Source organism: Actinophytocola xinjiangensis (assembly GCF_001921215.1).
Lineage (GTDB): Bacteria > Actinomycetota > Actinomycetes > Mycobacteriales > Pseudonocardiaceae > Actinophytocola > Actinophytocola xinjiangensis.
In genome coordinates this window covers 1-56439 of record NZ_MSIF01000030.1, presented here as the reverse complement: position 1 = coordinate 56439, position 56439 = coordinate 1, and the positions used below count along the sequence as shown (strand labels likewise).

At 71.5% G+C, this 56439-nt stretch carries 56 protein-coding genes (1 of these 56 only partly in view); 27 read left to right on the top strand and 29 right to left on the bottom strand.

All coding sequences use genetic code 11. From position 1 onward, the window contains the following. Positions 1 to 1473: the 5' portion of an MFS transporter gene (locus BLA60_RS44445; RefSeq protein ID WP_075137665.1), read on the bottom strand. The gene continues 1875 nt to the left of window position 1, outside the view; the window shows 1473 of its 3348 coding nt (coding positions 1-1473); its start codon is at positions 1471 to 1473; its stop codon lies off the left edge, out of view. A gap of 225 nt (positions 1474 to 1698) precedes the next feature. Here BLA60_RS44445 and BLA60_RS36630 point away from each other — a divergent pair, with 225 nt between their 5' ends. Beyond that, a complete protein-coding gene (locus BLA60_RS36630) occupies positions 1699 to 2607 on the top strand; it encodes an SDR family oxidoreductase (RefSeq protein WP_075137706.1) in 909 nt (302 codons plus the stop codon). On the opposite strand, the gene BLA60_RS36625 is transcribed toward BLA60_RS36630, so the two are convergent. Continuing rightward, positions 2591 to 3607, bottom strand: a complete 1017-nt coding sequence (locus BLA60_RS36625) for a helix-turn-helix transcriptional regulator (RefSeq protein ID WP_075137664.1) — start codon at positions 3605 to 3607, stop codon at positions 2591 to 2593. The genes BLA60_RS36630 and BLA60_RS36625 overlap by 17 nt on opposite strands. Before the next feature lie 200 nt (positions 3608 to 3807). Here BLA60_RS36625 and BLA60_RS36620 point away from each other — a divergent pair, with 200 nt between their 5' ends. Beyond that, a complete protein-coding gene (locus BLA60_RS36620; RefSeq protein ID WP_154814850.1) occupies positions 3808 to 4056 on the top strand; it encodes a hypothetical protein in 249 nt (82 codons plus the stop codon). Between the two features lie 12 nt (positions 4057 to 4068). Here the strand turns inward: BLA60_RS36620 and BLA60_RS36615 are convergent, their stop codons facing one another. The 6 genes from BLA60_RS36615 to BLA60_RS36590 all read right to left on the bottom strand — a co-directional run bounded on the left by BLA60_RS36615 (position 4069) and on the right by BLA60_RS36590 (position 7896). Next, positions 4069 to 4497 carry an ATP-binding protein gene (locus tag BLA60_RS36615; RefSeq protein WP_075137662.1) on the bottom strand — a complete coding sequence of 143 codons (429 nt, stop codon included), beginning with the start codon at positions 4495 to 4497 and terminating at the stop codon, positions 4069 to 4071. Positions 4498 to 4514: 17 nt separating this feature from the next. Beyond that, on the bottom strand, positions 4515 to 4895 hold the full coding sequence (locus BLA60_RS36610) for an STAS domain-containing protein (RefSeq protein WP_084735869.1): 381 nt from the start codon (positions 4893 to 4895) through the stop codon (positions 4515 to 4517). Between the two features lie 137 nt (positions 4896 to 5032). Beyond that, positions 5033 to 5551: a GNAT family N-acetyltransferase gene (locus tag BLA60_RS36605; protein WP_075137661.1), complete on the bottom strand. Its 519-nt coding sequence runs from the start codon at positions 5549 to 5551 to the stop codon at positions 5033 to 5035. Continuing rightward, positions 5548 to 6282, bottom strand: coding sequence for an SAM-dependent methyltransferase (locus BLA60_RS36600; protein WP_075137660.1), 735 nt, complete (start codon positions 6280 to 6282; stop codon positions 5548 to 5550). Before BLA60_RS36600 ends, BLA60_RS36605 begins: the two co-directional genes overlap by 4 nt. Positions 6283 to 6303: 21 nt before the next feature. Next, entirely contained in the window at positions 6304 to 7197 is an 894-nt protein-coding gene (locus BLA60_RS36595; protein WP_211288977.1) for a phosphotransferase, read from the bottom strand. Positions 7198 to 7326: 129 nt separating this feature from the next. Further along, positions 7327 to 7896: a snapalysin family zinc-dependent metalloprotease gene (locus tag BLA60_RS36590; RefSeq protein WP_075137658.1), complete on the bottom strand. Its 570-nt coding sequence runs from the start codon at positions 7894 to 7896 to the stop codon at positions 7327 to 7329. Between the two features lie 338 nt (positions 7897 to 8234). Between BLA60_RS36590 and BLA60_RS36585 the strand changes: the two genes are divergently transcribed. Beyond that, positions 8235 to 9446 (top strand): CDP-glycerol glycerophosphotransferase family protein, encoded by a 1212-nt coding sequence (locus tag BLA60_RS36585; RefSeq protein ID WP_154814849.1) that lies wholly within the window; start codon positions 8235 to 8237, stop codon positions 9444 to 9446. Next, positions 9443 to 10165, top strand: a complete 723-nt coding sequence (locus tag BLA60_RS36580) for a phosphocholine cytidylyltransferase family protein (RefSeq protein ID WP_075137656.1) — start codon at positions 9443 to 9445, stop codon at positions 10163 to 10165. The genes BLA60_RS36585 and BLA60_RS36580 overlap by 4 nt, the downstream gene beginning before the upstream one ends. A gap of 99 nt (positions 10166 to 10264) precedes the next feature. Here BLA60_RS36580 and BLA60_RS46360 read toward each other — a convergent pair whose 3' ends face one another. The 7 genes from BLA60_RS46360 to BLA60_RS36550 form a co-directional block, all read right to left on the bottom strand. Beyond that, entirely contained in the window at positions 10265 to 10399 is a 135-nt protein-coding gene (locus tag BLA60_RS46360; RefSeq protein WP_281257511.1) for a hypothetical protein, read from the bottom strand. A gap of 68 nt (positions 10400 to 10467) precedes the next feature. Then, the gene (locus BLA60_RS36575; protein ID WP_075137655.1) at positions 10468 to 12012 is read right to left on the bottom strand and encodes a cellulose binding domain-containing protein; all 1545 of its coding nucleotides are present in this window, start codon (positions 12010 to 12012) and stop codon (positions 10468 to 10470) included. Between the two features lie 82 nt (positions 12013 to 12094). Then, positions 12095 to 12820 carry an ABC transporter permease gene (locus tag BLA60_RS36570; protein ID WP_075137654.1) on the bottom strand — a complete coding sequence of 242 codons (726 nt, stop codon included), beginning with the start codon at positions 12818 to 12820 and terminating at the stop codon, positions 12095 to 12097. 329 nt (positions 12821 to 13149) lie between these two features. Beyond that, positions 13150 to 13680, bottom strand: a complete 531-nt coding sequence (locus BLA60_RS36565) for an RNA polymerase sigma factor (protein ID WP_154814848.1) — start codon at positions 13678 to 13680, stop codon at positions 13150 to 13152. Positions 13681 to 13763: 83 nt separating this feature from the next. Further along, positions 13764 to 17141 (bottom strand): phosphodiester glycosidase family protein, encoded by a 3378-nt coding sequence (locus tag BLA60_RS36560; protein ID WP_211288976.1) that lies wholly within the window; start codon positions 17139 to 17141, stop codon positions 13764 to 13766. A gap of 90 nt (positions 17142 to 17231) precedes the next feature. Continuing rightward, entirely contained in the window at positions 17232 to 17786 is a 555-nt protein-coding gene (locus tag BLA60_RS36555; protein WP_075137653.1) for a dihydrofolate reductase family protein, read from the bottom strand. A 92-nt stretch (positions 17787 to 17878) separates the two neighbouring features. Beyond that, a complete protein-coding gene (locus tag BLA60_RS36550; RefSeq protein WP_075137652.1) occupies positions 17879 to 18754 on the bottom strand; it encodes an alpha/beta hydrolase family protein in 876 nt (291 codons plus the stop codon). A gap of 158 nt (positions 18755 to 18912) precedes the next feature. On the opposite strand from BLA60_RS36550, the gene BLA60_RS36545 reads away from it, so the two are divergent. The 5 genes from BLA60_RS36545 to BLA60_RS36525 all read left to right on the top strand — a co-directional run bounded on the left by BLA60_RS36545 (position 18913) and on the right by BLA60_RS36525 (position 25288). Beyond that, a complete protein-coding gene (locus BLA60_RS36545; RefSeq protein ID WP_075137651.1) occupies positions 18913 to 19506 on the top strand; it encodes a QsdR family transcriptional regulator in 594 nt (197 codons plus the stop codon). Positions 19507 to 19569: 63 nt separating this feature from the next. Next, positions 19570 to 21135 (top strand): class I adenylate-forming enzyme family protein, encoded by a 1566-nt coding sequence (locus tag BLA60_RS36540; RefSeq protein ID WP_075137650.1) that lies wholly within the window; start codon positions 19570 to 19572, stop codon positions 21133 to 21135. Continuing rightward, complete coding sequence (locus BLA60_RS36535) at positions 21132 to 23765, top strand: helix-turn-helix transcriptional regulator (RefSeq protein WP_245812414.1); 2634 nt, start codon at positions 21132 to 21134, stop codon at positions 23763 to 23765. The genes BLA60_RS36540 and BLA60_RS36535 overlap by 4 nt, the downstream gene beginning before the upstream one ends. A 66-nt stretch (positions 23766 to 23831) precedes the next feature. Next, positions 23832 to 24329 carry a SigE family RNA polymerase sigma factor gene (locus BLA60_RS36530; RefSeq protein ID WP_154814847.1) on the top strand — a complete coding sequence of 166 codons (498 nt, stop codon included), beginning with the start codon at positions 23832 to 23834 and terminating at the stop codon, positions 24327 to 24329. Next, positions 24326 to 25288: a hypothetical protein gene (locus BLA60_RS36525; protein ID WP_075137648.1), complete on the top strand. Its 963-nt coding sequence runs from the start codon at positions 24326 to 24328 to the stop codon at positions 25286 to 25288. Before BLA60_RS36530 ends, BLA60_RS36525 begins: the two co-directional genes overlap by 4 nt. Here BLA60_RS36525 and BLA60_RS36520 read toward each other — a convergent pair. Next, complete coding sequence (locus tag BLA60_RS36520; protein ID WP_075137647.1) at positions 25275 to 25757, bottom strand: cupin domain-containing protein; 483 nt, start codon at positions 25755 to 25757, stop codon at positions 25275 to 25277. The genes BLA60_RS36525 and BLA60_RS36520 overlap by 14 nt on opposite strands. A 76-nt stretch (positions 25758 to 25833) precedes the next feature. On the opposite strand from BLA60_RS36520, the gene BLA60_RS36515 reads away from it, so the two are divergent. Further along, a complete protein-coding gene (locus BLA60_RS36515) occupies positions 25834 to 26331 on the top strand; it encodes a MarR family winged helix-turn-helix transcriptional regulator (protein WP_075137646.1) in 498 nt (165 codons plus the stop codon). Here BLA60_RS36515 and BLA60_RS36510 read toward each other — a convergent pair. The 3 genes from BLA60_RS36510 to BLA60_RS36500 are packed head-to-tail and all read right to left on the bottom strand — an operon-like array spanning position 26328 to position 28362. Then, positions 26328 to 26786: a DNA polymerase ligase N-terminal domain-containing protein gene (locus tag BLA60_RS36510; RefSeq protein WP_245812412.1), complete on the bottom strand. Its 459-nt coding sequence runs from the start codon at positions 26784 to 26786 to the stop codon at positions 26328 to 26330. The two genes, BLA60_RS36515 and BLA60_RS36510, sit on opposite strands and share 4 nt — an antisense overlap. Next, a complete protein-coding gene (locus tag BLA60_RS36505) occupies positions 26783 to 27652 on the bottom strand; it encodes an aminoglycoside phosphotransferase family protein (protein WP_245812411.1) in 870 nt (289 codons plus the stop codon). The genes BLA60_RS36510 and BLA60_RS36505 overlap by 4 nt, the downstream gene beginning before the upstream one ends. Then, positions 27649 to 28362 carry an SDR family NAD(P)-dependent oxidoreductase gene (locus BLA60_RS36500; RefSeq protein WP_211288974.1) on the bottom strand — a complete coding sequence of 238 codons (714 nt, stop codon included), beginning with the start codon at positions 28360 to 28362 and terminating at the stop codon, positions 27649 to 27651. The genes BLA60_RS36505 and BLA60_RS36500 overlap by 4 nt, the downstream gene beginning before the upstream one ends. Before the next feature lie 219 nt (positions 28363 to 28581). On the opposite strand from BLA60_RS36500, the gene BLA60_RS36495 reads away from it, so the two are divergent. Next, a complete protein-coding gene (locus BLA60_RS36495) occupies positions 28582 to 29541 on the top strand; it encodes a methyltransferase domain-containing protein (protein WP_211288973.1) in 960 nt (319 codons plus the stop codon). 67 nt (positions 29542 to 29608) lie between these two features. Here BLA60_RS36495 and BLA60_RS36490 read toward each other — a convergent pair whose 3' ends face one another. The 4 genes from BLA60_RS36490 to BLA60_RS36475 form a co-directional block, all read right to left on the bottom strand. Next, positions 29609 to 30004, bottom strand: coding sequence for a type II toxin-antitoxin system VapC family toxin (locus BLA60_RS36490; RefSeq protein WP_075137643.1), 396 nt, complete (start codon positions 30002 to 30004; stop codon positions 29609 to 29611). After that, positions 30001 to 30261 (bottom strand): hypothetical protein, encoded by a 261-nt coding sequence (locus tag BLA60_RS44440; RefSeq protein ID WP_075137642.1) that lies wholly within the window; start codon positions 30259 to 30261, stop codon positions 30001 to 30003. The genes BLA60_RS36490 and BLA60_RS44440 overlap by 4 nt, the downstream gene beginning before the upstream one ends. Positions 30262 to 30308: 47 nt before the next feature. After that, positions 30309 to 31040: a thioesterase II family protein gene (locus tag BLA60_RS36480; RefSeq protein ID WP_075137641.1), complete on the bottom strand. Its 732-nt coding sequence runs from the start codon at positions 31038 to 31040 to the stop codon at positions 30309 to 30311. 78 nt (positions 31041 to 31118) lie between these two features. Then, positions 31119 to 34880: a S8 family peptidase gene (locus BLA60_RS36475; protein WP_075137640.1), complete on the bottom strand. Its 3762-nt coding sequence runs from the start codon at positions 34878 to 34880 to the stop codon at positions 31119 to 31121. A 202-nt stretch (positions 34881 to 35082) separates the two neighbouring features. Between BLA60_RS36475 and BLA60_RS36470 the strand changes: the two genes are divergently transcribed. Next, complete coding sequence (locus BLA60_RS36470; protein ID WP_075137639.1) at positions 35083 to 36063, top strand: LuxR C-terminal-related transcriptional regulator; 981 nt, start codon at positions 35083 to 35085, stop codon at positions 36061 to 36063. Further along, entirely contained in the window at positions 36053 to 37018 is a 966-nt protein-coding gene (locus BLA60_RS36465; protein WP_075137638.1) for a helix-turn-helix domain-containing protein, read from the top strand. The genes BLA60_RS36470 and BLA60_RS36465 overlap by 11 nt, the downstream gene beginning before the upstream one ends. Here BLA60_RS36465 and BLA60_RS36460 read toward each other — a convergent pair. Next, positions 36999 to 37736: an ABC transporter ATP-binding protein gene (locus tag BLA60_RS36460; RefSeq protein ID WP_075137637.1), complete on the bottom strand. Its 738-nt coding sequence runs from the start codon at positions 37734 to 37736 to the stop codon at positions 36999 to 37001. The genes BLA60_RS36465 and BLA60_RS36460 overlap by 20 nt on opposite strands. Before the next feature lie 8 nt (positions 37737 to 37744). Beyond that, positions 37745 to 40513: an FtsX-like permease family protein gene (locus BLA60_RS36455; RefSeq protein ID WP_075137636.1), complete on the bottom strand. Its 2769-nt coding sequence runs from the start codon at positions 40511 to 40513 to the stop codon at positions 37745 to 37747. 77 nt (positions 40514 to 40590) lie between these two features. On the opposite strand from BLA60_RS36455, the gene BLA60_RS36450 reads away from it, so the two are divergent. From BLA60_RS36450 to BLA60_RS36430, 5 genes are all read left to right on the top strand, one after another. Then, on the top strand, positions 40591 to 41172 hold the full coding sequence (locus BLA60_RS36450) for a PadR family transcriptional regulator (RefSeq protein WP_075137635.1): 582 nt from the start codon (positions 40591 to 40593) through the stop codon (positions 41170 to 41172). Positions 41173 to 41300: 128 nt separating this feature from the next. Next, positions 41301 to 41750 (top strand): helix-turn-helix transcriptional regulator, encoded by a 450-nt coding sequence (locus BLA60_RS36445; RefSeq protein ID WP_075137634.1) that lies wholly within the window; start codon positions 41301 to 41303, stop codon positions 41748 to 41750. A 5-nt stretch (positions 41751 to 41755) separates the two neighbouring features. After that, a complete protein-coding gene (locus BLA60_RS36440; protein WP_075137633.1) occupies positions 41756 to 42166 on the top strand; it encodes a VOC family protein in 411 nt (136 codons plus the stop codon). 11 nt (positions 42167 to 42177) lie between these two features. Further along, positions 42178 to 44571 (top strand): ATP-binding cassette domain-containing protein, encoded by a 2394-nt coding sequence (locus tag BLA60_RS36435; RefSeq protein ID WP_075137632.1) that lies wholly within the window; start codon positions 42178 to 42180, stop codon positions 44569 to 44571. 9 nt (positions 44572 to 44580) lie between these two features. Further along, positions 44581 to 45234: a pentapeptide repeat-containing protein gene (locus tag BLA60_RS36430; RefSeq protein WP_075137631.1), complete on the top strand. Its 654-nt coding sequence runs from the start codon at positions 44581 to 44583 to the stop codon at positions 45232 to 45234. Here the strand turns inward: BLA60_RS36430 and BLA60_RS36425 are convergent. Both BLA60_RS36425 and BLA60_RS36420 read right to left on the bottom strand, forming a co-directional pair. Beyond that, on the bottom strand, positions 45224 to 46117 hold the full coding sequence (locus BLA60_RS36425; protein ID WP_211288972.1) for a radical SAM/SPASM domain-containing protein: 894 nt from the start codon (positions 46115 to 46117) through the stop codon (positions 45224 to 45226). The genes BLA60_RS36430 and BLA60_RS36425 overlap by 11 nt on opposite strands. A gap of 213 nt (positions 46118 to 46330) precedes the next feature. Beyond that, a complete protein-coding gene (locus BLA60_RS36420) occupies positions 46331 to 46813 on the bottom strand; it encodes a hypothetical protein (protein ID WP_075137630.1) in 483 nt (160 codons plus the stop codon). Positions 46814 to 46984: 171 nt separating this feature from the next. Between BLA60_RS36420 and BLA60_RS36415 the strand changes: the two genes are divergently transcribed. From BLA60_RS36415 to BLA60_RS36380, 9 genes are all read left to right on the top strand, one after another. After that, on the top strand, positions 46985 to 47821 hold the full coding sequence (locus BLA60_RS36415) for a helix-turn-helix domain-containing protein (protein ID WP_075137699.1): 837 nt from the start codon (positions 46985 to 46987) through the stop codon (positions 47819 to 47821). Continuing rightward, positions 47821 to 47988, top strand: coding sequence for a DUF397 domain-containing protein (locus BLA60_RS36410; protein ID WP_075137629.1), 168 nt, complete (start codon positions 47821 to 47823; stop codon positions 47986 to 47988). The genes BLA60_RS36415 and BLA60_RS36410 overlap by 1 nt, the downstream gene beginning before the upstream one ends. 59 nt (positions 47989 to 48047) lie before the next feature. Beyond that, positions 48048 to 49550 (top strand): hypothetical protein, encoded by a 1503-nt coding sequence (locus BLA60_RS36405; RefSeq protein WP_154814844.1) that lies wholly within the window; start codon positions 48048 to 48050, stop codon positions 49548 to 49550. A 118-nt stretch (positions 49551 to 49668) separates the two neighbouring features. After that, a complete protein-coding gene (locus tag BLA60_RS36400) occupies positions 49669 to 50829 on the top strand; it encodes a peptidoglycan DD-metalloendopeptidase family protein (protein ID WP_075137627.1) in 1161 nt (386 codons plus the stop codon). Positions 50830 to 51183: 354 nt separating this feature from the next. Then, complete coding sequence (gene ligA, locus BLA60_RS36395; RefSeq protein WP_075137626.1) at positions 51184 to 53178, top strand: NAD-dependent DNA ligase LigA; 1995 nt, start codon at positions 51184 to 51186, stop codon at positions 53176 to 53178. 62 nt (positions 53179 to 53240) lie between these two features. Beyond that, on the top strand, positions 53241 to 53912 hold the full coding sequence (locus BLA60_RS36390) for a DUF433 domain-containing protein (RefSeq protein WP_245812409.1): 672 nt from the start codon (positions 53241 to 53243) through the stop codon (positions 53910 to 53912). Next, positions 53821 to 54318 carry a PIN-like domain-containing protein gene (locus tag BLA60_RS44435; protein WP_162293064.1) on the top strand — a complete coding sequence of 166 codons (498 nt, stop codon included), beginning with the start codon at positions 53821 to 53823 and terminating at the stop codon, positions 54316 to 54318. The genes BLA60_RS36390 and BLA60_RS44435 overlap by 92 nt, the downstream gene beginning before the upstream one ends. Then, positions 54315 to 54440 carry a hypothetical protein gene (locus BLA60_RS46355; protein WP_281257510.1) on the top strand — a complete coding sequence of 42 codons (126 nt, stop codon included), beginning with the start codon at positions 54315 to 54317 and terminating at the stop codon, positions 54438 to 54440. Before BLA60_RS44435 ends, BLA60_RS46355 begins: the two co-directional genes overlap by 4 nt. Further along, the gene (locus BLA60_RS36380) at positions 54437 to 54664 is read left to right on the top strand and encodes a hypothetical protein (protein ID WP_154814843.1); all 228 of its coding nucleotides are present in this window, start codon (positions 54437 to 54439) and stop codon (positions 54662 to 54664) included. Before BLA60_RS46355 ends, BLA60_RS36380 begins: the two co-directional genes overlap by 4 nt. Before the next feature lie 43 nt (positions 54665 to 54707). On the opposite strand, the gene BLA60_RS36375 is transcribed toward BLA60_RS36380, so the two are convergent. Both BLA60_RS36375 and BLA60_RS36370 read right to left on the bottom strand, forming a co-directional pair. Then, complete coding sequence (locus BLA60_RS36375) at positions 54708 to 55772, bottom strand: hypothetical protein (protein WP_075137624.1); 1065 nt, start codon at positions 55770 to 55772, stop codon at positions 54708 to 54710. 33 nt (positions 55773 to 55805) lie between these two features. After that, positions 55806 to 56222, bottom strand: a complete 417-nt coding sequence (locus BLA60_RS36370) for a hypothetical protein (RefSeq protein ID WP_075137623.1) — start codon at positions 56220 to 56222, stop codon at positions 55806 to 55808. Positions 56223 to 56439: the final 217 nt, after the last annotated feature.

Below are 56439 nucleotides of genomic sequence, written 5' to 3'. Positions count from 1 at the left end.
GGGAGGTGCGCTCGATGCGTAGCTGGGACTGGTGAGCGCGGGTTGTCCGGTGGTTGTGGCTGGTGAGGGAGGTGTGTCCGGTGCGGAGTTGGGACTGGTGAGCGTGCGTGGTTCGGAAGTCGTCGCTGGTTGAGGAGGTGTTCGGGTTGCGGAGTTGGGACTGGTGACCTCGGTGGGGTCCGTACGTGGGTTGGGGGTTTGTTCGTGGAGAGGTGGTGTGCGAGATGTCGCGTAGCTGGGACTGGTGACAGTGACATCAGCATCGTGATCAGCGCCGTGATCAGCGCCGTCGGTCTCGCGCCCGTCCGGGTCGTCGACCCGGGTGCGGGCGCGAAGCCACGGCGCGCCGATCAGCGCGCTCAGCGCGATACCCGCCACGCCACCGACGGTGACGGCGAGTACCGGACTGGTCATGTCAGCGAGTATGCCGGCACCGAGGACCGCGACTCCCTGGGAGGACAGCACCCCGGCGCCGGCCAACCCGGACGCGGCCCCCCGGTGCCGGTCCGGCACGGCGAGCACGAACGCGGCCTGGGCCAACACCAGGTACGCCGTCGCGAACACGCCGGACACCGCCCACAGTGCGGTGACCAGCGGCAACGGCGGTCCGAACAGGCACAGCGCCAGCGGTACCCCGGCGGCGAGTGCGAAGGGGCCGATCGCCTGGTCGCGCCGGTGCTCGCGGACGCGGGCGACCAGCCAGCCGCCGGCGATGCTGCCGATCGGGATCGCCGCCATCAGCAGGCCGACGGCCGCGACCGGGGCGCCGAGGTCCCTGGCGTAGGGCGCGGCCAGCGCCTCCGGGACGATGAACAGCCCGGCCAGCCAGGACAGTGCGGTCAGCGCGCGCAGTCGCGGGTCGTGCCAGATCAACCTCGCCGCGCCGACCGACCGTTCGGTACCGTTGCCGCGTGCGGCCGGCCGGTGTGCCACGCCGGTCGTCAGCACGAGCGCCGCGACAAGGAACGTCACCGCGTTGAGCCCGAGCGCGAGCTGCGGCTCCATCATCGCCACCAGGGCGCCGCCGCCGAGGAAGCCGGCGACCTGCGCCGACTGGTTGGTGACCGTGCGCAGCGCGAGCCCGGCGACGAACCGAGGGCCGGACAGGATCGTCGGCAGCAGTGCCTGCTGCGCGGCCTTGAACGGCGCCCCGCCGAGCGTCAGCAGGAACACCAGCGCCATCAGCACCGGTAGGGGCAGGGTGGGAACCGCCATCAGTCCGGCGCAGCCGGCGCGCGCCAGGTCGACGGTGACCATCAGTTCGCGGCGGGGGAACCGGTCGGCCAGTCCGCCGAGCAGTACCCCGCCGAGCAGAGCGGGAAGGAACGTCAGCGCGTAGGTCAGCGCGGTCAGCCCGGCGGAGTCGGTCTGGGAGAAGACCAGGACGGCCAAACCGACCCTGGCCAGCTGGTCCCCGGCGACCGACAGGACCTCCGCCGACCAGAGCGCGCGGAACTCGGGGACCGCGAGCACGTCGCGAAACCCAGCCCCACCCATCCGTTCGCCTCGCTCCTGACGCCAACAGGCCGCACTCCGCGCGGCCTGTGATCCTGACATTAAGGCCACGTCAGCCCTGGATCACGGTCATGCCGGTTGTCTACCCGAATGGCCCATCCGGGTGACGAAGGGTAGTGGGAGATGCGCGATAAATCTGGCCAGCGGCTGTCAGGTTTCCCCGGCAGGGTGACCCTCATGACGATGAACGACAAGGTCGCACTGGTCGCGGGCGCCACCAGGGCGGCGGGCCGGGCGATCGCCGTGGAACTCGGCCGCCTCGGGATGACCGTGTACGTGACCGGCCGAACCACCCGCGACCAACGCTCCGAGATGAACCGCCCCGAAACCATCGAGGAGACCGGCGAACTGGTCACCGCCGCCGGCGGCACCGGCATCGCGGTCCGCGTCGACCACCTCGAACCCGACCAGGTGCGGACCCTCGTCGAACGGATCGACCGCGAACACGGCCGGCTCGACGTGCTCGTCAACGACGTGTGGGGCGGCGACGTGTACCTGGATCTGGGCAAGCGGCCGCTGTGGGAACAGTCGCTCGAAGGCGGGCTGCGGATGCTGCGGCTCGGGGTCGAGACCCACGCGGTCACCAGTTACCACGCGTTGCCGCTGCTGATCCGGCGGCCAGGAGGCTTGGTGATCGAGATGACCGACGGGACCAGCGAGTCGAACGCGCGGTACCGGGCGGACGCGGGGTTGTTCTACGACCTGGTCAAGGTGTCGGTGCAGCGGATGGCGTTGGCCCAGTCGGAGGAACTGCGGGAGTTCGGTGGCGTGGCGGTGGCGTTGACTCCCGGCTGGCTGCGCTCGGAGGCGATGCTGGAGGGATTCGGGGTGACGGAGGAGAACTGGCGGGATGCCACCGCCGAGCATCCACATTTCGTGATCTCGGAGTCGCCGGTGTTCGTGGGGCGGGCGGCGGCGGCGTTGGCGGCGGACCCGGAGGTGGCGAGGTTCTCGGGGAAGTCGGTGTCCTCGGGGGAGTTGGCCGGGGTTTACGGGTTCACCGATGTTGATGGCAGCCGGCCGGATGCCTGGCGGTACATCGCTGAGGTGGAGTCCGTCGGTCGGCCCGCGGACGCTACTGGTTATCGGTGAGGTGTTCCGTTTCCGGCGCGGTGGTGTCCTCGGCGTGGGTGCTGTTGGCGGCGGCGACGGCCTTTCCTGTTCGTGCCAAAGCCTCCCGGAGGGAGCGGGGGGCGATGACTTCCACCTCGGCTCCCAGTCCGATCAGTTGGGACAGGGCCACGTGTTCGGATTCCACCGCCAGTTCGATCTCGCACCAGTCGGGGTTGTTCTCCGTGCCGGCCGTTGCCCGGGTGGCGGCTTCGTGGTCGGTCACGCCGGGGAGGATTCGGCGGCCTCGGGGGCTGATGCGGAGACGAACTCGTTCGCGGAGCAGCGATTGTTCGAAGCGGGTTGAGGTTTCGTTCCACCAGGTGACCAGGTCGAACGGCGGGCGGGTGAAGGGATCGCCCAGGTCGGCGGACAGGATTCGGGTTACCCGGTAGGTGCGCGGGGTTTCCGCGGCGGGGGCGGGCAGGGCGATGAGGTACCAGACGCCCGCCTTGACCACCAGGCCAAGGGGCTCCAACGTCCGGTCCACTGACCGGTCGGGGCGGCCGTAGCGGACGTGCACCTGCCGGGTCTCGGCGACGGCGGAGGCGATCGTTGCCAGGTGGCCGGTTTCCTCGGGGCGGTGGAACCAGCCGGGTGCGTCGAGGTGGAAGCGGTCGCCGATCTGTTGGGCGTAGTCGCGCAGTGACGCGGGCAGCGTGGCGAGGACCTTGGCCCTGGCGCCGGTCAACGCCGATCCCAGGCCCAGCTCGGCGAGGACCTCGGGGACGTCGAGGGCGAAGATCGCGGCTGCTTCGTGGCTGGTGAGGCCGTCGAGTCGGGTGCGCCAGCCGTCCATCAGGCGGATGCCGCCGGCGCGTCCCTGTTCTGTCCACAGTGGTACGCCGGCTTGTTCCAGGGAGGCGATGTCGCGGTAGACGGTTCGTTCGGACACGGCCAGGGCGTCGGCGAGTTCGGCGGCCGTCGCCCGGCGGCGTTGTTGCAGCAGGAACAGGAGGGTGACCAGACGTTCGGCGCGCACGATCCGATTCTGCGTTCACCAGTACGGCGGTCGGCAACGCCCCCTCGTCCTGGCACACTGGAACGATCCGGTTGGTGGTTCGCGGGCGGCGCCGGGGCCTGGTCCGCGCTGATCGTCACCGTGTGCGCAAAAGAGCTGGTCAAGGGCGGGTTCCGACCCGGTTCGACCCTGCTCTGAATCGATAAGGAAGGTGGTTCAGGATGCCGAGGGAGACGCCACGAATCACCGGACCCCAGCTCACCACAATCATGGACGACGCCGTCCGCGTCCTGACCGACCGCCTGCCGGACGAGGTCCCGGCCGACATCACCCGCGTCGTCTACGAGGTGACCACCGAGTTGGTTTCGACGGTCAACGATCCCCAGCGGCTCTCGACGATGCTGCGGCTGCGCGCCACCGCGCGACTCAGCGCCCTGTCCGGAAATCCCGTGCCCATTCGGCGCGTCTGACCATCGAAGCGATTAATCAAGGGCGGCGGGCCAGGTCATGGTGACCGTTGTCCCGTGTTCCGTGGGGGTGATGACGGCTGTTTTCGTCAGGCCGCGTATTAACGGCAATCCGCGACCCCGAGATCCCGGATTAATCGGCGGTGGTTTCCAGGTCCCATAATCCGTCACCGTGACCGTTACCTGCCCCCGGGCGTCATCACGAACCGCGCGCAGATCGAGAACGCCTTCCACGTGATCCGCATACGCGTGCTCAACACTGTTCGCCATGGCCTCGTAACTGGCGAGCGTCAGGGCTTCGCGGTCCTCCGCCGCCAGGCCGCACTCCTGGGCCCATTCGGTCAGTGCGTGGCGCAGTGCCGTGAGTCGGGCGGCCGAGGCCGGTACCCGGAAATGAAGGTCGCCGTCCTGGACGTCGTCGAGCTGTTGTTGCCCCGCGTTCACTCCGGAGTACCCACCTTCTAGCCCTCCGCCAGCGCCTGGTCCCGGGTGGGAAAGATCGAAATGGTGTCCGCGACCCCGGTCAGCTGCAATGGTCGGTAGGTCGCCGCGCCCGAGGCGACCAGACGGAACCGGGTGTCGCCGGCCCGCTCGTTGTAGCCGATCAGGATGCTCATCCCCACCGACGCCAGGAAACTCACCTCGCTCAGGTCGACGATCACCATATCCGGCTCCCGGGCGAACGCGGTGGAAATCGACTCCTCAAGCACCGGTGCGGTGGCCAGGTCAACCTCGCCGATCACGGCCAACACCACGGTCTCCCCCAAGGCGTCCAGATGGAGGTCCTCGACCTTCACCGAGAACACCCCGTTCTCCGAACTGTCCGCGCCGACGAAGCTCATCGCGTCACCTGCCCCGCGCCTGTGTTTACCCACATAAGGCAAGCCCTACCCCCGGACGGACCCGTTCAAACCGGCCTCGTTCGACTCGTGCGTCCTCTTGGGTAGCCGATCGTGATCGGGTCGAAACGCCATCAACGTCAGGCGATCGGGTGATGACGGCGGGTCATCACCGCCCTGGGCCAGCGATCCAGTCCGCGCGCGTCCTCCTCGGCGCGGATGGCGCGAAGGCCCGGGGTCCACCGGTCCCGCGGTAACACCGTGAAACCGAGGCGGGCGTAGTACGGGCCGTTCCACGGGACCTCGGTGAACGTCGTCAGTGACATCGTCGTCATCCCGGCGGACCGGGCCCAGCCGGCCGCCCGCTCGATCAGGGCGGCGCCGAGGCCGCGCCGGGCGTGATCCGGCCGGACCGACACCTGGGCGATGTGCGCGTGCCCGTCCACCTCGCTGACCAGCAGGTACGCCACCGGCTGGTCGTCAGGCGTGACGTACACCCAGGCGCGGCCGTCCTGCTGGTACTCCGCCAGGACGGGCAGCGGCTCGGGCTCGTCGCCGGCGATCTCGGGCATGCCGATGTCGCGGAACGGCTCGGCGGCGGCGACCTCCAGGTCGCGCAACGCGGGCAGGTCGTCCGGGCGGGCGGGGCGGATGGTCATGTGCTGGCCACCACGATCAGTCGCCGGCTGTCGAGGGTCAGCGGGTCGCCGTCGCGGCCGAACGCGGTGACCTCCGCGAAACCGGCGCCCAACAGCAGCGTGCGCAGTTCGGTGTACGGGTAGAGACGCACGAAGAACCGGGTGTCGCGGCGGCGGCCGTCGCGGATCGTGGTGCGGTGCGTGGTGATCCGGTTGGTCAGCGGGTCGAACGCGTTGCGGTCGACGAGCAGGTCGCCGTCGCGTTCGTCGATGATCGACGTGAGCAGGTTGCGCAGCAGCCACGGATAGTTGTTGATCTCGATGAGGAACCGGCCGCCGGGGCGCAGCGCGCGGACGACCCCGGCGAGCACCTCGCGGTCGCCGTCGTCGCCGAGGTAGCCGAAGGCGGTGAACCAGTTGATCACCACGTCGAACTCGCCGGTCCACGGCAGTTCGCGCATGTCGCCGAGCCGGTAGTCGACCTCGACACCGCGTCCGGCGGCGTCCGCGCGGGCCAGGTCGAGGAACATCGGCGTCGCGTCCAGACCGGTGACCGTGGCGCCGCGCGCGGCGAGCCGGTTGGCGATCCGGCCGTGGCCGCAGGCGAGGTCGAGTACCCGCTCGCCCGGTTCGAGCCCGGTCAACCGGGCGATGACGTCGGTTTCGGATTCGCTGTGCTCGTCGTTCAGCCGCTCGGCCAGAAAATGGAGATAGTCCTCGCCGAACGTGCCCGCGAGATCGAACTCGGTCACGCCCGGAATGGTCGCACGGGGTCAGTGGCTCAGCGCAAGCCAATTCCGGTCGAGCAGGGCGAGCAGCGTGCGGCGCGGGGCCTGCGCCAGCGGACCGGATTCGTCGCGGGGAAGGGCGCGGTCCCACACGAGCGCCCGCGCGGGTTTGGCGACCCGGCAGGCCAGTTCGAGATCACCGACGAGGTCGGCGTGCGGCGCGAGATCGGTGAACGGTTCCAGATAGGCGTCGCGCAGCCGGACCAGATCAGGGCCTTCGGCGGCCTGCAACGCGACCAGCGCACTGGCGAACGGATGGGCGACAACGGCGTCGCCCCAGTCGAACAACCGAGGCCCGGCGGCGAAGACGCTGTTGGGGTGCAGGTCGTTGTGGTCGACGCTGGCCGGCACGGGCGATTCGGCCAGCCGCGCGCACCACCGCGTGAACCGGGGGCGCAGCGCGCGGATCTCCGCCAGCCCGTCCCCGCCGCCGCGGCGTCGTGCGGCGTCGATGGCCTCGTCGAGCCGGGCCGGCATCGCGGCCGGGCGCATGTCGGTCAGCCCGAGGGTGAGCATCTCGTCCACATGGGACGTGAGTTTCCGTTGCAGCAGAGCGTACTTCGGCAGGATCTCGACGAGTCCGGTGAGGACCGAGCCGGTGATGGTCGGCCCGCCGTCGGGTAGCAGCAGCCACCCCCGCGCCGCGTCGACGGCGATCGGCACCGGGACGTCACCGGGGCAGACCCGGGCGATCAACGCGTGCAAGCCGGCCTCGAACGCCGACCCGGCGCCGGTTGCCTTGAGCCACACGGTGCCGTGGTCGGTCGGCGCGGAGTACACGCTGCTCCAGGGGCGGCGGCGGACCTCGGTCACCGGACCGGTCCTGGTACGGCCGGCGGCGGTGAGCTGACGGTCCAGCCAGGCGACGTCGGGGCTCACCACACTCCTTTGTCTGGGCGGATTTGTCTGGGCGGACGACCCGATCGTAGACGGGCCCGGGCATGAGAACGGCGACCGCCGGGGAGGGGGCGGTCGCCGTTCGGTGAGGCCGGGGCCTCGGTCAGGGGATCAGAAGGCGGCGGTCACGGCGGGTTCGGCGATCCTGGTGAACACGCCCGGGCCCTGCCTGCCGTTCGCCCACAGGGAGTTGACGCGGCCGATCTCGTCGGCGTTGGGGTTGGCGTTGGTGCAGGACGGGCCGGGGCCACCGCCGGACATGAGTTCCGAGCAGGGGCCGTTGTAGTTGTCGGGCAGGCCCAGGACGTGGCCGGTTTCGTGGGCGGTGATGCGTACCGGTGCGTACACGCCCATCTGGGTGTGGTCGAGGAAGATGTAGCCGTTGCCGTGGCCATCGGTGTAGGCGTAGGAGCCGTTGGGGTCGTTGCCCTCGTAGAAGTCGAGGGTCGCCGCGGAGGCGTTCTCCACCAGCTGCACGTTCGACACCGAGTTGTTCCAGTTCGCCACTCCCTGGGCGATTTGCGACTGGTAGCTCGGCGCCCCGGAGTCGTCGTAGTAGACGGTTGTGGCGGCGGTCGTCGGGTTCTCGGGGGCGGTGGTGGCGGCTGCCTGACCGGTCGCCATCGGTGCCATGATCATCGCGGCCCCGACGGCGGCGCTCAGGAATGTCTTCCTGATCATGATTCCTCCTCGCCAACACGAATGAAATTCGGCGCTTCGGACGCTAGGGAGGATTCCTCGGCCCGCGGCACCGACTTTCGGTGGGTTCGGACCTATGGCAAATTGCCAACTGACTTGGCGGATTGACGAATAACTTGTCGAGTGGAAGGATAGCCCGTCCGCCTACCTGTCCACAATGGACGACGCCTGCGTAAAGTTCCGGTTTCTCTGCGGTATCCACCACTTGGCCTGGACGTGTCCAGCACGCACACTGGGAGTGCGTGTCCGCCGTCCTCGGCCGCCGCTATCCCAACCGATCAGGTGGTTTACCCCGCCCTCCCCACATTCGGAGCCGCCGCGTGCTCTCCTTCGGCAGGCGCAGGAAAGATCAGTCGCCGGAACCGGCCGGTTACCTCCCCGGCGACCCCGTGCCGGGCACCGTCGCGGTCTACTTCGCCGACGATCCGCGCCGGCTCTACCAACTCGCCCAGTGGCTCCCGGTCCTCGAACTGCTCGACGACCAGCACCCCGTCGTCGTCATCGCGCGACATCCGCGTACGTACGCCGCACTGTCCGGCATGACACGGCTGCGCTGTGTGTACCCACCTCTGTTCCACCACCTTGTAGACCTCTACGAGCGCAGCGACTTCAAAGTAGGCGTCTACGTCAACAACTCCCAGCACAACTTCCCCTCACTCATGCAACGCCGGATGCTGCACGTGCACGTCAACCACGGCGAGAGCGACAAGGTCTGCATGGTGTCCAACCAGGTGAAGGCCTACGACCGGGTGTTCGTCGCCGGCGCGGCCGCCGTCCGTCGACACCGCGCCGCGCTGATCGAGTTCGACGACGCCGCCCTCGTCCGCGTCGGCCGGCCGCAACTCGACCTGCGCCCCGAACCGCGACTGGCCCGCGACGGCCGGCGCACCATCCTCTACGCCCCCACCTGGGAAGGCGAGAACGCGTCCAACAACTACACCTCCGTCGACGTCCTCGGCGCCAGGATCGTCGCCGCCGCACTGTCGGTGCCGAACACCCGCGTGGTCTACAAGCCACACCCGAGGGTCCCGCCGAGCACCCGGCCGGCGGTCGCCGCCGCCCACCGCGAGATCGTCCGGCTCCTGGAACGCCGCCCGGGCAACGAGATCGCGCTCACCGGGGACATCCTCGCGCTGTTCCCGGTCGCCGACCTCATGGTCACCGACGTCTCCTCGGTCGGCCTGGACTTCCTCTACCTGCGCGCCGACGCCCCGCTGCTGATCGCCGACCGGTACGACGACCGCGCCCGGCTGCACGCCGACGCCCCCGTCAGCCACTGCGCCGACATCGTCGACTCCGACACGGTGTCCGCGCTCGCGGACACCCTCGAACACCGCCTCACCGACGACCCGCACCGCGCGGCCCGGTACGCCGCCCGCACCGACTACTTCGGTGACCTCGCCCCCGGCGAGAGCACCGCCCGGTTCCTCGCCGCCGTCGACGACGCGGTGCGCACCCGCGACCGCGGCCTCGCCGCACTGGACACCGGCCCGACCACACAGCAGCTCCGGGAGGCGGGAGAACCAGCATGACCGAGCCACCGAACGTCGTGATCCTGGCCGCCGGCATGGGAACCCGGCTCGGCCGCCCGCACCCCAAACCGCTCACCCCGCTGGTCGACGGCGCCAGCATCCTCGGCCGGCAGCTGCGGTGCCTGCGCCGCGCGTTCGGCGAGACCGTCGGGGTGACGGTCGTCGTCGGGTTCCGCGCCGAGGAGGTGATGGCCGCCGCGCCCGGCGTGCTGTTCGCCTACAACGAGCGCTACGAGCACACGAACACGGCCGCGAGCCTGCTCCGCGCGCTGCGGCTGGCCCGGCCGGGCGGGGTGCTGTGGCTCAACGGCGACGTCGTGTTCGACCCCGGGCTGCTGAACCGGATCGCCCCGGCGATCGCCGACGACCGCAGTTTCGTGTGCGTCAACACCGAAACAGTCGGTGAGGAGGAGGTGAAGTACACCTCGTCGGTCGACGGATTCGTGGTGCGGCTGTCGAAATCGGTGGCCGACGGCCTCGGTGAGGCCGTCGGGATCAACTACGTGGCGTCGGCCGACCGGGCGACGCTGGTCGAGCAGTTGGCGGGCTGCGCGGACGCCGACTACTTCGAGCGCGGCATCGAGACCGCGATCGCGGTGGGCGGGATGCGGGTGCTGGCGCTGGACATCTCCGAGTTCTTCGTCGTGGAGGTGGACTTCGCCGGCGACCTCGACCGGGCGAACGCGGTGGTGGGCGCGACCGTCACCTCGGCCGCCTGAACGCCGGGCAGCCGCGCGTTGCGGCGTGACCCCGTTGACCTGGCTGGACTCCCCGATCGGCCAGGACGTGGCGATGGCCGCCGGCCTGGTCAGCCGCTGTCAGCGCCGCGTCCGTTCCAGGGTTTCGCGAACGAGGTCGGCGGTCAGCACCGGCAGGTCGGCAGCGGCCGCACCGTGCGTGTCGTCGCCGGGAGGCTCGGTGGTCTCCGGTGTCTGGTCGTCGTCGGCTCGCATTCCTTCTGTTTACCATTCGCTGGCCCTGGTGAGGGTCCCGTGGTCGGGGACCCTCACCGGGTGTCGGGTCAGAAGCCGGCGGTGATGCGGGTGAACTCCCAGTCGGGTTGGGCGATGCCGCTGCAGTTCGAGACGACGCCGCCGCCCGGGCAGGGGCGGTCGCGGTTGACCGCCCAGTAGGCGAGGCGGGCCAGGCCCCGGGTCTTGGCCCAGTCACGGATCTGGGTCCAGGTCGCCAGGCTGGTCATCTCCTGCTGGTCGGACAGGCCGTTCATGCCGGAGATGCCCATGTGCTGGTAGGCCTGGGCGTCGGACCAGCCGAACGCGGAACGCAGCTTGTTCTTCAGTGCCTCGGACGCGTTGATGGTGTCCTGGCCGATGTTCGCGCTGCCGAAGTCGAACGGCATGATCGTGAACACGTCGATGTTCGCGCCCAGTGCCGCGGCCTGGTCGATCAGGCGGTTGCCGTAGTAGTTCGGGCCGCTGGTCGTGGTGCCGAAGGTGACGATCGTCTGGATGCCGGGGTTGTTCTGCTTGACGATCTTCAGCGCGCCGAGGATGCGGTCCTGGACGACGGTGTTCTCGAACTCGTCGGTGTTCTCGATGTCGATGTCGATGGCCTTGAGGTCGTAGGCGTCGATCACCTGTTGGTAGGCGCCGGCCAGGGCCTGCGGGGTGGCGCAGTTGGGGCCGAGCTTGTTGCCGCTCCAGCCGCCGAAGGACGGGACGATGTCGCCGCCGGCCGCGCGGATGGCGTTGATGGTCTGCTGGTCGACGCCGCCGAGCAGCGGGCGCTGGGAGTCCCAGGAGGGTGTGCAGCCGCCGCCGGACAGGACGAAGGCCATGGTGAACCAGCGGATGCCGGTGGCCGACATGACGGTGGCGGGGGCGGGTGGGTTGCCCCAGCCCAGGTACAGGTAGGGCGCGCCCCGGCCGCCGGTGGGCTGGGTGCAGCCGGCGGTGGTGGCCGACACCGCCGCGCTCTTGGCCGACTCGCCGGCGGCGTTGTAGGCGGCGACCGTGTAGGTGTGTCCGGTGCAGGTGCCCAGGTTGCCGATGGTGGCCGACGTGCCGGTCACGGTGGCCCGCACGGCGGTGCCCTCGTACACCCGGTAGCCGGTGACCGTGCCGCTGGACCCGTTCCACGCCAACGAGATCGAGGAGTTGGTCGTGCCGGTGACGCGCGGGTTGGCCGGGGTGGTCGGTGCGCCGGGGTTGCCGGAGCCGCCGTCGCAGCCCTCGCCGTTGAGTCGGCAGTTCTGGATGGTGGTGACGTTGCCGGGGGAGCCGTTGAACCCGAACGACGCGGTGGCGCCGGAGGGCAGGGTCGGGGCCCAGGTGGGGTTGCGGAAGGTGTGGTGCTGGCCGCTGCTGGTGCGCTGCGCGTCCCAGGACGAGGTGATCGTCGCGCCGGCCGGGAGGTCGAACTCGACGGTCCAGCCGTTGAGGGTGGTGCCGGAGGTGTTGGCGATGGTGATCTTGCCTTCGAAGCCGGTGCCCCAGTCCGACACCGTGGTGTAGGTGGCGGTCAGTCCGGGCGCGGCGGCGGCCGGGGTGAGGCCGAGGATCAGGGTGGCGAACGTGGCCAGTAGGACGGTGAGACGTCTTCGCATCTCGGGTCTCCTCGCGTGGGCAGGGTCCCCCTCTTGCGATGATTTTGGTCTAGACCAGCTGTTCCCACAAGGTCTGGACCAATCAAGCCCGGCGGGCGATGAGCTCCACGGTCACCAGCACCGCCGCCGACTCGATCGCCAACAACGCGACCAGCACCAGCAACTGGGCGGCGCCGGCCTGCAACGGATCGCCACCGCCCAGCAGGACACCGACATAGGCGCCGGGAAGGGTCACCAGGCCGACCGTGCGGGTCTGGTCAAGCGCGGGAACCAGGGCCTGATGGGCCGTCGGGCGCAGCAGCAACAGCGCCGCGTCACGGTTGACCAGCCCGAGAGCGAGACCGGCCTCGTACTCACCGCGCCGGTTCGTGAGCTCGTCACGAGCCCGCCGCCCGGCCAGCGAGGTCGCGGTCATCGCGCCCCCGATGAGAATCCCCGCGATGGGCACCACCGCGACCGGCTCCCAGGGAATCGCCCCACTGGCGAACAACAACGCCAGCACCGGCGCCACCCCCGTCGCGATGGCGATCGCCGGGAGGATCGAGAACCGCCCGAAGATCCGGCGCGCGGACGTGAACGCGGCGATGCTGAACATCAGGAGAACGAAGGCACTGGTCAGCCAGCCGGACGTGAGAATCGCGGTGATCAGGAAGGACACGGCGGCGAGTTGCGCGGTCGCCCGGGCGGCGGCGGTGGCGATGGGCCGCCAGGAGGAGATGCGGCCCAGGTAGACCGTGAGAGCGCCGGCGGCGGTGAGCAGGACGAGAGTCGCGGCCAGGGGCCAGCTGGGGGCGATCGTGCCGTTCATCCGGCTAGTTCTACCTGGTGGAGGGGTTGTGGGTTCTGTTGTTCGTGGGTTCGTGGTGGGTGTGGGTTGTGGGTGTCCCTGGGGTGTGGGTTGTGGGTTTCCCTGGTGGTGTGGGTGGTGGGGGGTTTTGCCTGTCTTGCCCGGGTCCGGCGGAGGCAGGGCCTTTTGGGGCAGGGTTGCGCCCTGCCCCTGGCGGTGTCCACCGCCAGACCCGGGTGGGCGGGAGTGGTGTTGTGTGTGTGGGGTTCTGGTTTGGCCTGTGTCTGTCCGTTGGGCGCTGGTCGTGACCGGAGGGTGGGGGTTCCGTCTGGTCGGGGGCTGTGTGGTGGCTAGGCGGACTCGGCCAGCTCTGCCTGCTTCTCGACAAGGGACCGCAGGTGCTCCAGGCACCGGGACTTCGTCCTTCCCACGCTCCCGGCCTGCATCTCCAACGCCGCCGCCAGTTGGGCGTAGGTCAACTCCGGCGCGTTCACCTGGAGCGCCAACATCGCCCGGCACCGCACCGGCAGAGCCTCGAAAGCCGCCTGAAATGCCTGGTCGCGGGCATTGCGAGGTTCCAGCGACACGACGTCGACAGAGCCGACGGGGTCCTCCCTGGCGCGCCGGACCCGCTGGCGCTGGCTCTCCCGCCGGGTGGTCGTCACCAGCCACGCCTGCAGGCGGTCGGGGTTGGTGAGATGGGGAAGGTTCTCCGCCAGCCGCACCCACGTGGTCTGTACGACGTCAGCCGCGTCGGAGTGGTTGAGGCGGTAGGACCGGGCGACCGCCCACAGCAGTGCGGTGTGACGGCGAACGAACTCCGGCCACATCCGAAGGTCGCCCGCCGCCAGTCGCAGCGTGAGGTCGCTGTCCGTGATCACCACGTCTCCCTCCGTGTGGGCCGGTGAGACGTCGCCGACAGCCTTCTGGTGCCCACCACGATCGGGTGGTCATCGGGAAGAAGTCAGGTCAGCGTGATGGTGGTGCGGCGTTGCGTGCCGTTGACCGTCACCTCCAGCGTGATCACTCCTGGGCGCAGGGCCGTCAGGCGACCGGTCAGCGGATCGAAGGTGGCTTTGTGCCAGGGTTTCGGGTCGCCGGTCAGGCTGACCGACGGGGACGCCGACCACCGCGCCGTCACCGGGTAGGCCACGGGGACCGTGCGCTGCCCCTGGGCCACCGCTGCGGTGACCACTGTGGACGTTCCGGTCGGCAGGCTCTCCGGGGCGGTGACCGTCAGGTCGTCGACGTGGGGGCGGACCTCCACGGCGAAGCCCTGGCCGCGCACGCCCCACAGGGACCAGCCGGTGAAACCACCGTCAGCCGCCCCGGTGGCGGGGTTCTTGCCCGAGTTGCCGTTGATGAAGTACGGCACACCGTCCACATGCGACGCGTGGAACGTTCCCACGTGAGCGCCGATGAACGCCGTCCGCTTGCCCGAGCGGGACTGGAACTCCGACAGCCAGCGTTGGAGCGTCGCGGCCTCCTTGCGGTCGGACAGTTCGCTGGCCCGCGCGGGTGTCGGGTCGCGTGGCGGCACGTGTTGGACAACCACCACCGAGCGAACGGCACGGTCGGTGGCCGCGTCGGCCAGGGTGTCGCGCAGGCGGTTGAGCTGGGTCCAGTCACCGGACCGGTAGGACAGGGCGGAGGTGTCGAAGGTGACGAAACGGGTGCCCTTGTGGTCGAACGTCCGCTGCGTTTCGCCGAACTCGGCGGTGAAGTTCGCCAGGCCGCCGTCGGCGCGTTCGTGGTTGCCGGGGACGTAGTGGAACGGCAGTTCGCCTTCCAGTTCCTCGTCGAGGATCTTTCTGGCCAGGGCGAAGTCAGCGGGAGACGCCTCGTCGACCAGGTCGCCGTTGATCACCAGGAAGTCCGGGCGGGCGGCGCGGATCTCGCGGAGGGTGCGGCGGGCGTTGGCGACGATGTCGCTGTCCGGGTCGCGGGCGACGAACTGCGCGTCGGACATCACCGCGAAGCGCCAGGGGGCGCCGGCGACCGAACCGTCGCGCACGATCAGCGGGTCGATCGGCCGCTGCGCGTCCGGGACCTCCAGCGCCGGCGGCACCATGGCGGTGAGCTGGTCGATCACGAGGTCGCCCCGGTAGCTCCTGGTCGGGTCGGTCTCGGCGGCGTAGAACCTGCGCAGCGTCAACGGGTACGCCGTGCCGGCCGGCACGGTGAACGTGAGCTGTTGCCAGCCCGTCCCGGTGAGGTAGCCGGCGCGGAACGCCGGCAACAGCTGACCGGTCCCGTCCCACGCCTGCAGTGACGCCCACTCGCCGTTGCCGGTGGAGTTCACCCACAGGCGCAACTCCTTGGGCTGGCCGGGAATCGTCAGGCCCTCGGGGGCCAGGGCGCCGCCGGTGCGGGTGCCGGTGCTCTGGGTGAAGTCGTAGGTCAGGCGCAGGCCGGGACCGTCGCGGCCCTCGGCGGGGGCGAGCGCGCCGGTCGCCCGCTCGCCGAAGAAGCGCCACGACGCCGGGTCGGCGAAGTCGGCGACGACCTGCTCCTCCAGGCCGACGGTCACCGGGAGCACCGAGCGGACGCCGTCGACCTCCAGGGTGACCAGGGTGGAACCGCTGGGGCGCAGCGCGGTCGCGGTGAACCGGCCGTCCTCACCGGCGGTGATCGACAGCAGGTCCTGGTCGTAGGTCAGGCGCACGTCGGCCGGTTCGATCGGCGCGCGCCAGCCGTCGGCGTCCGCGCCGACGACACCGAAGCTGGTGCGCTGGCCCTCGCCGGCCAGGGCCACCTGTTCGGCGGTCGCCGAGACGGTGGACACCCGGGGCAGGACGGTCAGCTCCACGCCGCCGCGCACGTTCCGGTCGGCGACGGTGACCTCGGTCCGGCCAGGGCGGCGGGCGTGGAACACGGCGTCGCGGTCGAGTGCGCCGTGCACCGGCTCGGCGTGCCAGCGCGGGGTGGCCGTCGCCGGGCCGAACGTCTCGTCGTAGGCGGCGGCGCGCAGCCGCCGGGTCAGGCCGGAGAACACCCGCTCGGGGTTGCCGGGCGCGACCGTCGACGAGCCGGACGCGCGGTCGGGGTCGAGCACCGGCTCCACCCAGAACCCCGTGGCCCGGCCGCTGCCGCGCGGCGCGTACAGGGCCAGGCCGTTGGGGACGTTGCGTTGCGCGCCGTCGGAGGGTCGGTTCTCCACCTGCCCGGTCGCCGATCCCGGCTCGCGGGCGACCATGGTCGTCGAGCCGCCGCCGTCGAGGTTGACGGCGTGGTAGGCGCCCAGTTCGACCATCATCGTGGCCAGCTCGTCCAGGCCGAGGCCCTCGGCGAAGGCCGACTGGCGGCCGTCGGCGGTCAGCAGGAACATCTGCCGGCTGTCGCGGGAGAAGCCGACGGCGGTGCGTGGCGCGGCCGGGACGTTGTTGCCGGCGCTGGCCTTCTGCGCGACGCCGTTCACCACCAGCAGCTGGCGGCCGTTGACCGCCGCGTGGATGCGTTGGCCCTGCTCGGTGCGGGCCTGGTAGTCGACGGCGACCCGGTCGCCGACGGCGAGGCCGGCGAGGGTGGCCGCGCCCTGCTCGCGGCCGACGAGCATCAGCGTGCCGTCGGGGATGGCGCCTTCGCCGGCCTGGTCCCGCACGGCGGTGACGACGTTGTCGACGACCTCGACCTCGGTCACCCCGGCGGCGCCCTGGGTGGCGCGGCAGCGGCAGTAGCTGCCCCACAGCGGCGTGAACGCCTCGATGCCGCCGGCCGCGAGGGTCGGCTTGTTCACCCCGGCCAGCGGCGGGTCGTCGGTGCCCGGCAGGTCGACGGTGCCCTCGAAGAGCACCTCGCCGATCGTGCCGAGGCCGTCGGGGGTGATGATGGCCGCCGACTGGTGCCAGGTGGGGGAGCTGTCCGGCGACTGGACGAGTTCGCCGGACCGCACGCCGACGCCCAGCGGGGCGGTGGAGTTGTTGATGTCGAAGAAGTCCCCGTTGACGGCGGCGACCGCGCCGGTGCGCTGCGCCTGGGTGGCCAGTGGTTCACCCTTGGCGACCTGGCCGGGGAACAGGTAGTCGACGGTGGTGCCCTTGGTCAGGTCGATGTCGAGGCTGTCGGCCTGGAGCCAGGTGGGAGTGCCGGTGTAGCCGTCGGGGCCGTAGCGGTCGAACGAGCGGAGCGTGACGCCCGGGGCGACCGGCCGTTCCCGCTCGTCGGTCTCGATCCTCGGGGCGGGTGCGGCGGCGGTGCGGGCCGGCGCCGACTCGGTGGGGTGGTCGGCGGAGTCGGAGGTGGCCCAGGTGCGGTCGGGTTCGTCGGCGAGCGCCGCCGGCAGCGGGCCCAGCACGACCAGGGAGGCGGTCATCGCGACGATCGCGAGCAGCTTTCGGTGCACGGAACGAGTCTGACCGGTTCGTCGGTTCTTCACCAGACCGCGAGATGTCTGGAAAGGAAACGACACCTGACTGGCGGATGCCGCCGTGACTCACCGCGCGTACCGCATCACCGTGACGCGCTCGTCGAGCACGGTGGCATCGACGAGGGTCAGCGTGCGCCGCTCGGTGAGCGGCAGGACCTGCCGCCCGCCGGCGAGCACGACCGGGTGCACCGCGATGCGGTACTCGTCGATCAGGTCCAGCTCGGACAGCCGGGCCGCCAGCTCCGCGCCGCCGGTGAGCAGCAGGTCCCGCCCCGGCGCCGAGCGCAGCCGCTCGATCGCGGCGGCCAGGTCGCCGCCGACGACCTCGTCGGCCCACTCGATCGACCGCTGGCTCCGGGAGAACACGATCTTGGGTGTCGAGTTCCAGACCGGCAGGAACCACTGGTCGTGCGGGTCGTCGGAGGCGGCCCCGGCGGTCGGCCAGTAGCCGGCCATCATCTCGAAGACCCGCCGGCCGTAGAGCAACGTGTCGACGTGTTCGTGCACGTCACGGCTGTACTGGTCGAGCTCGGGGCCCACCAGTGCCCAGTCGAACTCGCCGTGGGGTCCCTCGACGAACCCGTCGACCGAGGTGTTCACCCAGTAGATGACCTTGCGCATGTCCTGCTCCTCACGATGGAAACGGTGGGCACCGTCGACGGGGAGTCGGAGGTGCCCACCGTGGCTCGACATCGCGGGCCGCGCAAATTTTTCTACGCGTGCGGGCAGGTGTCCCGGTAGTCGGAGATGTCGCGGTCGTCCGGCGCCGGGCAGAGGAACTGCTCGTACCGGGTGTCGTTGTCGACGAACCGCTTCAGCCAGGACAGCATGTACTTCGCCTGGGTGGTGTTCGGGGTCTGCGGGAAGAAGTGGCTGGCGTTGTCCAGCTCCAGGTACGCCTTCTCCGCCGACGCCGGGATGGAGTTGTAGAACGGGATCGAGTGGGTGGCCACCGGCGCGATCGAGTCGGACTCGCCGCCGATGATCAGCGTCGGCGTGCGCAGCTCCGACCAGGACTTGTCGGTGTTCCACGGCGCCAGCGGCACCGCGGCCTGCAACGCCGGCCGCGACGAGGCCGCCTCCAGCGACCCGCCGCCGCCCATCGAGTGGCCGGCCACGGCCAGCCGCGAGGAGTCGATCCGGCCGCGCACGGTCAGGTTGTCCTCGGTCATGTAGTCCAGGGCCGCCAGCAGCTGGTCACCCCGGCTGCTGGGCTGGTCGTAGATGGTGTTGGTGTCGATGGTGATCACCACGAAGCCGTGTGAGGCCAGCCTCGGCCCCATCCAGGCGATGCTGGACTCGGTCGCGGTGAAGCCCGGCGAGATGGCCACCGCACCGAAGGTGCCCTCCGAGGTGCTCGTCGGGTAGTAGATCGTGCCGCCGCCGAAGCCGCTGACCAGGCTGGACACCGACGTCTGGGACACCGAGAACGGACCGCGGGAGGCCTCGATGAGGCTCTCGGTCGGGTCCGGGCCGCGCTCGTAGGGGTTGTCCTGGGCGGTCGCGGCGGTGGCCGTGCCCACCAGGACCGTCGCCGCCAGGGCGACACCACCGAGGATTCGTACGCCTTTTCGCAGGGTCTTTCGCATCTCTCGCACCTTCTCCCATCAGCTCGTCGTCGAGCTACGCAGCGGTCGCGATCGGTAACCGACTGTGGCAAGCGGTGGCCGGTGGGCGCATCGGTGGAATCGCCAGTCCTGCCCGGCACCGGCGGTGACCCGCCGGCCCCGGCCGTACGCTGCGGGTCGTGACCCCCAGTGCCGAACAGATCGTGCGTGCCGCCGCACGCTGGATAGGGCGTGGCGCCCGGTTGGACACCCGCACGTTCGCCGGTGATCTCGGCATCTCGCGCAGCACGCTGTTCCGCCGGGTCGGCAACCGCGAGGACCTGATGGGCGAGGCCCTCTGGTACATGGCCGACCGCACGATGGCCGGCGCGCTGCGCCAGTGGCGGGCGGCCAACGGTGAACGGGTCCGCGACGAGGCCGGTGAGCTGCGTTGTCTGGTCGTGATGCGCCGGTACCGGGTGGACATCGCCGGCAACCAGGGGTTCCGCAAGCTGCTCAACGACGAGCCGACGGTCGGCATCCGGGTGCTGACCGACCCGGCCGGGCGGGTGCAGCCCCGGGTGATGGCCGCGCACGTCGAGCTGTTGGGGCTGGACGTGGCGGCCGGCGGGTTCACGCCGGCGGTGAGCCTGGAAAGCCTGTGTTACGCCATCGTCCGGCTCGGCGAGGCGTTCCTGTACTCCGACGTGCTGGTCGGTCGGGCTCCCGATCTGGACGCGGCCTCGACGTTGATCGCCGCGCTCGTGGAGGCGAAGGAACCCACGGTCTTGTGAAACACATCGGTCTGGTGTTTCATCGGAGTGCCGGCGTTCACCGTTGAACAACAGGGAGATCCGATGCCCGTCCGGACCCACGAGAGCTGGCCACCTGGACTGCCCGGATCGCTGGCGTATCCGGACGTCCCCGTCGGCGCGATCCTCGCCGGCTCGGTACGCCGCTACGGCGACCGGGTCGCCTTCGCCCGGGGCGACGAGGAACTGACCTACACCGCGCTCGGCGAGCGCGCCGCCGCCTTCGCGGGCGGGCTGATCGCCCGGGGCGTCGCGCCCGGTGACCGGGTGGCGCTGCGGATGCCCAACTGCCTGGAGTACCCGGTCGCCTACTACGGCACCATGCTCGCCGGGGCGACGTTCGTCCCGGTCAACCCGCTGTTGCCGCCACCCGTCGCGGCCCGCCAGATCGCCGACGCCGGCGCGGTGCTCACGGTCACCGCACCGGACGTGGCCGGCATCGCCGACGGCCAGCCGACCGAGGCACCCGACGTCGAGGTCGGCGAACTCGCGCACCTCGCGTACACCGGCGGCACCACCGGGGAGTCCAAGGGCGTGCGGATCCCGCACCGCAACGTCGTGGTGAACACCCTGCAGTACGCGTGCTGGGGGTCGGGCTCGCTGCCCGCGCTCGACGAGCACGGCGGGCTGGTGCTCGACCAGGTCGGCGACGAAGCCGAGTGGCCGACCCGGCTCGGCACGGCGGTGGCGATCAACCTGACCCCGTGGTTCCACGCCATGGGCACCATCGCCGGACTGAACGCGTTGGTGCTCATGGGCTACACGACCGTGCTGCACGACCGCCTCGACCCGGCCGCCTACCTGGCCGACGCGCAACGGCTGCGGATCACCGCGATCGGCGGCGCGCCCGCGCTGTTCGCCGCGCTGCTGGCCTGCCCGGACATCGCCACCACCGACCTGTCCTCGGTCCGGGCGATCTCCTCGGGCGCGGCGCCGATGCCGGTGGAGATGATCCGGCGGCTGCGTGAGCTGGCGCCCGAGGCCGTGGTCAGTGAGGGCTACGGGCTGACCGAGGTCACCATGGCCGCCACGCTGGGCCCGGTGCACCGGTCGGGCACCCGCAAGGCGGGCACGGTCGGCGTGCCGGTCTTCGACACCGAGGTGGCGATCCTCGACCCCGACGGGGCGGCGGTGCCGACCGGCGAACGCGGCGAGGTGTGCATCCGGGGCCCGCAGGTGATGACCGGCTACCACCACCGCCAGGACGCGACCGACGAGGTGCTGCGCGAGGGCTGGCTGCACACCGGCGACGTCGGCATCCTGGACGAGGACGGCTATCTGTCCATCGTGGACCGGATGAAGGACATGTTGCTGTACAAGGGGTACAACGTGTACCCGAGGGAGCTGGAGGAGATCCTCGCCGAGCACCCGGCGGTGCTCGCGGCGGCCGTGGTCGGCAAGCCGGACGACGCGGTCGGCGAACTGCCGGTGGCGTTCGTGGTGCCGGCCGACCCGTCGGTCACCGGCGAGGACCTGATGGCGGCGGTCAACGAACGCGTCGTGGCCTACAAGCGGCTGCGCGCGGTGTACCTCACCGACCAGATCCCGATCTCCGCGGCCGGAAAGGTGCTCAAGCGCGAACTGCGTGACCGGCTCGCCAGCACGTCGTGAGTACCGGGCTGTACGGCCGGGCGGCGGAGCTGCGCCGGCTGGCCGCGCTGAGCGGCACCGGCGGCGCGCTGCTGCTGCTCGGTGAGGCCGGCATGGGCAAGACCGCCGTTCTGTCCACTGTGGACGCCACGGTGTCGGTGCGGGGCATCGACGCCGAACGCGGGCTGGCGTTCGGCGCGCTGAACCGGCTGCTGGCGCCGCTGGCCGACCGGTTCGACAGCCTGCCGGCCGACCAGGCCGGCGAGCTGCGCGGGGTCGCCGGACTCGGTGGCCGGCCCGACGCGTTCGGGCTGCGCTGCGCGGTGCACCGGCTGCTGGTCGGCCTGGCCGCCGACGGCCCGGTCAGCTGTGTGGTGGACGACGCGCAGTGGCTGGACGTCGAGTCGCTGGAGGTGCTGGCCTTCGCGGCGCGCCGGCTGGCCGGGCACCGGGTGGCGATGGTGTTCGCCGCGCGCCCCGAACTGGCGCGGCCCGGCCACGACCCACTGGCCGAGATCCCGCGGCTGTGGCTCTCGGCGCTGCCCGACGAGGCGTGCGAGCGGCTGCTGCGCCGGTGGCGGGTGCCGGCCGGGCCAAGGGCCGTCCTGACCGAGATCGCCGGCGGCAACCCGGCCGACCTGGTGTCGCTGGCGGCCGAGCTGACCCCCGACCAGCTGGCCGGTCGCGCGCCGCTGCCCGAGGTCCTCGGCGGCGGCCGGTGCGCCGACTACCGGACCCGGCTGGCCGCGCTGTCCCCGGCGGCGCGGGTCCTGCTGACCTGCGTGGCCGCCGAGTCCACCGTGGAGCTGGACACGCTGTCGCGGTGCGGGGGCCCCGAGGAGCTCGACGAGCTGCTGGCCGCCGGCCTGCTGCGGATCGCCGGCACGTCGCTGCGGCTGCCCAGCACCCTGGTGCGCGACACCCTGTACCGGTTGGCGAGCCCGGCGTGGCGCCAGCAGGCACACGCCCGGCTCGCCGCCGCGCTCACCGGCCCCCGCGCGACCTGGCACAGTGCCCTGACGACGTCGCGGCCCAGCCCCGAACTCGGCGACGAGCTGGCCCGCGCCGCCGACCACGCCGACCACCCGAGCGCCGCGAGCCTGCTGGACCGGGCCGCCACCCTGACAGTCCACACAGGACTGCGCGGTGAGCGGCTGCTGGCCGCCGCCGGGCACGCCTGGCAGTCCGGCCGGCCCGGCTGGGCGCGGACCCTGCTGGCCCGCGCCAGGGCCGCCGGCGCCGATCGTGCCCGGTGCGCGCTGCTGCTCGGCGAGATCGAACTGCGCGACGGCGAACCCGCCGTCGCCACCCACGAGCTGGCCTTCGCCGCCGAACACCTCACCGACCCCGACGAGGCGTCGCTGGCCCTGATGCTCGCCGGCGAGGCTCGGCGCATCGGCGGCGACCTGTCCGGCTACCGCACCCTCGCCCACCGGGTCACCGCGTCGGTACCGTCGGGCAGCGGGGTGGGCGCCCTGTTCGCCGGCGGCGCCGCGACCTACGCCGGCCGTCACGGCGAGGCCGCCGAACCGCTGCGCCGTGCCGTCGACCTGGGTCTGGCGGCCGGCGACGTGGCGTCCGCGGTGTGGGCGGCCGAGGCGGCGTTCGCCCTCGGGGACGTCGAAGGCGCCTACGAGTGCGCGTCGGCCGCGGTGTCCCGGGCGCGGTTGGGCACGCGGGGCGCGGCGCTGCCGTGGGCGCTGGTGCACCTGGCGCTCACCGCCATCGGCCTTGATCGCCACCGCGCCGCCCGCGCCGCGACCGAGGAAGGCCTGGCGGCGTCGGTGGCCCAGCGCAACACGTGGGCCGAACACCTGTCGTTGCAGGGGTTGTCGGCGGCGCTGCTGGGTGACCTGGCCACCGCGAGGTCCACATTGGACCTGGCGGCGCCGGGGATCGCGGAGCGCTCGCTCGGCCGGCCGTGCGCCATCTCGTCGTGGGCGGGCGCGTGCCTGGACCTGGCCGAGGACCGACCGGCGGACGCGCTGGGCCGGCTGGCGACCCTGGGCGCCGGGGTCAGCGGGGCGCAGCGGGCGATCCAGGTACTGGCCACCCCGCAGTGGGTGGAGGCGGCGGTGCTGGCCGAGCAGCCGGAGCGGGCGGGGGAGCTGCTGGGGCGGTTCGACGAGTGGGTGCGCTCGGGCGGCAGCGCGGCGTGGCTGGCGATGTCCAGCCGCTGCCACGCGCTGCTGGCCGACGATCTCGGGGAGGCCGAGGAGCACTACCGGACGGCGATCGCGCTGCACCACCGGGCGGGGGCGGCGATGGAGCTGGCGCGGACGCAGTTGTTCTACGGCAACCGGTTGCGCCGCCACCGGCGCACCCGTGACGCGCGGGTGCTGTTCCGGGACGCGCTGCGCGGGTTCCGGGCCGCCGGCGCCGACCACTGGGCGACGCGGGCGAAGGCCGGGCTGCGGGCGTGCGGCGAGACCGTCGGCACGGGCGGGGTCACGCTGGCCGGGCTGACCCCGCAGCAGGCCGCGATCTCCCGGCTGGTGGCCGTCGGGGAGACCAACAAGGAGATCGCCCGCCGGTTGGTGATCAGCCCGAGGACCGTCGACCACCACCTGCGCAACATCTTCACCACACTGGGGGTCCGTTCGCGGGTGGAGCTGGCCCACCGGGTGACCTCGGCCACGACCCAACGGTGAGGCAACCTTCGCCGGCTCCCGGGTGGTATTCCACCGTAGACCGGGCGAGGCGGAGGGCTGGGCGTGGTGAGAGCACCTGAGGGGTTCGAGGAGTTCGTGGCGCGGGCGTCGCCCAGGCTGCTGCGCACGGCCTACCTGCTGACCCGCGACCCCGGGCACGCGGAGGACCTGGTGCAGACCGCGTTGGCCAGGGCGTGGCGGTCGTGGCGCCGGATCACCGGCGACCCCGAGCCGTACGTGCGGCGGATCCTGGTCAACACCCACGCGACCTGGTGGCGGCGCCGGTGGCGAGGCGAGGCGCCCACTGGTGAGCTACCCGAACTGTCCGGCGAGCCGGAGCAGCTGGCGGTGGACGAGCGGGAATGGCTGTGGCAGGCGCTGGGCCGGCTGCCGCCCCGGCAGCGTGCCGTGCTGGTCCTGCGGTTCTTCGACGACCTGGCCGAGGCGCAGGTCGCCGACCTGCTCGGGTGCTCGGTGGGCACCGTCAAGAGCCAGTCGAGCAAGGCGCTGGCCAAACTCCGGGTGGACGAGACGATCCGCACCGAGGAAGGAACCCGGCGATGAACCTGACCGACCTCACCGAGGTGCTCCGCGACCGCGCCGACCTCGACGCCACCACCCACGACGCCCGGATGGCCGGTATCCGTGGCCGGGTGCTCGCCCGGCGCCGCCGGCTCGCGCTCACCGGTGTCGTCGGTGTGGTGCTCGCGCTGGTCGGCGTCGTGTACGTGGCCCTGCCCGGCCAGCGGGTCGACCCGGCGGAGCCGACCAGAAGCCTCGCGGAGTACCAGTCCGGTGCCCGGCTGGTCGCGCAGGCCTGGGGAGACCTGCCGGCCACCTCGATCACCCTCACCCACACACCGAGCGCCGACGACCTGGTGCTCATCGCCCACTGCGTCGACGAGGACTCCGGGCAGAACCTGGTCACGATGGTCTCGATCAACGGGCGGGACGGCCCGGCGGGTGGGTGCACCGGTCAGACGACCGTGCGCATCGACCTGTCCGCCTACGGCGGCTCGGTCGGTGAACCGCTCGTCGTCAGGATGGTCGTCGGCGTCAACCGCGTCGCGGGCGAGTTCCCGGAGACGGTCGCCGACGTTCGGCCGCCGGAGAGTGCGACGAGCGCCGAGTACGCCGTCGGACTCGGGGAACGGGTGCCGCTCACGGAGTACTCGTTCCCGCCGCGCCCGGAAACGCTGGAGCCGCTGGACTCACTCCTCGCCCCGGCGGACTTCGACCTGCGATCCGACCCCGATGACCCCGACGCCCCCCAGGAGCTGGACGTGACCTGGCGTGGGCAGGTCGAACTGACTGCCTCCCTCAACACCCCGGGGCGGCTCGAAGTGCTGATCGACGGCGAATCCGTCTACGTCGGCGACTCCTGGACCTACCTCGGAACGATCGGCGTGACGACGGTCGGCGGTCCCGACGGTCCCGACCTCGCCGTCGGGGAAACCGCCACGATCACGGTGGTTCCGGAACGCACCACCGGCGACTGGGCCGTCCAGTTCACCTGGCTGTGAACGCCCGGCCGGACCGGGTGGACCGGCGGGTCAGCGGGCCGACGAGGGTGACGAACGCGCGGGCGAGTGGGCCGGCGGGGGTCATGACGTCGCGGTACTCGTGGAGGAGGCCGGCGAGGGCCAGGGGCCCGGGGCGGGCGTCCATGGCGCGGAAGTAGGCCTCGACGCGCCCGGCGGGGGTGCTGAGCCAGCGGACCCTGGTCGGGGCGGCGGTGGGGTTCCACATGTGGTGGACGGCGCCGCGGGGGATGTCGAGGGTGTCGCCGGGGGTGAGGTCCTGTTGCCGGCCGTCGACCACCACGCGGAGGGTTCCTTCGAGGACCTCGAAGTGTTCGTCGTGGTGGGGGTGGCTGTGGCGGGGTGGGCGGGAGCCGTGGGGGGCGTAGGTGGCGTCGACGTCGACGCGGTCGGGGGTGGTGTCGCGGACGCGGAGGGTGACGGCGTCGGTCAGCTGGATGGTGTCAGTCATTGCTCGTCCTCAAGTAGTTTGATGTCGAGTAAGTTGTACTCAAGGGGGTAGTTCGATGTCAAGCTAAACTGCGGACGTGGACGAGAACGAGCGGATCGACGCGCTGGTCGGCCAGTGGGCGTCGCAGCGGCCCGACCTGGACCTGGACACCATGGCCCTGCTTGCCCGGCTGACCAGGGCCGCCCAGCTGGTGGACGGCCGGGTGAGCGCGCTGGCCGGGGCCTACGGACTACACCGCGGCGAGGGGGACGTGCTGTTCGCGCTGCGCCGCGCCGGCGCGCCCTACCGGCTGTCGCCGACGCGGCTGGCCAAGGCCCTGCTGGTGACCACCGGCACGATGACCAACCGGCTCGACCGGTTGGAGAAGCGCGGGTTCATCGTGCGGGTGCCCAATCCGGACGACCGGCGGAGTCTGGACATCGAACTGACCGAGGACGGACGAGGGCAGGTCGACGAGGCGGTGACCAGGCACGGCGCCGGCCAGCGGGAGATGGTCGCGCCGCTGAGCCGCCGGGACCGCGCCGACCTGGAGCGGGTGACCCGCAAACTCATCGCGCACCTGGGCGAAGGCTAGACCTCGTCGTTGGTCAGACCCGACTTCACCGAGCGCGGGTGGTCCTCGGGATTCCAGCCGGGCCGGGCGAACTCGTCGTTCTTGTGGACCAGCAGCCAGTCGAGTTTCGTCCTGATCAGGGCGAACCGGCCGGCGAGCTTCTCGCCGTCGAGGTCGAAGTGGAGTTCACCGGCGGCCAGGGCGTCGGCCGGGTCGGTGTCGCGGGCGTGGGTCCAGGTGCCCCAGTCCCAGACGATCACGTCGCCGCCGCCCGGCCGGCCCTTCGCGATGCGGCCCTCGAAGTCGACGTGGTCCAGGGAGTGGTCATCGACGTGCACGGCCAGGCAGCGAACCTTCGGGTCCAGCGTCGGACCCTTGGGCACCGCCCAGCTCACCAGCACACCACCCAACTCCAGGCGCAGGTCGTAGTGCAGGCGCCGGGCCCGGTGGCGCTGCACGACGAACCGGCCGGTCACCGCGCCACCAGGTCCGCGTAGCCGTCCCACGCCTGCTCGGTGTCGGCGGTGCGGGTGTGCGGGGCGCGGAACTGCTCGACGAACACCGACAGGTCGTCGAGGTCCCAGCGCAGCCGGTAGAACTCGACGGCGGGCGGGCGGCCCTCGCCCAGCCACCACAGGTCACGTTCCGGCACGGCCAGGCCGACGGTGTCCCAGTCGACCAGCAGGCGACCGTGTCCGGTGCGCAGGACGTTGCCGGGGTGCGGTTCGCCGTGGGTGACGACCAGGTCGGCGGGCAGGGCGGCGAGCAGGCGGTCGAACTCGTCGAGGCGGCGGCGCAGGCCGGGGCGGTGGCGGGCCAGCAGGTCGCGGGCCGGCTCGGCGAACGGGCCGCCGGTCCACGGGCGGTCCGTCTCGACGAGAGCGCGGTCGAGGGTGGCGCGGCCGGGGAGTGCGGGGCCGGCCAGGGGGGTCGAGGGCGGCGGGGGCTGGCGGTGCAGGGTCGCCAGCAGGTCGCCGACGTCGCCGGGCGGGTCGCCGAAATCGCCGGAAACGCCGTCCACGTAGGGGAACACGGACAGGGCGTGGCGATCTCCCAGCGGTACCAGCGGGTCACCGGCCGGTGCGAGGACGAAGTCCAGGTGGGCCAGGGCGGCGGCGGTGTCCATCGCGCGGCGCAGACCGTCGCGGGCGGCGGCGACCCCGATGCCGTTGTGGGGCTTGGCCGCCAGGTCGGCGACGGTGGCGAACCAGCGGCGGCCGGTCTCGTCGGTGACCCGCCAGTGGTGGTCGCCGAAGCCCACCGGCAGGTACTCGACGTCGGCCGGCGTCAGGCCCCAGGCGCGCAGCGCGGGCCGGGGGTCCAGGTCGGGCGCGACCTTCACAGCGCCTCGCTGTGGCCGCCGTTGACCCGCAGGCACTGGCCGGTGACGAACGCCGCCGCGTCGGAGGCCAGGTAGGCGACCGTGGCGGCGACGTCGTGCGGGGTGCCGAGGCGGCCCAGCGGCACGTCGGCCAGGTAGTCGTCGGTCGGCTCGCCGTCGTGGCGTTCGACCGGGATCCAGCCGGGGGCGACGGTGTTGACGGTGATGCCGTGCGGGCCGAGCTCGCGTGCCCAGCAGCGGGTCAGCGTGTGCAGGGCGGACTTGGCGGCGGCGTAGGCCGACCAGCCGGGCAGTGCCCGGTCCACCATGTCCGATCCTATGTGGACGATCCGGCCGCGTCCGGCGGCGCGCATCCCGGGCAGCACGGCGTTCACCAGCAGGGTCGGGCTCTTGACGAAGAACTCCAACTGGTCGAGGTGGTGGCGCCAGGTCAGGTCCTCGACGCCGATGACCGGCTGGGGGCCGGTGGCGTTGACCACCAGCAGGTCGACCGGGCCGATCTGGGCGACCATCGCACGCACCTGGTCCTCGTCGGTCACGTCCCCCTCGACGGTGATGGCCCGCCCGCCGGCGCGCAGGATCTCGCCGACCACCGTGTGGGTGCCGGCGAGGTCGTTGACGGCCACCGCCCACCCGGTCGCGGCCAGGTGGCGGGCGATACCGGCGCCGAGACCCCGGCCGGCGCCGGTGACGAGTGCGAGCCCGTTCATGTCAGCCATTATGTAAGATCGCCGCCATGAGTTTCTTCTTCCGACGCTGACGCGACCGCTGGCGGGTGCGGTATCCCCTCGCCGGTGATGCGGGGCGGGTACACGACACCGCCCCGGTCGCGACGTGGGAGAAGATCACGTGATCTCATCCATTCCGGCGCGTGCGCGCGCCGTGGTACGTCCTGGCGCCGCCGGCGCACCGTGAGGACCGCGCGCCTGGTGGCGCGGACCGTACGGGGGATCGAAGAAGTGGCGGCGGCGGAGATCCGCGCGCTGGGGCGGGTCGAACGCATCGGCCACCGCGAAGTCCTGTTCCACGCCGATGTTTCCGGTCTGGATCTGCGCTGCGCCGACGACGTCTTCGCCGTGGCCGCCGAGATCGAGGGCGTCGGCCACACCAGGGCCGCCCTCGACGTCCTGACCCGAGCGGTCAGATCGGTCGACCTCGCGCCGCTCCTGGCCGGCCGTGACGTGTCCACAATGGACGTGTCGGCGTCGTTCCTCGGCCGGCGGACCTACAACCGCTACGACCTGGAGGACGCCGTCGGCCAACCCCTGGCCGCGCGGACCGGCCTGCGCTACGTCTCCCGCCGGGGTGGCGCCGTGCCGCCCCCGGGCCTGTCCTGGCGCCTCACGGTGACCGACGACCGGGCCCTGCTCGCGCTGCGGCTGGCGTCCCGGCCCCTGCACCGGCGACCGTGGCGGCGGGTGACCCGGCCGGGGAGCCTGCACCCGCCGCTGGCCGCCGCGATGCTCCGGCTGGCCGGCCCGTTGGCCGGCCGTCGCCTGCTGGACCCGTGCTGTGGCGTGGGCACCATCCCCCTGGAGGCCGGCAACGTGTCCATTGTGGCCACCGACCACGCCCCGGCCGCGGTGGCGGCCGCCCGCGCCAACGGCCTCACCCCGGTCGCCGTCGCCGACGCCGGTCGCCTACCGCTGGGCAGGGGGGCGGTGGACGTCGTGGTGAGCAACCCGCCGTGGGACCGTCAGGTCCGCGCCACCGGCGTCCTCGGCCACAGCCCCGACAGGTTCTGGTCGGAACTACGCCGGGTGCTGGACCCCCACGGCCGGGCGGTCCTGCTCCTGCCGGCGGGGACGAAACCGGGCCTCACCGTGCTGTCCCGCCACCCGGTGAGCCTGTCCGGCCGGCACGCGGAGGTGCTGGTCATGACGCCGTGAGGGAAGTTGTCCACAGGTGCGTCCACACCTGTGGACAATTCGAACACCTGTTCCCATCAGGCGACGGTCAGGTGATGACGCGGACCGGACAGTGCGCGACACCCGCCTTCTCGATTCGGGCGTCAGCGGTCACCAGGGTGGCGTCGTGCTGCTCGGCCACGGCCACGTAACCGGCGTCGTACATGCTGAGATTGGACCGCAGCTGCCACATGCGTTCAAGGTGTGGTCCGGTCGAAGCCACCGCGACCGTGGCCCGGCTGAGCCAGCCCACGGCCAGTTCGGCATCGGTGGCAGCGAGTTTGCCCCCGAGGACCAGTCCGCGGAGACCTGACAGAACCTCTGTGCGCCAGTGTTCGGGCACCACCCACTTGGGGTCGGCCGAAAGCTCCGCGTCGGCACGCTCGGCGCGAGGATCGCTGGGGATGAACAGCAGTAGTGCCGCAGACGCGTCAGGGACGATCACGAGCCGATGTTCTTCGCATCCTGGGCGGCTCGGGCGGCCGACAGTGCATCCAGGGGATCGTCGCCGGCGGCGGTCGACGTCGCGCTCCGTCGCCACTCGCGGATCTCGTCGAGCAACACGCGGTTGTTCTCGAATGAGGCTTCGCGCAGTACGAGATCGCGCAGGAACGCGGTCAGGGACTGCCCGCGCTCACTGGCCTTCGCGGCGAGCACGTCACGTACCGCCTCCGGAACGTCGCGGATCTGCAGAGCAACCATGCATGCATTTTACATGCGTTCGTGGTCTGGTGTCACGGTCCCGAACATCAGGCCGTGACCAGACGGCCGGTGATCAGTTCGGCGATCGCCGGGATGTGCTGGTCCAGGTAGAAGTGGCCGCCGGTGAACTCCTGGGCGGTGAACTCGCCGGTCGTGTGCACGGCCCAGCCCCGGGCCTCGTCGAGGTCGGCCTCGGTGTCGGTGTCGCCGGTCAGGGCGTGGATCGGGCAGGTGAGGACGGCGTCCGGGGACGCCAGGTAGGTTTCGGCGGCGCGGAAGTCGCCTCGGATGGCGGGGAGCGCGAGGCCGGCGAGTTCGGGGTCGTCGAGCAGGGCCGAGCCGGGGCCGCCGAGGGCCTTGACGGCGGTGATCAGCTCCGCCTCCGACAGCAGGTGGTTGCGGCGGGTCGTGGTGTGCGATGGCGGGCGGCGGGCGGACACGAACAGTGTCGCGGGGCTGCGGCCGTCGCGTTCCAGGCGGCGGGCCACCTCGAACGCCACGCTCGCGCCCATGCTGTGGCCGAACAGCGCCAGCGGACGGTCCGCCAGCGCCGCGACCAGCGGTGCGACCAGGTCGGCGACGGCCACGACGTCGGGGATCACCGGTTCCCGTAAGCGGTCCTGACGGCCGGGGTACTGCACGGCGATCAGCTCCACCGACGTCGGCAACGTCTCCGACATCGGCCGGTAGTGGTTCGCCGAGCCGCCCGCGTGGGGGAAGCAGACCACGACGTGGTCGGCGTCGGGTCGCTCGTGGTAGCGGCGCAGCCAGAGATCCATTCGCCCATCATGCCCTGAACAGGGGGCTGTGGGGCGGGAGCCCTGCATCGTCCCGCCCCACAGCTCATCCGAGGGAACTCAGCGACCGGCCCGCAGCCCGTAGGCGCGGACGAGGGTCTGGTCGACCGAGTTGCCCGCGGCGTCGGTCGCCTGCACCCGCAGCGACACGGCGGGGTTGCCGCCGCTCACCTTCGGGTGGCCGACGATCGCCAGGTGCGATCCGTTGCCCATGCGCAGCAACGGGATCTCCTTCCAGGTCTTGCCGTCGTCGAACGACGCCCAGCTCCGCACCTGGCGCATCGACGGGCCGTCGACGCCCGGCACGTGACCGGCGTTGACCAGGAAGGTGTAGACCGATCCGGACCGCGCCTGGTTGTCGCGGTCGAGGTCGAGCCGGAAGTCGACCTGGGGCACCAGCGGTCGTTCCTCGCCGGGCCGGGACGCGAACTGCCAGGTCGTGGCGGTCTGTGTCCCGTACAGCGACCACGGCGTGGCGCGCTTGCCGGTGAACTCCAGCCGGTAGGTGGCCGGGTCGGCCACCGCCGGGAAGTCACCGGTCGGCGCGCCGGGCCGCTCGGCCAGCAGCGTGTCACCGGCGTAGAGCTTCGTGGTCAGCTCGTCGCCCGACCAGCCGTAGCCGTGGTGGCCGCCGGAGTCGGAGAACGGCAGCAGCGCCATCTCGAACCCGTCGGCGGTGCGGGTCACCTGGGTGTCGAGCTTGGCGCTCGCGCCCGGGCGCGACACCCGGCCCAGCCAGTCGGCGTTGAGCCGCGCGCCCGGCCGGTACTGGACGTACTCGTCGCCGAACTCGCCGTCGAACGGCGCGTTCGACCACACCGACTGGCGCCAGTAGGTGTCGTTGGCCGACACCAGGTAGGTGCGTTCCAGCGGGCGCGGGAACTCCCGCAGGAAACCCACCGAGAACGTCGGCCACGGGCGGGAGATGTGCCGCACGTCGCCGGCGGTGGTGGGGGTGTCGGCGCTGAACGTGGTGTCGATGCTGGCGGTGGTGCGCCGGTTGATGTCGTAGTTCAGCGTCGTGGGCACCCGCTGCTTCTCCGGCAGGAGCAGGTCGTAGAAGTACGGCGACACCGCTGTGCCGGACACCCGCAGGGTCAGCGGACCCTGCTTGAGCATCTCGACCAGCGCCAGGCCCGGTTCCTGTTCGAGGGTGAAGCCGTGGATGGACACCTGGCCGGGGGTGCCGCCGGCGGTGATCACCAGGCCCGGCCGGTCGTTGAACACCACCGCGCCCCACGCGCCGGCCGCGCTCGCGGCCGCCACCTTCTCGGCGAAGGTGGTCTCCCCACGGGAGATCAGCGCGATTCTGCCGCGCACGTCCTTGCCGGCGTAGTCCTGCGGCCTGCCGAGGCCGACGTAGGTGACCGGCTTGTCGTGCGAGCCGTCGACCGGCGCCGCCGCCGACATCGGGTACGGCGTGAGCGGCGTCCGCTGGGGTGCCACCACGCTGGCTTCCAGCGGCGGCGCGATCAGGTCCCAGCGGCTGTAGAACTCGAAGTTGCCCTGGGTGACCGTGTCCGTGGCGGTGGCGTAGCCGCGGCTGATCGGCGGGCTGAGGGTGAACGAGCTGTGGAAGTTCTTGTCCTCGAAGTCGCGGTGGTAGGACAGCGTGAACGTGGTCGGCGCGGTCGGCCGGTCCGTGGTGAGCGTGATCGGGCTGGCCGAGCGGGCGTCGAGGGTGATCGACATGTCCCGGTCGACCTGCAGCTCCGGTCGGGTGACCGCCGTGACCTCCAGCGCGTAGGTGTTGGCGGCGTCGGCGGTGCCCAGGTAGCCGGCGAGGTTGTAGGTGCCCGGCGGCACCCGGAAGGTCACCTCGTTGCTGTCCTTGGAGAAGCCCTTCGACTCGAAGCGGCCGGTGGCGAGGCTCCACAGCTCGGTGAAGCTGACCACCGCGGCCGGGCGGCCGTCGCGGGCGATGCCGGTGACCGTGACGTTGTGCATCTGCGGTTCGAGGTAGGCGCCGACGGAGGTGTGCAGGGCGACGCCGCCGCCGGTGGCGCTCAGGCGACCGCCGTAGAGGCCGATCGGCGCGGTGCCAGGGTCGACGGTGACCGTCACGTCGGCGGTGCCGCCGGCCGGCACGGTCACCGACGAGGCGCTGACCGCGAACATGCCGGCCGGGGCCGGCGCGCCCTCGCCGTCGGTGACCGACAGCGACAGGTCGAGGGTCAGCTCGGCGGTGCCCTCGTTGCGGTAGGTCACGGTTTCGGTGACCGGGTCCTTGGCGCCGTCGTAGGTGAAGTAGCCGAGGTTGAGGGTGCCGGGGCTGGCGTAGGCCTGCTGCTCGCTGGCCCGCGCGACGTCCAGCCGGCCGGAGCCCTGCTGGTAGACGGTCTGGCCGTCGACGGCGGTCGACGAGGAGACCAGGGTGTCCTTCAGTTCGGCGTTGCCGCGCCCGGGGAAACGCTGGGCGAGGATCGCCGCCGCGCCGGCCACGTGCGGCGCGGCCATCGAGGTGCCGGACAGCTTCTGGTAGTTGCCGTCCACGATCTCGCCCAGTGAGCTGCCGTTGGCGCGGGCGGCGACGATGTCGACGCCGGGACCGGTCATGTCGGGCTTGATGGCGTAGTCACCCAGGCGCGGGCCTCGGCTGGAGAACGAGGCCAGCGCGTCCTGCTTGCTGACCGCGCCGACGGTCAGCGCCGAGTCCGCCCAGCCGGGGCTGGCGATCGTCGACGCGCCGCTGCCCAGGTTGCCGGCCGCGACGACCACCAGCATGTCGCTCGACGCGCTGATCGCGTCGACCGCCTGCACCAGCGGGTCGTTGCCGTCCGAGGGCGCGTTGGTGCCCAGGCTCATGTTGGCCACGTCGGCGCCCTGCGCGGCGGCCCACTCCAGGCCCTCGATGATCCCGGCGAAGTCACCGGAACCGCCGGCGTCCAGGACCTTGGCGCTGATGAGTTTCGCGCCGGGCGCGACACCCCGGCGGTTGGCGGGGTTGCCCTCGCCGGAGCCGGCGACGATCGAGGCGACGTGCGTGCCGTGGCCGTGTCGGTCAACGGCGTCCGGGTCGGCGGTGAAGTTCTGGGCGGCGACGACCTTGCCGCCGTCCAGGTCGGGGTGGGTGTCGTCGATGCCGGTGTCCAGCACGGCGACGGTGGTGCCGGTGCCGTCGTAGCCGGCGGCCCAGGCGTCCGGCGCGCCGACCTGCGGCACGCTCTCGGTCAGGCTGACCCGCGCCTTGCGGTTGAGCCAGATCTTCTCGACCGACGCGGCGGCGGCGGTCGCCATACCGGTGGCGGCATCTCTGTCGGCACCGGAGCCGGAGACGGCGGTCCAGAACTCGCGGGCGCTGTCCTTCGCCTCGCGCAGGGACCGGGCGTTGATGCTTTCCAGGGTGTGTTCGGCGGTGGCGCCGGGGGGAACGGCGGCGGTGGCCGCGCGGGCGCGGCTGGGCGCGTACTCGACGATCAGCGGGATCGCGTCGCTGTGCGCGTCGTCGTAGCCGGCGTCGGCCAGGGCGCTGACGTTGAACAGCTCCTCGTCCAGGGTGCCGGCGGAGATCATGGCCATGGCGTCGGTCGGGACGACGTAGAGGTCCTCGCCGGCGCGGCGGTTGGCGTAGCCGATGTGCTCACGGCCCTGCGCCGGGCGGACGGTGGCGGTGGCGTCGCCGTTGGACATGATCCGCAGGTCGACGACGTCGCTGGTGATCAGGGTGATGGCGTGCTGGGACACGACCTGCGGCGCGCGCCCGTCCGGCGCGGTCGCGGTGGGTTGGGCGGCGGTGCTGGGGGTGACGGCGAGGGTCGCGGCCATCGCCGCGGACAGGGTCAGTCCTAACGATCTGACGGTTCTTCTGGACCGTCTCGTCATCGTGCTCCTCCTTGGCAGGACGGGGAACTGGGCAGAGCCGAACCCGGCCGGTCGCGCGACGGTGCGCGCCGTGACCGGCGTCAAGTGAGGGAAAAGGGACGATCCGACAGTGACATGGTCACGGCGCATTCCGGAAGACGTCATGCCTTCCGGTTCACGACAGTGGCGTGAAGCGGCGCTCCGGCCGTGCGACGATCACGCCATGCTGGGCGTACTCGGGCTGTCCCAGGCCGAACAGGAGCTCTACGAGCAACTGGTGGGTTCCGGGCCGTTGACCGCGGACGAACTGGACGGTCGGTCTGCCGCCGCGTTACCCCGGTTGCACGAACTCGGCCTGGTGACCAGGGACGACGGCGATCCGCCTGTCTGGGCGGCGATCTCGCCGAACACCGCGCTGCAACTGTTGGTCAGCGACCGGGGCCGCGAGCTGGCCGAGGCGCGGCGCTACGTCGCCGAGTTGGTGAGCCGGTTCAGCCTCGCCGGCACCGACCGGGATCTGCCGGCGATGGTGGAGGTGATCTACGGCCGCGAGGAGATCATCCGACGTTTCCTCGCGTTGCAACTCGCCGCGCGCCACCAGTTCCGTGCCTGCGACGCCCCGCCCTACCCGGCCAACGACGCCGCCCAGCCCAACACCCTGGAGTTCGACCAGCTGCACGCCGGCCTGCGGTTCCGCATCCTCTACGACCGCACCGCCCTGGACATCCCCGGCCGCCTGGCCGACCTGGAGGCCGGGATCGCCGCCGGGGAACAGGCGCGGGTGGCCGACATCCCGCTGAAGATGACCCTGTTCGACGACAGCGCGGCGATCCTGCCGCTGCGCCAGCCGCCGGACGTCGAGTCCCGCCTGCTGGTCTACAACCCGGTGCTGCTGGACGCGTTGTCGGCGCTGTTCGAGATGTACTGGGACCAGGCGCTTCCGCTGCACGTCGACCAGGGCCGCGCGGAGCTGTCCGGTGCCGGGGACGAGCCGCCGCCGGGTGAGCGGCAGCTGATGCTGCTGCTGGTGGCCGGGCTGACCGACCAGGACATCGCCGCACAGCTGGGAATCAGCGACCGGACGGTCCGCAGCCGGGTGCGCGCCATGATGGACCGGTTGGACGCGACGACCCGCTTCCAGGCGGGCTACCAGGCGGTGCTGCGCGGCTGGCTGACCACGGCGGGGCCGGCCGATGGCGGCTGAACGCCCCGGCGCGTCGGTGCTCGGACTGGCCGAGGCCGAACGCGTCGCCTACGAGCTGCTGGTCGAACGGTCCCCGGCCACGGTCGAGGAGCTGGAGCGGGGCTGGACCAGGCCCGAGTCGCTGACGGAGGTGTTGGCCCGGTTGGAGGAACGGTCGCTGGCCAGCACGGTCGCCGGGACACCGCCGAGGTTGCGCGCGCAGTCGCCGAGGGTGGCCTTCGACGGCGTGCTGGCCGAGTACGAGGAGGCCCTCGAACACGCCCGCCGGCACGTCGCCGTGCTGGAAACCGCCTACCAGGCGCGTCCCGCCGCCCCGGACAGCAGTGTCGTTGAGCTCGTGACCGGGCAGCGGGTGGTCCGCCAGCGGCTGGCGCGGATCCTGGCCGGCGCGCGGGAACGGGTCGACTGCCTGGCCAAACCGCCGGCGCTGGTCGAGGGCACCGGGACCCGCGCGGGGCTGGTGTGCCGCACCGTCTACGACCAGGCGGCCATCGAGCACCCCGGCGCGCTGGCCGGGGTGGCGCGCCGGATCGAGGAGGGCGAGCTGGCCAGGGTCCTGCCGGACCTGCCGGTGAGCCTGGTCGTGGCCGACGGCCGGCTGGCCGTGCTGCCGCTGCGCCGCGACCCGGGCGCCCCGGACGCGATCATGGTGGTGCACCCGTCGGCGCTGCTCGACGCGTTGGGCACGCTGTTCGAGGGCCTGTGGCGCCGGGCGCTGCCGCTGCACCCGTCGGCCCACGCCGAGCCGGAGGGGGTGCGCCCGGCGGTCGACCGGACGCGGCTGGTGACGCTGCTGCTGTCCGGGTTGACCGACGAGTCGATCGCCCACCAGCTTGGCCTGTCGCACCGGACCGTGCAGCGGCGGGTGGCGACGCTGATGGCCGAACTCGGTGCGCACACCCGGTTCCAGGCGGGGGTGCGGGCGGCGCTGCTGATCACGCGCCCAGGGAGTTGATCCGCGCGAGCGTGGACTCCGGGGAGTGCCCGGCGGTGAGGTCGAGGTCGTCGATGACACCGCCGTCGCGCAGCCGCAGCATCCGGTCGCAGCTGGCGGCGACCTGCCGTTCGTGGGTGGCGATGACGATCGTCATGTCGTGCTCGTCGCGCAGGCCGAGCAACAGGTCCAGGACGTCCGCGCCGGTGCGCGAGTCGAGGTTGCCGGTCGGCTCGTCGGCCAGCAGCAGCGTCGGCCGGGCGACCAGCGCGCGGGCGATCGCCACCCGCTGCTGCTCGCCGCCCGACATCCGCGCGGGCAGCGCGTCGGCCCGGTGTTCCAGGCCGACGGCGGCGAGCAGTTCCCGCGCACGCTCGGTCTTGTCGAAGCTGGTCCGGTAGGGCAGCAGCGGCGCGACGACGTTGTCGGCGGCGGTCAGTGCCGGCAGCAGGTGGTAGCGCTGGAAGACGAAGCCGACGGTGCGCCGGTAGGCGATCAGGTCCTTGCGGCGCAACTGGTGCACCGCCCGGCCGTCGACCTCGACCTCACCGGCGTCGGGGGTGTCGATGGCGCCGACGAGATGCAGCAGCGTCGACTTGCCCGAGCCGCTGGGCCCGGTCAGCGCGACGACCGCCCCGGCGGGGATCGACAGCGACACGTCGTCGACGGCGGTGATCTCGGTGTCACCGGCGCGGAAGGTCTTGCGGACCCCGCGCAGTTCGATGGTGGCCCCAGACATGGCGTTCCTCATTCCTCGGCGAGCACGGTGGACAGGGGGAGCCGCCGCGGCACCAGCGCGGCCACGACCGCGGCGAGCCCGGCGACGGCGACCGCCGCGGCGGCGACCGCGGCGGTGAGTGCGACCATGCCGGCGCGCAGTTCGCCGGTGAACACGCCGACGCCGAGCAGCCCGAGCCCGCAGCCCAGGCCGGCGCCGAGCACCCCGATCGCCAGGCCCTCGTAGCCGACCAGGCGCAGCAGCGCGCGGTCGGACCAGCCGGTGGCCACCAGGACGGCGAGTTCGGCGGCGCGCTCGCGGACGTTGAGGTGGAGCACGTCGGCGACCATCAGCACACCCAGGCACACGGTGGTGCCGGCGGCGACGACGTCGACGGTGCGCACCCGCAGGGCGACGGCGTCGCCGAGCAGACTGCCGACGACGTCGTCGCGGAAGGCGAGTTCGAGGACCAGCAGGACGGTCAGCGCGCCGACGCCGACGGCCAGCGCGGTGACACCCAGCGCGGTGCGCGCCCGCGAACGCCACAGGTTGGCCAGCGCCACCCCGAGCACGGTCGTGCGGCGGCGGGCGCGGGCCGGCGACCTCGGCGCGGCCGGTGGCCGGGAGCGGGCGGCGAGGATCGCCGGGGCGGCGGCGGCCAGCGCGGTCACCCCGAGCGCGACCGGCAACGCCAGCAGCGCGTGCCCGACGGTGATCGGGGCACCGGCACCCTCGGCCAGACCGAGGGCGAGCGCGCCGGCCAGGATCCCGGCGACCAGGCCGACGCCGAGGACCTCGGCGAACACGACCGAGGCGATCCGCGACGCCGGCCAGCCCAGATGGCTGAGCAGGGCGAGTTCGCGGCGGCGCTCCCGCACGGCGGCGGCCACGGCGTTGCCCAGGAACAGCGTGCAGACCACCAGGATCAGGCCGAACAGGGCGACGCTCTTGCGGTCGGCGGCCTGGACGATCTCCACGGCGGCGCCCTTGCGTGACCAGTGCTCGGTGACCGTCAGCGCCGGCCGCCCGCCCGGACCGGCCGGCAGGGCGACGGTCTGCGGTGAGGGGGAGGAGCCGATGGTGACGTCGACGTCCAGGCCGGTGGCGGTGGCGATCCGTTCGGCGGTGGTGCGCAGCAGTTCCTGGGAGCGGTCGTCGACCCCGGTCACGCCGGCCACCCGGACCCGCACGGCGCTGATCGGGTCGTCGACGCCTTCGAGGACCGAGACCCCCGACAACGAGGCCAGGTTGGTCAGGACCAGCGGCGGGGTGGCCAGATAGTCGGCGGGATTCCCGTTGGGGCGCAACGGTTGTCCGCCGAGCAGCCGGCGCGAGCGGTCGTCGGCGCCGGTGACCTGCGGGGCCTGGTAGGTCTCCAGCGGCACCTGGGTCAGCCGGGAGTGGTCGGCCAGCCGGCCGGGGTCGAACGCGCCGACCGGGCTCCACTGCGCCGGCCAGCGCAGCACCCCGCCGCCCAGGCGGGTCATCGGCCGGAAACCGGGCTCCATCGCGGTTCTCGGCGGCCGGTCGTACCAGGTGGTGACGTCCCGGTAGCCCCACAGCGCGGTGTTCGGCTCGACGACGCGGGGGTGCAGGGTGCCGTCGGCGCCGACGCGGTAGGTCAGCGGGGCGACCCGGAACAGCGGGGTGGCCTTGGCGTAGCGCACGTCGCCGTCGAGCCAGGGCGTGCCGCCGGCGCGGACCGGCGTGCCCACGGGCGTTCCCGGCGCGTCGGCCAACTCGGCCACCCAGTCGTTCCACCGCCGATCCACGACCGAATCGGCGCGCCGGTCGTCGAGCCGCTCGACCGACATCCGCACCCGCTGGTCGAGGTAGGTGGCGTTGGCCGTGATCACCGGGATGCCGGTGACGTCGGGCCGTGACGGGTCCAGGCCGCTGGTGTCGGCGGTCAGCGCCGGCCGGTCGGCGGCGGTCAGGTAGCGGCCGGTGACCACCGCGTCGTCCAGCCCGACCAGCGCGGCCTCGGCGTCCGGGTCGATGGCGGCGGCCAGCACCAGCACGTCCCAGCCGACGGTCACGGTGAACCGGTCGGTGGGGGCCTGGTCGGGGCCGGCGGTGTTGGTGACGTAGCGGCCGTCCGCGTCGATCCAGTGGGTGCTGATCGTGGTGCGTTCCCGCGCGGTGGTGCCGTCGTCGGCGGTGAAGTCGGGGTCGGGGTCGACGCACACCTGCCGCAGGTTCTGCGCCGAGACGATCTCCTTGACCGTCACGCAGCCGGCCAGCGAGCCGATCCACTGGGTGCGGTCGCGCCACTGGCCGAGGCCGTTGACCTCGGACACCAGCCGGTGACGGCTGAGGTAGACGTAGTGCGGGGCGTCGTCCAGGACGGTCAGGCCCCGGTCGGCGACGATCGTGGGGGTGAGCCGGAACAGTTGGCGTTCGGCGTCGGGGTCGACCTGGTCGGTGAGGTCGAAGGTCTGCCGCAGCCCGACCTTGACGTGGCCGAGCATGGCGACCGGCGCGGCGACCTCGACGTTGCCGATCTGGCGGATCCGGTCCAGCTGTGCGGGCGTGATGCCGTCGTGCAGGGCGGAGAGCTGGTTGGGGGCGATCAGTCCGCGGTCGCGTTCCAGGTCGGTGCGGCTGCCGGCCGGGCGGACGAGGATGTCGTAGGCGGTGCGGGCGTGCGCGGCGACCGTGCCCTCGACCCGGAGGCGTTGGACCGCCGCACCGGCGCTGAGCACGGTGAACCCGGTGGTGGCGACGAGCACGCCGGCGAGCAGGGCGAGCGTGCGCCGTGGCCGACCGCGGGTTTGGGCCAGCACGAACCGCAGCACCCGGCAACCCTGCCGTCATACATTGTGACAATGCAAGGGGTGGTGGCCGGCCGAGACGGAGCCGTAACCTCAGGCCCATGCCGATTCAGCACGCCGTGCTGGCGCTCCTGGCGAACGGACCGTCCTACGGGTACTCGCTCAAGGGCGCGTTCGAGGCCGCCGTCGGACCGCAGTGGGGGCCGCTCAACATCGGCCACCTCTACCAGGTCCTCAACCGGCTCTCCCGCGACGAGCTGGTCGCCTCCGAGCAGGTGGCCCAGTCGGTCAAGCCCGACCGCGTCGTCTACGAGATCACCGACGCCGGCCGCGCCGAACTCGCCGACTGGCTCGCCGCCCCCACCCCCCGCACCTCCGGCTTCCGCGACGACTTCTTCCTCAAGGTGATGGCCGCCGCCCGCACCGGCGACGCCGACACCCTCACCTCGGTGATCACCACCCAGCGCGGCTACCTGCTGCGCGAGCTGCGCAACCTGGAAACCCTGCGCCGCAGCCCGGACACCGACGCGGTCGCCGCCCTGCTGGTCAGCGCCGCCGCCCACCACGTCAACGCCGACCTGACCTTCCTCGACGACGCCGAGCACCACCTGGAGAACACCGCGCTCACTGCCCGTGAGGCGCGCGCGCCGGTGTCGCGCGGGCAACGGTCCCGCACCGGGTGACCCCTGCGAACAGACCGTGACCAGGGTTTCCGTGCCGATGGACCGGATCGGCTGGTCGGGCGAGCTTTCCGGCGGCCGTCACCGGGCGAGGGTCCGCGCTGGTCCGAACGTGTGGCACCATCACGGACGTGACCAGCAAGCCCGTCGAGTCGGAGCGGTTGGGCGACCTCGCCCGGCTGCGCCGCGTCCGTGACCGGATCGACCGGGACTACGCGCAGCCACTGGACGTCGAGGCGCTCGCGCGGGGCGTGAACATGTCGGCCGGACACCTCAGCCGACAGTTCCGCCGCGCCTACGGTGAGTCACCGTACGGGTATCTGATGACCCGCCGGATAGAGCGGGCCATGGCTCTGCTGCGCCGAGGTGACCGCAGCGTCACCGAGGTGTGTTTCGAGGTCGGGTGTTCCTCACTGGGCACCTTCAGCACCCGGTTCACCGAGCTGGTCGGCATGCCGCCCAGCACCTACCGGCGCGAGGCCGCCGACGCGGCCGCCGGGATGCCGCCGTGCGTGGCCAAACAGGTGACCCGACCGATCAGGAATCGAGAAGCCCGGGTTCCGCGCCCGCACCTAGTCTGACCTTCATGGACATCATCATTCATTCGGCGTACCTGCCGCAGGACGACCCGGAGGCCGCGCTCGCGTTCTACCGCGACGCCCTGGGCTTCGAGCTGCGCCAGGACGTCGGCTACGACGGGATGCGCTGGCTGACCGTCGGCCCGCCCGGCCAGCCGCGGACCTCGATCGTCCTGCATCCGCCGGCCGCCGACCCCGGCATCACCGAGGACGAGCGCCGCACGATCGCCGAGATGATGGCCAAGGGCACCTACGGCGGCATCAACCTGGCGACCGACGACCTCGCGGCCGCCTTCGAGAAGGTGCAGGCCAGCGGCGCCGAGGTGGTGCAGGAGCCGACCGACCAGCCCTACGGCGTGCGTGACGCGGCGTTCCGCGACCCGGCCGGCAACCTGATCCGCATCCAGCAGCTGACCTGACCGGAGTACCGATGGCAACGAGGACCGCCGCCCGCAAACGCACCCCGGCGCCGCGGCCGCACGCCGCTGACAGCCACGACCTGATCCGCGTGCACGGCGCCAGGGTGAACAACCTCAAGGACGTCAGCATCGAGATCCCCAAGCGCCGGCTCACGGTGTTCACCGGGGTGTCCGGCTCGGGCAAGAGCTCGCTGGTGTTCGACACGATCGCCGCCGAGTCCCAGCGGATGATCAACGAGACCTACAGCAGCTTCGTGCAGGGTTTCATGCCGACGATGGCCCGCCCCGAGGTCGACGTGCTCGACGGGCTGACCACCGCGATCCTCGTCGACCAGCAGCGGATGGGCTCGGACGTGCGGTCCACGGTCGGCACGGCGACCGACGCCAACGCGATGCTGCGGATCCTGTTCAGCCGGCTGGGCGAGCCGCACATCGGGTCCCCGCAGGCGTTCTCGTTCAACGTGGCGTCGATCAGCGGGGCCGGCGCGGTGAAGGTGGAGCGCAACGGGCAGACCACCAAGGAGCGCCGCAGCTTCAGCATCACCGGCGGCATGTGCCCGCGCTGCGAGGGCAAGGGCCAGGTGTCCGACCTGGACCTGACCCAGCTCTACGACGACAGCAAGTCGGTCGCCGAGGGCGCGTTCACCATCCCTGGTTGGAAGTCCGACAGTTTCTGGACCGTGCAGGTCTACGTCGAGTCCGGCCTGATCGACCCGAACAAGCCGATCCGCAAGTACACGAAGAAGGAACTGCACAACTTCCTGTACCACGAGCCGGTCAAGGTCAAGGTCGGCGGCACGAACCTCACCTACGAGGGCCTGATCCCCAAGATCCAGAAGTCGTTCCTGTCCAAGGACCGCGAGTCGATGCAGCCGCACATCCGGGCGTTCGTCGACCGTGCGGTGACGTTCACGACGTGCCCCGAGTGCGACGGGAGTCGGATCAGCGAGCTGGCCCGCTCGTCGAAGATCGACGGGATCACCATCGCCGACGCGTGCGCCATGCAGATCAGCGACCTGGCGGAGTGGGTGCGCGGCCTGGACCGGCCGTCGGTGGCGCCGCTGCTGACGTCGCTGCGGCACACGCTGGAGTCGTTCGTCGAGATCGGCCTCGGGTACCTGTCGCTGGAGCGCCCGTCCGGCACGCTGTCCGGCGGCGAGGCGCAGCGGGTGAAGATGATCCGCCACCTCGGTTCGAGCCTGACCGACGTCACCTACGTCTTCGACGAGCCGACGATCGGGTTGCACCCGCACGACATCCAGCGGATGAACAACCTGCTGCTTCGCCTGCGGGACAAGGGAAACACGGTGCTCGTGGTGGAGCACAAGCCGGAGACGATCGTCATCGCCGACCATGTCGTGGACCTGGGCCCCGGCGCGGGTTCGGCCGGCGGCACGGTGTGCTTCGAAGGCACGGTGGAGGATCTGCGCACCAGCAGGACCCTCACCGGCCGCCACTTCGACGACCGGGCCGCGCTCAAACCCGAGGTCCGCACGCCGGCCGGCGCGCTGGAGATCCGGGGGGCGTCCCGGCACAACCTGCGGGACGTGGACGTCGACGTGCCGCTGGGCGTGCTGTGCGTGGTGACCGGCGTGGCGGGCTCGGGCAAGAGCTCCCTGATCCACGGCTCCATCCCGGCGGCGCAGGGCGTGGTGTCGGTCGACCAGACCCCGATCCGGGGTTCGCGGCGCAGCAACCCGGCGACGTACACGGGTTTGCTGGAGCCGATCCGCAAGGCGTTCGCCAAGGCCAACGGCGTGAAGCCGGCGCTGTTCAGCGCGAACTCCGAGGGCGCGTGCCCCAACTGCAACGGCGCCGGCGTGATCTACACCGACCTCGCCGTGATGGCCACGGTCGCCACGACGTGCGAGGAGTGCGAGGGCCAGCGGTTCCAGTCGGCGGTGCTGGAGTACGAGTTCGAGGGCCGCAACATCGCCGAGGTCCTGGCCATGCCGGTCAGCGAGGCCGTGCGTTTCTTCGAGCCGGTGCTCCCGGCGGCCCACGCCATCCTCGACCGCCTCGACGGCGTCGGCCTGGGCTACCTGACCCTCGGCCAGCCGCTGACCACACTGTCCGGCGGTGAGCGCCAGCGCCTCAAGCTCGCCACCCACATGGCCGACAAGGGCGGCGTCTACGTCCTCGACGAGCCCACCACGGGCCTGCACCTGGCCGACGTGGAGCACCTGCTGTCGTTGCTGGACCGCCTGGTCGACTCCGGCAAGTCCGTGATCGTCATCGAACACCACCAGGCCGTCATGGCCCACGCCGACTGGATCATCGACCTCGGCCCCGGCGCCGGCCACGACGGCGGCCAGGTCATCTTCGAAGGCACCCCCGCCGACCTCGTGTCCAGCAGGGCCACCCTCACCGGCGAACACCTCGCGACCTACGTGTCAGCCCGTTAACGTGCCCTCATGGAGAACCGCACGGTTGTCGGAACGACGGTGAGGCGTCCGATCGACAACGAGAACCTTCCGGCCGTGGAACTCTCGTTGACCGGGCTGTTCTCCCATCACGACGGTCAGGCGGAGGACCTCGACCTGGCGGACGTGGCGGGACAGGGCTCCTTGCGCAACGTCGTCGTGACCCGGTCGAACCTGACCGGTTCCCGGTTCGCCGAGCTTGAACTGATCGATGTCGCGATGAACAACGTCGTCGTGGCCAACGCGGCCTGGAAGAAGGTCACCGTTCGGCGTGTCGAAATGAGGAACTGCCAGGCCGTCGGATTTCGACTCGGGTTGGTGAAAGCTGACGACCTCTATTTCGAGGAATGCAAGCTGGACTACTCCCACCTTGACGTGGCCCAGCGACGAGGCGTGATCGCGTTCCATCGCTGCACGTTCACCGAGGCGGTGCTTGACGGTGATCTGTCCGGTGTCGTCTTCTCGGAATGCGAGTTCCAGGGCGCGGAGTTCCGAGCACGCCGCGCCGCAACCTGTGACCTGACCAGTTCACGCCTGACCGGAGCGACCGGAGTCCTCACTCTCGCGGGCGCGACGATCACCGAGGAACAGGCCGTGTCACTGTCCAGTCAACTCGCCACTGAAGCAGGCCTCGTCATCGCCTAGGCGGAAGACAGTTCGGCCGGCACGAAACCGGATCGCAGCGCGGACTGCAGGCCGGACCACACTCCGGGTGACACCCAGCGGTGTATGGCTCACAGCGCGGATCGCACGTGGTGGCTGGTGCCAGCGCGAAGTACTTGGTCAGCCCGGCTCGGACACCCTGGAGTCGTTGTCCGGCCACGATCTCCGCCAACGACTGCTCGCGCACATTGCCGACAGGCAACCAGCGGGCGAACACACACGGCCACACGGTCCCGTCCGGCGAGACGGCGAGAACCCCAGATGCGCAGTTCCCGCAGAGTTGGGTGGCGCCGGTCGTACCGGTGCGGATGCCACGCCCGACCTGTCGTAGCCGGTCGTACCCGATCTCGTGCACGCCCAACGCGACCAACTCGTCGCGCGCCTCATCGACTCGTTGACCGTCGTCAATGTCCACGATTCCGACCCTGAGCGGTATGGACCGCCGCAGGGCCTCGATGATGTTGTTCCTGGTTCGAGCATGACTACCTTGGCGCCCGGTGATCGCCTCGTGCTGCGTCGCGTCGTCGGCGTAGTAGCTCGTCGCCAGTCGGACACCGGGACGGGTGAAGACGTCCCACAGTTCGGACCGGACGTGAACAAGGTTGCTGTACACCTCCACCTCGATTCCGTGCCCCAGCGCCTGATTGACCAGCCGCGCCAGATCTGGATGCACTGTTGGCTCACCACCGATGAACTGCGCCATGCCAATCCCCAACTTCGCGGACTCATCGATCACCCGACACCAGTCGCGGGTGGTCATGGCGCCGTGTGAACCCCGTGGCCCTGAATCCGCATAGCAGTGAACACAGGTCAGCGGACATTTCCCGGTGATCTCCAACCACAGAAATGTCAATGGTGAGTTCATTGCACACCCCGCCTCCGCTGGCGAAACGCTGAAGCCCTCAGCCAACCGTGCCCAGGCCAACGGCAAGCCACCAGCCGCCGCTCGGGTGATTGGCGGTTCGCGTCCAGTACTGGGTGACACGAACTGGCGCGCGACATGGCGGAGCGCAGTCCTGCGGTTCCAGGGCCGCCGACCTGGCAGCCACATCCCCTTGGCCGGCGGACACCTCGCGACCTACGTTGCCGGCTGACGGCAACGCAGAGCCGCACCGGCCTCACTCATCACGAAGAGAAGACTTTCCGAAGCACGATCGGCCCCCGCCGTGGCGTCCTCGAACCCACGCACCACGTCGTCGACGGCCGTCACCGTGGCGGCCGTCGCGGCGGCGGCCGTACGCAGGGCACTGGCCTGCTCATGGGCCCCGACCCGCTCGGCCGTCGCCGCGAGATCCAACGCCTGAGCCGTCAGGTCGACGGCCCGCCGCCCAGCGGCCTCAACGTCTTCCCGCCTTACGTCTTCGACGAACCACTTGTCCAGCCCGGCCAGGGCACTCGGGATCTGTTCGCACAGGGCCCGCGCGTGCTCCCGGTCCATCCGGATTTCGGTGTACGCGCCGTCGGCATCGACCACAAGGCACATCCACGGAGCCGTTCGGCTGACCCAGAGCCGCACCGCGTCCTGCCCATCCAGAGTGAAACTCAACGAGGCGACGTTCATCGGGCCACCTCCGCCTCGGGCCCTCCGGCCCGTGTACAACGTGTGCTCATATTGCATTCCCAACTTCTCGACGAGTGGTGCGTCACCAGTGTCACCGATTGGCACAATGTCGCGCAATCACCCGATGGGTGAACGGTGGCGACCTCTTCTGGTGGAGGTACGGTGTGGTGCATGGCTGTCACCACTCCCAAGGCGCGTCGGCTCGGAGCGGCGCTGAAAGAGGCTCGCGTCGAGCGCGGCGTCGGTCTGCGTCAGCTGGCTGAGAAGCTGGGCAAGGACCACAGCACGATCTCCCGCTACGAATCCGGGCAGCGCATACCCAAGCTGGAGGAAGTCGCGCACATCCTCGGGGTCCTGCAGGTCAACGCCGACCAGCGGGACGACATCCTCGATCTTGCGCGCGGAGCCGACTCGCCGCGCTGGCTCGCCGTTTCGCTACCCGATCAGCGGCAGCAGCTGGCCGCGCTGTTGGAGTTGGAACGCACGGCTTCGACCATCATCGACGTGTCGCCGCTGCTGGTGAACGGCCTCCTGCAGACCACTCCCTACATCCGGGCGATCATGTCCGGCGGTGGAGTGTCGCCCACCGAGATCGAACTCCGAGTGGCGACCCGCGTTGGTCGACGAGAGGTCCTGCGCGACATGTCGATCAAGCTGATGGCGGTTCTTGGTGAGGCGGCACTGCGGCAGCAGGTCGGTGGCGCGGAGGTGATGGCGGATCAGCTCCGTCATCTCGTGGACGTGGCGGAACTGCCGAACGTCGATCTTCGCGTCATCCCGTTCGGCGTCGGCTGGCATCCTGCGTTGGAAGGTCCGTTCACCTTGATCGACTCGTCGCAGGTGCCGTCTGCGGTTCACTTGGAGAACAGGCGGTCCGGGCTGTGGCTCCACGAACCCGAGGACATCGAGAGCTATCGCGAGGCAGCCCGGGTGTTGATGGATGAGGCGTTGGGAGCCAAGGAATCGGTGGGACTCATCGCTGCCCTTGCTCATGAAATGGAGACGTGATGGATGTGTGTGTGAGGTGGCGGAAGTCCACCAGGAGTCAGAACACCACTAACTGTGTCGAGGTGTCGAATCTGGGGGCGATTCGGGACAGCAAGAATCCGGGTGGGCCAACGCTTCCGGGTGCTGGCGCCCTGCTGGCGGTGGTGAAGGCGGGCGCGTTGCGCTGACGTTGGCATCCGCAACGGATCTTGGGGGGTGCGGGTGGCGGCGGCCGATACTGCTGAGGGTGTCGACTTCGACTGTTCGTGTCACCACCGGGCGGCCCAACAAGATCGCCGATGACGGTGTCGGGCGGTGCAGCAGCCGGACGCGGATCGCGTGGTTGTTGCGGATGAGTCGGATCTACGGCAGGGATCCGGAGCTGGCGGTGGCGCGCCGGTGCGCGGCGGCGTTCCCCGCGCGGTACGGGCAGGTGACGCCGAGTCAGATCTCGCGGTGGGAGAACGGGGTGCTGCCGGTGCCCTACCGGATCATCCGCGCCTACGAGGACGTGCTCGGACTCCCGGAGGGGCAGCTGACGGTCGCCGTCGACGCGGTGCATCAGGTGCGGTCGGTGCGGGCCGGGGCGCCGCGCCTGGACCGCGACTTCGACGGCGGCGCGCGGCTGGCCACCGAACTCGACGAGCTGCTCGACCGCTGCACGGGCGACGCCCCGGTCACCGGGCGGGACTGGGACGGGATGAGTGCCCGCGTTCTGGCGATGCCGCACGTCTACCTGCCGCGCCGGCTCTGGCACTCGCTCGCGGCCCGGCTGCTGGGCGAGATGGCGGTGTCGCGGGGCCGTGGCTACCAGCGCCGGTGGGAGGCGCTGCGCCGCCTGCAGGGCCACCCGGTCGCCCGCGAGGCGATCGCCGGCGCGGTGGCCGAGATGGTCGCCGACCCGGCCAGTCAGATCGTCGTCGACCCGCTGATGCTGCTGGTCCACGACCGGCAGGCGACCCAGCTGCTGGTCGACGAGGTCGCCGCCCCCACCAGTGAACGCACGCTGCGCGCGGCGCTGGTGGTGTGCGAACTCGCCGCCGGGGCCGGGCGGTTCGCCCCGGCCGAGGCGGCCACGCTCTCGGCGCTGGCCCGCGCCCACTTCGTCGACGACGGCGTGTCGGAACCGGCCAGGCGCGCCGCCGCCGACCTGGTGGTGGCGCTGCGGCCGGGCCGGGTGGACGCGCCGGCCGTCGCCGGGTTCGACGTCGCGCAGACCGCGACCGTTGTCGCGTTCGCCGCCGCCGCCGAGGGGGCGTTGGACGGGCGGGGCACGTCGGTGGGGGAGAACCGCCTGCTCACCCGCCTGGTCGGCGAGCTGCTCTTCCGTCAGGAGATCGACGTCCGTCTGGGCGCGGCCGTCGTGCTGGCCGCCAGCCCGTTCGGCGACGCCCTCGCGGACGCCCTGGCCGCCGCGCTGACCGGCGGCAGCCACCGCGGCGAGATCGCCGACGCGCTGGGCATGGTCGGCGCCGCCCGCCACCGCCCGGCGCTGGAGGCCCTGCTGGCGCGCCGCGTCCCCCCGCCCGTGGCAACCCAGGCGGCGTTCGCGCTGGGCAACGTGCCGGGCCGCACGGCCCACGGCGTGCTGCTCGACGCCCTCACCCGGCGCGGCGAGCCGGAGGTCCTGCGTGGCCTGGTCTACGCGGCCGGCATGCAGAACGCGCACCCGGTCCTCCAGGCGGCACAACGGCTCGACGTCCCGTCCGAGGTCCGTTCGGCGGCGCGCTGGTGGCTGACCCGGGAGTAATTGCGCGTCGGTGGGCTGGTGGGCAACAACGGGGCGCGGCGGGTCGGGAGGCTGGTGCAATCGGTTGGTCCTCGGCCGGCTGCCCTGCCTCCGACGCTGATCGACGGGAGAGACCGTGATGAAAACACGCTTACTGACCGGACTGCTGGCCATCGGGGTGGTGCTCGCCCCGGTGGGATTCACCACCGGCGCCACGGCGGAGCCGGCGACGGCGCCGAACCTGGTCGCCGAGGTCACCGCCCGGTTGCAGGACAACGCGGAGGTGTCCGCGCAGGCCACGACCCCCCGGGTGGGGGTCACCCGGCAGGAGGGGAAGTGGGCGTTCGGTACCGCTGTTCTCGCCACCGCCGGGGGCACCGACGTCATGCCGGAGGGCTGGCTGTTCATCGCCGAGCGGGCCGCCGACGGGTGGCGGGTCGCGCTGGAGGGCGAGTCGGCGTTCGGCGAGCTCTCGCAACGGTCACCGCTGGTCGGCGACGGTGAACGCGCGCTGCTGGCCGCCCAGGACGGCTCGGTGGACGCGCTGGCCGGCGGGGACTGGCGCACCGGCATGGCCCTGCCCTACGCGGTCGGCCAGACCTGGGGAATGTGGGGCGGCCCGCACGGCTGGGGCGGCGCGGCCCCGCCGTGGAGCTCGCTCGACCTGTCCGGCGGCGACCAGGTCGTGCGCGCCGCGCGCGCCGGCACCGCGTACACGATGTGCAAGGGCTGGGTCCGGGTGATCCACGATCGTGGCTACAGCACCGACTACTACCACCTGTGGGACAACGTCAACGTCAACGGCGCGGCCGTCGGCCAGGGCGCCTACCTGGGCTACACCGGCACCGACGTCACCTGCGGCGGGTCGGCCAACGGGCGGCACGTGCACTTCGCGTTGCGGCAGAACAGCGCCTACGTCGGCATCGGCGACCACAACGTCGGCAAGTGGGTGCCGCAGAACGGCGGCGCCGCCTACCAGGGCTCGGCCCTGCACGGCAGCACCCGCGTGGCCGCCGGCGGCTCGCTGTACAACTACGGCGCGCTCGGCTTCACCCAGGGCATCATCGACACCAACGGCGGCGGCGTCGTCAACAAGCGCACCGGCCCCGGCACCGGCTACGCCGTCGCCGGCACGGTCGCCGACGGCGCCACGGTGAGCGTGTCCTGCTCCCGCAACGGCACCTCGCACTCCGGCCGCTGGGGCACCACCAGCCTGTGGAACCGCCTCACCGACGGCACCTGGGTCACCGACGCCTTCATGTGGACCGGGATCTCCGGCGCCGTCAACGGCACCTGCTGACGTCCCGCTGTGAGCCGGGGCCCGGCGCGGGGCCCCGGCTCACCACCCCGCCCGGCCCGGCTCACCCCGCCCGGCCCGGCTCACCCCGCCCGGCCCGGCCCACCTCGGACGGCCCGGCCCACCCCGCATGGCCCGGCCCACCCCGCGCGGCCCGGCCCGCCCCGCGCGGCCGAGCACGTGCGAGCCCGACCCCGAGCAGGCCTGGCATGTGCAGGCTGAGCATGTGCGGATTGAGCGCGAGCAGGTCGACTGTGCCGATCACACGGGCCTGACCGCGCCGACCCGACCGCGCACGCCGGCGGTTGCGCGCGTTGGAAGAACCCTTCTGTCGGGGGTCGTCGGTAGCGTGTCCGCGTGGACACACGGGAACGGATCCAGGAACTCGCCGACAGGGTCGTCGCGCTGCGTGACGCGTACTACCAGGGGTCGCCGCTGGTGGCCGACGCCGAGTACGACGCGGTGGAGGACGAGCTGCGGGCGTTGATCGCCGCGCACCCGGAACTCGCGCCGGACCCGAACCCGCTGGACCAGGTCGGGGCGCCGTCGGTGCTGCACGCCCCGATCCGGCACTCGCGGCCGATGCTGTCGCTGGAGAAGGCCACCAAACCCGAGCAGGTCGCGGCGTTCTTCGACCGGTTCCCCGGCCAGCCGGTGGTCGTCATGCCCAAGCTGGACGGGCTGTCGCTGGCCCTGGTCTACGAGCAGGGCCGCCTCGTGCGCGCCATCACCCGCGGCGACGGCACCACCGGCGACGACGTGACCGTGCTGGTCAGGGCGCTGACCGACGGGATTCCTGACCGGGTCGGCGCCACCGGGCGGGTCGAGGTGCGCGGCGAGGCGGTGATGCTGCGTTCCACGTTCACCGCCTACAACGTCGCCCACCCGGACAAGCCGCTGATCAACCCGAGGGGCGCGGCGGCCGGCACGTTGCGCGCCAAGGACCCGGCGACGGTCGCCGAGCGCCGGCTGGTGTTCTTCGCGTTCGACCTGGACACCGAGATCGCCGCCGAGACCGCCGCCGACCTGGCCGACGCCCTGCGCTCGCTGGGGTTCACCGCCGCCGAGATGCGTCACTGCGCCGACCCCGACGCGGCGCTGGCGGCCATCACCGAGATCGAGCAGCGCCGCAACGACCTCGACTACGACCTCGACGGCGCCGTGCTGCGGCTGTCGGACCGGGACGCCTACGCCGCGGCCGGCACCCGCTCCAGCTCGCCGCGCGGGGCGCTGGCCTACAAGTTCGCCGCCGAGGAGAAGACCACGGTGCTGGCCGACGTGGTGTGGGACGTCGGCAAGACCGGCAAGATCGCGCCGGTGGCCCACCTGGAGCCGGTGTTCGTCGGCGGCACCACGGTCACCAGGGCGACGCTGGCCAACCAGGAGGTCATTCGCGCGCGCGGCATCCGCATCGGTGACACGGTGCTGGTGCGCCGGGCGGGCGACGTGATCCCGTTCGTCGCCGGGGTGCTCGACGAGTCCAAGCGCACCGGCGCGGAGCGCGAGATCGTGCCGCCCTCGGCGTGCCCATCGTGCGGTCAGCCGCTGACCGAACAGGGCAACAGTCGGGAACTGTTCTGTACCAACGTTTCCTGCCCCGCCCAGACGGTGCGCCGGCTGATCCACTGGGCGTCGCGGGCGGCGGCCGACATCGAGGCCGTCGGTCCGGTGTGGATCGAGCGCCTGGCGGAGGCCGGGATTCTGGAGAACCCGTCGGACATCTACACCCTGACCAAGGAACGGCTGCTGGAGTTCGACCGCATCGGCGAGGTGTCGGCGACCAGGATGGTCGAGTCCATCGACGCCGCCCGGGGCGTCGGCCTGCGCCGCGCCCTGATCGGCCTGGCGATCCCGATGGCGTCCGAGGGCACCGCGACGCGCCTGTGCCGTGCGGGTTTCGGCTCCCTGGAGGAGGTCGCCGACGCCGGCGAGGAGCGGCTGGTGGCCGTCGAGGACATCGGCCCGAAGGTCGCCGCGTCCCTGATCGAGCACCTCACCCGGCTGCGCCCGGAGATGGAACGCCTCCGCGCCCGGGGCGTGTCCCTCGACGTCCGCGAGGAGGACCTGCCCCCGGTCGTCGCCGCCGACGCCCCGCTGGCCGGCAAGACCGTCGTGGTCACCGGCTCGATCAACGACCCCCGCTCCGGCGAGAAGATCCCCCGGCCGACGTTCCAACGCCTGTGCGAGAAGGCCGGCGCCACCACCGCGTCCTCCGTCTCGGCCAGCACCGACCTGCTGATCACCGGCGCCGACGTCGGTGCCAGCAAACTCACCAAGGCCGAGAAACACGGCGTCGAGGTCGTCGACCAGAGCGTCATCTGGCAACAGCTCATCGCCGCCGGCCTCGCCTGAACCGTCCACACCGGCCGACGTGCGTACCATGGAGCGGCCGGGGTCGACAGGAGGTGGGACCCGTGACGGAGACGGACGTGCGGTTCACCCGACCGCTGATGACCCTGGCCGACGCCGGTCGTCACCTCGGTATCCCGCAGCAGACGTTCCACCGTTGGGCGCGCGGGTACGAGCGGGGCGGTCCGCTGCTGCATGTGATCGACCCTGCCAGTGTGCGCAAGGCCAGCGTGCCGTTCATGGCGCTGGCCGAGGCCTGGGTGCTCGCCGGACTCCGGCGCGCCGGGGTTCGTCCACAGCGGATCAGGCCGGCGCTGGCCAAGCTCCAGGAGGAGTTCGGGCGCGATTACGTGCTGGTGTCCCCCGAACTGGCGACGGACGGTATCTCGGTACTGTGGGACTTCTCCCGCACGGAGGCTGGTGCCGGTCTGATAGAAGGCACGACGGGCCAGGCGGTCATGCGGGAGATCGTGCTGGAATATCTGACATATGTGGGATTCGGCGCCGACAGGTATCCCAATCTGCTCGCGCTGAAAACCTTTGAGCCAACAAAGGTCATCATCGACCCGTACCGGTCATCTGGGCAGCCCGTCTTCGAGGGAACCGGGGCGAAGGTCGCGAACGTCGCCGCGATGCTGAAGGCTGGTGAAGACCCTGCCGTCGTTGCCGAGGAACACGGGATCGGAGCCGAGGCCGTCCGGGCCGCCGCACGCGTCCTCCTGGGCCGCGCCGCCTGAGTTCTACCTGGACGAGAACGCCGTCACCCGTACTGTTCGGCGACTGCTCCGAGAGTTGGGCTACGTGTGTCACACGCCGCCAGAGGTTTTTGGTACACGCGCTGAATCGTTGGGCGCCGCCGACACCGAATGGCTCGGAAAAATCGCGCGCAGTGGCTGGCTGGTCCTCAACCGTGACGCGAAGATCATGGAACGTCTGGACGAGTTGGCCGCCTATCGTGCGGCCAGGGTGCACATGTTCTATCTGCCCGGGGTGGCGACCCGAGATCATCTCAGGTATCTCGTGGAAACGAACCTGCACGACATCGTCATGTACGCGACGGAGCGAAATCCAGACGTCTGGCGCATTACCGACAACGGGGTCGCGAGATTTGCTCCACGGACACGCCGGCGCCTTCCCGGGTGAAACCGGCAGGGTTCTCGGCAACTCACCACGCCGAGAAACACGGCGTCGAGGTCGGCGCCCAGGGCGCCATCCGCGACACGATCAAGAAGCTGGAATGCCTACCGGAGGGGCGGTTGCGGTGAGCTACATCGTCAGGGCGAAGCGTTGGAAGGGTGGCTGGGAGCTGCACATCAACGGTGAAGGTGTCACTCAGGCACGCACTCTCGCCTCGGCGGAACAGGTCGTCCGCGACTACATCGCGACGCTTCATGATCTGGACGAGGTCACTGATGACATCGAAGTCGTTTCCGAGTTCGATCGGGGTGATTCCTGCTCGACGACCCGAGGCGCCCGACCGCGGAGGTGAAACCGGCCGGGGTTCGGGTGGTCGGCGAACCCCGGCCGGGGTTCTAGGTGGCGGAGCGGCCGAGGAGGCCGGTGGGGACGGCGTCGGTGCCGTCGGTGGTGCGGCGGGTGGTGCGGGAGCGGCCGGTGGGGGCGGTGCTCGTCGTGGGGCGGACGGCCGCGCCGGCGGCGCCGGCCATGGGGGGCATCATCGGCGGGGGCATGGCGCCGGGCTTGGTGGTGGCCGAGGCTGCCGGGGTCTGGACGCCGGGGGCGATGTCGGCGGCGGCGACGGGGGCGCGTTTGGCGGCCAGGGGTTTGGCGGTGACCGGGAGGCCGGCGCCGCCGAGGGTGCCGTAGGGCAGGCCCGCGCCGGACAGGGTGGGGGCGGAGCCGGCGCTCGGCGCGGCCGAGGTCAGGTTCGCGGTGGCCGGGAGGGTGGTGTCGAGGCCGGCCAGTGACGGCAGTCCGCCGCCGGTGCCGGCACCGGCACCGGACAGCCCGCCGGTGGACTGGCCGAAGCCGAGGCCGGTGGCCAGCGTCTCCAGTTCGGACATGGCGTCGGAGGTGGCCGTGAGTGCCTTCACCGCGTCCTCTGGGGTGTTGCCGTCGGCCGCCGGCTTGATCTCGACCTGGGGGATCTCGGGGGGTTTGACCCCGGCGGCCGCCGCCGTTTTCATGATCGCCACGTCGAACTGGCCGCCGAGGGCGGTCATCACGGCGCCGGCGGCCTGCTGGAAGCCCAGGGCGGCCCACGCGGTCAGCGGGTTCGACAGCGCCGCCATGTACTGGCCGTGCAGGGCGAGGACCTCGGCGTGGGTCCTGGTGATCGCGCCGGACAGGGTGGTCAGGGTGGCCGACACCTGGGAGGCGTCGATCCGCGCGCCCCACGACGCGAGGTCGGCGTCGTCGGCCTGGACCTTGGTGGCCCACTGCTGGGCGGCCTCGTCCTGCCAGTGCGGCAGCAGCGACTCCGAGCGGGTGCGCAGCTCGGTGCGGGCGCCGTCGATCCACGTGCGGACCTCGGTCCACATGCGGGCCGCGTCGAGGTAACCGGGGGCGTTGGCGACCTCGGCCGTGCTCATCGCGACGAGCATCTCCATCGGCAACATGTTGTACGGGATGGCCATGGCCGTCACTCCTGTTTCGGGATCGTCGCGGGGTCAGGCGGTTTCGGCTGAAGCGGAAGGGGACGGGGTGACGGTCTGGGCGGTCGCGGACGAGGACGAGGACGAGGACCCCGCGCCGGTGACCGTCTTGACCAGGCTCAGGCCCTGGTTGGCGACCTTCGCGCCGGCGCCGGTCAGCTCCGCGGCGGTCGCCAGGTCCGCCCAGCTGTACTCCAGGGAGATCTTCTGCACGGTCGACGCGTGGCTGACGATCGTGTTCGTCACCTTCGTCAGGTAGTCCGCCGCCGCCACCGAGGCCATCTTGTCCACGATGGACATCGCGAAGCCCTCAACGAGGCCGGGGGGATTGATGGGCAGTCCCACCCGGCCCAACGAGCCCGGCATCGGGGGCGCGGTGAGCTGCTGGGCGGTCATGGCCATCGCGGCCGGGTCGCCTTCGATCTTGTTCATGGGTCTCCTCCTCCGAGGGGTTCACCTGCCACAGGTGCTCGTCGAGCACCCGCAGTGAGTCGTTCTCGCTGTCCCAGCCGCGTCGCGCCGACGGCGTCGGCTGGGACGCGCCGGCCCTCCCGGCCAGCGCGACCCCCGGGGTCACCGGGGGTCGCGCTGAAAAAAAAAAAAAGAGGAGGAAGAGCGGAAGGGCGAGGGGTAGGGAAAAACAAAAAAA

Excerpts from the sequence above, each read along its gene's own strand:
- BLA60_RS36630 (WP_075137706.1), top strand. The coding sequence starts at position 1,699 with ATGAACGACAAGGTCGCACTGGTCGCGGGCGCCACCAGGGCGGCGGGC.
- BLA60_RS36620 (WP_154814850.1), top strand. The coding sequence starts at position 3,808 with ATGCCGAGGGAGACGCCACGAATCACCGGACCCCAGCTCACCACAATC.
- BLA60_RS36610 (WP_084735869.1), bottom strand. The coding sequence starts at position 4,895 with ATGAGCTTCGTCGGCGCGGACAGTTCGGAGAACGGGGTGTTCTCGGTG.
- BLA60_RS36605 (WP_075137661.1), bottom strand. The coding sequence starts at position 5,551 with ATGACCATCCGCCCCGCCCGCCCGGACGACCTGCCCGCGTTGCGCGAC.
- BLA60_RS36590 (WP_075137658.1), bottom strand. The coding sequence starts at position 7,896 with ATGATCAGGAAGACATTCCTGAGCGCCGCCGTCGGGGCCGCGATGATC.
- BLA60_RS36580 (WP_075137656.1), top strand. The coding sequence starts at position 9,443 with ATGACCGAGCCACCGAACGTCGTGATCCTGGCCGCCGGCATGGGAACC.
- BLA60_RS46360 (WP_281257511.1), bottom strand. The coding sequence starts at position 10,399 with ATGCGAGCCGACGACGACCAGACACCGGAGACCACCGAGCCTCCCGGC.
- BLA60_RS36575 (WP_075137655.1), bottom strand. The coding sequence starts at position 12,012 with ATGCGAAGACGTCTCACCGTCCTACTGGCCACGTTCGCCACCCTGATC.
- BLA60_RS36570 (WP_075137654.1), bottom strand. The coding sequence starts at position 12,820 with ATGAACGGCACGATCGCCCCCAGCTGGCCCCTGGCCGCGACTCTCGTC.
- BLA60_RS36555 (WP_075137653.1), bottom strand. The coding sequence starts at position 17,786 with ATGCGCAAGGTCATCTACTGGGTGAACACCTCGGTCGACGGGTTCGTC.
- BLA60_RS36550 (WP_075137652.1), bottom strand. The coding sequence starts at position 18,754 with ATGCGAAAGACCCTGCGAAAAGGCGTACGAATCCTCGGTGGTGTCGCC.
- BLA60_RS36540 (WP_075137650.1), top strand. The coding sequence starts at position 19,570 with ATGCCCGTCCGGACCCACGAGAGCTGGCCACCTGGACTGCCCGGATCG.
- BLA60_RS36525 (WP_075137648.1), top strand. The coding sequence starts at position 24,326 with ATGAACCTGACCGACCTCACCGAGGTGCTCCGCGACCGCGCCGACCTC.
- BLA60_RS36520 (WP_075137647.1), bottom strand. The coding sequence starts at position 25,757 with ATGACTGACACCATCCAGCTGACCGACGCCGTCACCCTCCGCGTCCGC.
- BLA60_RS36500 (WP_211288974.1), bottom strand. The coding sequence starts at position 28,362 with ATGAACGGGCTCGCACTCGTCACCGGCGCCGGCCGGGGTCTCGGCGCC.
- BLA60_RS44440 (WP_075137642.1), bottom strand. The coding sequence starts at position 30,261 with ATGGTTGCTCTGCAGATCCGCGACGTTCCGGAGGCGGTACGTGACGTG.
- BLA60_RS36480 (WP_075137641.1), bottom strand. The coding sequence starts at position 31,040 with ATGGATCTCTGGCTGCGCCGCTACCACGAGCGACCCGACGCCGACCAC.
- BLA60_RS36475 (WP_075137640.1), bottom strand. The coding sequence starts at position 34,880 with ATGACGAGACGGTCCAGAAGAACCGTCAGATCGTTAGGACTGACCCTG.
- BLA60_RS36470 (WP_075137639.1), top strand. The coding sequence starts at position 35,083 with ATGCTGGGCGTACTCGGGCTGTCCCAGGCCGAACAGGAGCTCTACGAG.
- BLA60_RS36465 (WP_075137638.1), top strand. The coding sequence starts at position 36,053 with ATGGCGGCTGAACGCCCCGGCGCGTCGGTGCTCGGACTGGCCGAGGCC.
- BLA60_RS36460 (WP_075137637.1), bottom strand. The coding sequence starts at position 37,736 with ATGTCTGGGGCCACCATCGAACTGCGCGGGGTCCGCAAGACCTTCCGC.
- BLA60_RS36450 (WP_075137635.1), top strand. The coding sequence starts at position 40,591 with ATGCCGATTCAGCACGCCGTGCTGGCGCTCCTGGCGAACGGACCGTCC.
- BLA60_RS36440 (WP_075137633.1), top strand. The coding sequence starts at position 41,756 with ATGGACATCATCATTCATTCGGCGTACCTGCCGCAGGACGACCCGGAG.
- BLA60_RS36435 (WP_075137632.1), top strand. The coding sequence starts at position 42,178 with ATGGCAACGAGGACCGCCGCCCGCAAACGCACCCCGGCGCCGCGGCCG.
- BLA60_RS36430 (WP_075137631.1), top strand. The coding sequence starts at position 44,581 with ATGGAGAACCGCACGGTTGTCGGAACGACGGTGAGGCGTCCGATCGAC.
- BLA60_RS36425 (WP_211288972.1), bottom strand. The coding sequence starts at position 46,117 with ATGAACTCACCATTGACATTTCTGTGGTTGGAGATCACCGGGAAATGT.
- BLA60_RS36420 (WP_075137630.1), bottom strand. The coding sequence starts at position 46,813 with ATGAACGTCGCCTCGTTGAGTTTCACTCTGGATGGGCAGGACGCGGTG.
- BLA60_RS36415 (WP_075137699.1), top strand. The coding sequence starts at position 46,985 with ATGGCTGTCACCACTCCCAAGGCGCGTCGGCTCGGAGCGGCGCTGAAA.
- BLA60_RS36410 (WP_075137629.1), top strand. The coding sequence starts at position 47,821 with ATGGATGTGTGTGTGAGGTGGCGGAAGTCCACCAGGAGTCAGAACACC.
- BLA60_RS36400 (WP_075137627.1), top strand. The coding sequence starts at position 49,669 with ATGAAAACACGCTTACTGACCGGACTGCTGGCCATCGGGGTGGTGCTC.
- BLA60_RS36375 (WP_075137624.1), bottom strand. The coding sequence starts at position 55,772 with ATGGCCATCCCGTACAACATGTTGCCGATGGAGATGCTCGTCGCGATG.
- BLA60_RS36370 (WP_075137623.1), bottom strand. The coding sequence starts at position 56,222 with ATGAACAAGATCGAAGGCGACCCGGCCGCGATGGCCATGACCGCCCAG.